The sequence below is a fragment of the Pararoseomonas sp. SCSIO 73927 genome (genome assembly GCF_037040815.1).
In the GTDB taxonomy this organism is placed as follows: Bacteria; Pseudomonadota; Alphaproteobacteria; order Acetobacterales; family Acetobacteraceae; genus Roseomonas.
Genome location: NZ_CP146232.1, coordinates 1,865,721 through 1,920,225, shown reverse-complemented (window position 1 = coordinate 1,920,225; position 54,505 = coordinate 1,865,721). Strand labels below are relative to the sequence as shown.

Here is a 54,505-nt window from a genome sequence, read left to right as displayed (position 1 = left end):
GCGTGTCGGCCGAGCAGCGCCGGGAGATGGACGGCTTTCGCGACAACGAGTGGCGGGCTCCCGCCGCCTATCGGGCACGGCCGCTGAACGGTATCTGGGCGACGGCGCCCTACCTTCACAACGGCTCGGTGCCGACACTCTACCAGCTGCTTCTCCCGGCCGACCGGCGGGACGCCGTCTTCTTCGTCGGCAGCCGGCAGTTCAACCCGCGCGAGGTCGGCTTCGAGACGGCGCCGTTCGACGGGGGGTTCCGCTTCGACACGTCCATTCCCGGAAATGGGAACCGCGGGCACGAGTTCCGCGACGGGCCGCGCGGCAACGGGGTCATCGGTCCGGCTTTGAGCGAGGAGCAGCGGCGCGATCTGGTCGAGTTCCTCAAAACCATCTAAGCCGCCAGCTTTCTGCAGGAGAGCCTGTCCGCACGGATCCGGTGATCCCTGCCGGTGGTCGCCATGGTAGCCTTACGGCCACCGCCATGACGCGTCTTGGAATGAGAACGGGATGGGGGCCTGCACCGGGGAGGCGCCACCGATGCCCCTTCCCGACCTTCGCCTAGAGCAGCCGGACGGACATGCCGCCGTCCACGATCATGGGGCTTCCCGTCATGAAGGCCGATCGGTCCGAGAGGAGGAAGAGGGCAGCCTGGGCGATCTCGCCCGGCTCCGCCATCCGCTTCACGGGATGCAGCCCGGCGACGAAGGCGAGCGTGGAGGGATCGCCCTCGCCCCCGGCGGGCGTGATGGTGCCGCCCGGCAGGAGTGCGTTGACGCGGACGCCCTCCGCCGCGTGATCGGAGGCCAGGGATTGCACCAGCCCGTTCAGACCGGCCTTGGACGCGGCATAGGCGCCCATCCCGGGCAGGCCGCCATTGCTGTGGCCGACGAAAGAGGAGGTGAAGACGATCGAGCCCTGCCGCTGCCTCGCCATCACGGGGATCTGGGCCCTGGCCGCCAGGAAGGCGCCCGTCAGGTTGGTCGAGATAACGTCGGTCCAGGCGGCAGGATCCATCTCCGCGGCCGGCGCCATCCGCCCCACGATCCCCGCGTTGTTGAAGGCGCCGTCCAGCCGGCCGAAGCTGCGGAGGGCCAGCTCCACGAGGGCGCCGGCATAGGCCTCATCCCGCACGTCGCCGGCGAGGAAGACAGCCCTCCCGCCGCCGCGCCGGACCCTCTCCGTCACGGTCTCCAGCTCGGCGGATCGGCGCGCGCCGAGGACGAGGTCGGCTCCCTCCGCCGCGAAGAGCAGGGCCGCCGCGGCGCCGATCCCGCTGCTTGCCCCGGTGACGATGATCGACTTGCCGCTCAGTTCCATGCTGTCCGCCCCCGGGGGTTGTGCCGGGGAACCCTACCGGCCGGGCCGGCATCGCCGCCTTCCGGTTGTTGTTCTCGAATGCCCGGCGGCGGGGCTTCCTGGCCTGCCACCGGGCCTTCTTTCGCCCTCCAGTCAAGAGGCTCAGGCACGAGCCCGGTCGATCCAGGGCGCGTCGGATGCCCGCGAAGGGAGCACGCGCCTCGCCTCTGGGAAGCGGCTCACCCCATCACGCCGGCGGCCACTCCGCCTGCGGCATCGCCTCCATCGTACCCAGGTCAGGCTCCACCCCGCAGCCCAGGCCCGGCACGTCCAGCGACCGGATGGAAATCGCCCCGTCCCGGATGCGAAGCCGGGGGAAGGGCGCCGTCTCGTAGAGGTCGGGATGTGCCGCCGCGAAGCGCGCCGCCTCCGCCGCCGGGCGCCTGGCGAAGCCCGCGACGAAGTGGTGGCCGTTCCGCTCCACATGGCCGATGCCCAGCAGGGCCACCAGCGCCAGGTCCTGCTGCACGCAGGTCCCGGCCAGGGTGGTGAGGTCCTCGGCCGACATGAAGAACCGCTCCTCCCCCGCCTCCGCGTTCCAGGCGCGGCAGCGCGCCGCGTTGACCAGGGAACGCCAGACGCCCTTGCACGCCTTGCTGGAGACGCCCGCGTAGCCCTGGCCACGGGCGGTGACGAAGGCGTCCATCGGCCCGTCGCTCTCGTCCACGATCACGGGGCGGGAGGCGGCCAGGGCGGTCATGGGCACGGACAGGGCCTTCGCGCGCTTCACCGGCTGCTCGACGAAGAGGATCGCCGCGCGCAGCGCGTCCAGGCGCGGCTCCGCCTCCATGGCGCGCCACAGGGCGGCGGCGCCCTCGGCATCCTCGTACTGCTCGTTGCCGTCGAGCGAGGCGCGGTAGCCCGGCCCGCGGTCCAGCACGGCGGCGATGCGGCACAGCCGATCCACGTCCTCTGCGATGTTCCCGCCCACCTTCAGCTTCCAGAAGCGGTGGCCGTAGGTCTCAGCTACCTCCTCCAACGTCTCCGGCAGGCCGTCCGCCACGCGCTCCGCCTGGTCGGCCGCGGTGATCGGGTCCACCAGCCCCACGGTGTGACGGGCCTGGATCGTCGCGGCGGGGCGCGTCGCCGCGAGCATCCCCGCGAAGTCGAAGCCGCCGAGATCCGCCGCCACCGCGTGCGGCGCCATGCCGCCGATATTCGCGCGCATGCCCGCGAAGAAGGACAGGCCGTGCAGCTTCAGCAGCGCGTCCAGCATCGCGCGGTCGAGCAGCGCGCGGCCGTAGGCGGCCACCAGCGGGTTCAGCCCCTCCGCCCCGCACGCCGCCTCCTGCGGTCCCCAGGCATCGGCGAAATGCCCGAAGGCGGTGTTCGCCCCGGCCGCGAGCGAGGCCTCGCCCGCGATCTCCAGCGAGCGCCGGAGCTGGTCCATGTTCTGATCGTCGCTGAGGGCCGGGCTCTTGTCGAACCACTTCGCCGCCAGCGTCTCCGCCGCGATCCCCCAGGCCTCGCGCCCGTCCTCCGCGCGGATGCGCGCACGCAGGACCGCCTGGCGCCCGTGCGTGACGGTGATGACGCCGAAGCGGAAGGGCAGGCGCAGCCGGAAAGGCCACTCACGCCGCTCCACATCGAGGAGGGTGAAGCGCGGCGCGGTCACGACAGCGCCTCCTCGAGGCCGCGCAGGTAGCCGATGGCGCGCGCCGCCGCGGCGGGACCATCCGGCGCGTAGTCGAAGGGTTCCACCGCGCACCAGCCCTCGTAGCCGTGGCGGCGGAGCGCGGCGATCACCGGCGCGAAGCGGTCGCCGCCCTGGCCCGGCCCGCGGCGGTTGCGGTCGTTCAGGTGGATGTGGCGGACCAGCCCGGTCGGCAGCCAGCGGTCGATCAGCTCCGGCACCGTCTCCGTCTCCCCGTTCCCCGCCGCCGAGGCGTCGATCATCGTCGCGAGTCCCGGCGAGGCCGCGCGCCGCACGATCGCCGCCGCCTCCTCCACCGTGCGCGCCCATGTGGTCTGGCCGGCGTCGAGCGGCTCCAGCAGATAGGTCACGCCGGCGGCGCGGGCCCATTCGCCGGCCAGTGCCATCGTCTCCTCGGCGCGCCGCGCGTCATCCGCCGTCGCCACCGGCCGCTGCGCCGGGGAGCCGTGCACCATCAGCCCGGCGCCGAGATCGGCCGCGAGCCCGACCAGCCGCTCCACCACCTCCCGCGTGCGCGCCAGCAGCGCCGGGTCCTCCGCGCAGATGGACAGGCCGGCGGGCGCCACCAGAAGCCAGTGCAGGGAGACGATCGGCGCGCCCGCCTCCGCCGCGATCCGCCGCAGCTCGGCGCGGCGCGCAGCGGGCAGCAGCTGCGGCGCCTCCGCGTCGAGGGTAAAGGGCGCGACCTCCAGCCCGTCATAGCCGAGGGCGGCGGCAAGCGCGCACTGCCGCTCGAAGGGCAACTCGCGCACGACCTCGTTGCACAGCGCGACGCGCATCCGTGTCCCCCCGTTCCCTGTCGATCGCCGCACGGCGCGGGCGCCGCGCCGGGCGTCCCGGCCCCGCGTTCCGGGTTTCGTTCCGCGCTTGACGGGCGACCGGCCGCGGCCGCAAGCTTCGAAGTAACCAACAAGTTACCATAATGGCAATGGGGAACGGACCATGAAGCGTCGCCACCTTCTGGGGGCCTCGGCGGCCACCCTCGGCCTGCCCGCCCTCGTCCGCGCGCAGTCCTATCCCTGGCGCCCCGAGCGCCCGGTGACGCTGATCGTCCCCTGGGCCGCGGGCGGCTCCACCGATCAGATGGCGCGCGTCGCGGCGACGGAGCTGGAGGAGGCGCTCGGCCAGCGCTTCGTCGTGGTGAACCAGCCCGGCGCCTCCGGCTCCATCGGCACGCGCAACGCGCTGCAGGCCGCGAAGGATGGCTACACCTGGGCGGCCGGCGCGGCCGTGGACCTGGGTTGCTACCGCGTCACCGGCCTGCTCGACACCGGGCTGGACGACTGGAACCTGTTCTTCACGGTCGCCAACGTGAACACGGTGTCGGTGAACCCGGCCTCTGGCTTCCGTGACTTCGGTGCCTTCCTGCAGGCACTGCAGAACCGGCGGGACGTGGCGGTGGCGACGGCGGGCGTCTCCTCCGCCGGGCGCAACATGATGGAATCCATCCGGGCCGCGGCGCCCGGGGTGAACTACCGCCACGCCACCTATGACGGCGGCAATCCGGCCGTGCTGGCGGCGGTGGCCAACGAGGTGCCGGCGGTGGCCCAGCTCCTGGTCGAGATGGCGGAGATGATCCGCGGCAAGCGCCTGGTCCCGCTCGCGGTGCAGTCCGACCGGCCCATCACCCTCCAGGGCTACGGCGAGATCCCCTCCATCCACCGCTGGCTGCCGAACGTGCCGGCGCCGCTGAACTACTTCGGCCTCTGGGCGCCCAAAGGCACCCCCGAGCCGGTGCTGCAGACCATGACGATGGTGTGGGACGGGCGCTTCAAGGAGAGCCGGCGCGTGCAGGACTACGCGGAGGCCCGCGCCGCCGTCTTCACCCCGCTGCACGGGCAGGCGGCGCGGGACGCCGCCATGGTCATGGTGCGGCAGACGGCGTGGCTCTACTTCGACGGCGGCAGCGCCCGCGTCTCGCCGGATACGGTGGGCATCCCCCGGCTGTGACCGCGGCGCGCGAGGCCCGCGGCGCGGGGCGGGTGCCGTGAGGCGGGCCGACCTGCTCTTCGGCCTGTTCTGGACAGTGCTGGGCGCCGCCACGGTCTTCGAGTCCTGGCGCATGGACCGCCTGGAGGCGCAGGGGATCAATCCCTGGACCGTCCCGGGCCTGGTGCCGGGCCTCCTCGGCGCCGCGCTGACCCTGTGCGGCGCCATCCTCACGGCGCGCGCGGCGCGGGGCGTGATGCACAGCGGCAACGTGATGGAGGTCGCCGTCCCGGACGCCCCCCTGCCAGAAGCTCCCCTGCCGGTTGCGCCGATGCCGGACGGCGTGCCGCCGGACGAGCCGGCCCAGGCCGCGGAACCCTGGCGGATCGCCCTCGCCCTGCTCCTCTGCGGCGGCTTCGCCGGCGGGCTCGTCGGAAGCGGCCTTCCCTTCCCGCTCGCCGCCTTCGCCTTCGTGTTCCTCTCGATCGTCGCCTTCGAGTGGCCGGACCGGCGCGCCGGCGGCACGCTGGCGCGCGGCGCCGTCGGGGCCGCGCTCATCGCGGCCGGCGCCTCCGCCACGGTCACGCTCGTCTTCCAGGAGCTGTTCCTGGTGCGCCTGCCATGACCGGCGCAGGGCGCGACGCGCCGGCCGGCCCCTCCCCCACCCCTGCGATGGCGCCCTGAATGTTCGAAGGCCTGGTTCTCCTCGGCGTCTCGCTCGCCTCCTTTCTCACCGTCAAGGCGCTGCTCTACACGCTCGGCGCCACGCTGCTGGGCATCCTGATCGGCTGCATGCCCGGCCTGTCGGCCACCCTCGCCATCTCCCTGATGACGACGCTGACGATCAAGCTGCCGCCCAACGACGCCATCCTCATCCTCATCTGCGCCTATGTCGGCACCATCTACGGCGGCTCGCGCACCGCCATCCTGCTGAACATCCCGGGAACCGCCGCCAATGCCGCGGCCTGCCTCGACGGCTACCAGCTCGCCCGCCGCGGCCAGGCCGGGCGCGCCATGGGGATCGCGACGACCGGCAGCGTGGCGGGCAGCCTGTTCGGCATCCTCTGCCTCGCGATCCTCACGCCCGCGCTGGGGGAGGTCGCGCTCACCTTCCAGTCCTACGAGTTCTTCTGGCTCTGCCTCTTCGGCGTGCTGATGTCCGGCTCCATCACGGGGGAGGACCCGCTGAAGGGCTGGATCATGGGCCTCCTCGGCCTCGCCGTCTCCCTCATCGGCCAGGACGGCATCCACGGCTACGAGCGCTTCGCCTACGGCAGCACCGACCTGGCGGGCGGGCTGTCGCTCATTCCCACCCTCGTCGGCGCCTTCGGCGCGGCCGAGGTGCTGACAGTGATGAGCGAGCGCTTCCGCCGCCCGCGCCTGCACGCGGTGGATAGCATCCTGCCGCGCATCGCCGACGTGCTGCGCTACTGGCGGACCGTGCTGCGGTCGGGCGTCATCGGCGTCTACATCGGCATCCTTCCCGGCGTGGGGGAGGACATGGCCGCCTGGTCCTCCTACGCCGCCGCCCGCCGCGCCTCGAAGGAGCCCGAGGCGTTCGGCAAGGGCAGCGTGGAGGGGCTGATCGCGGCGGAGACGGGCGACAACGCCTCCATCCCCGGCGGCATCATCCCGGCGCTCGCCCTCGCCATCCCCGGCTCGGCGCCGGCGGCCGTGCTGCTGGCCGCCATGATCATCCACGGCGTCAAGCCCGGCCCGATGCTGATGATCGAGAGCCCGCAATTCGTCTACGACGTGGTCGCGATGAACGTCCTCGCGACGGTGGCGATGCTGTTCTTCGGCCTCTTCCTCGTCCGCCCGCTGCTGAAGGTGCTGATGGTGCCGCGGACCGTCATCATGCCGATCGTCTTCACCCTCTGCACCGTCGGGTCCTTCGCCATCGCGCAGCGCCTGTTCGACGTGTGGACGATGCTCGGCGTGGGGATCGTCATGTTCGTCCTGCGCCGCTTCGGCTACCACGCCGCTCCCTTCGTCCTCGGGCTGGTGCTGGGCGACCTGATGGACAAGTCGCTGCGCCGCGGCCTCGTCATCTCCGACGGCGACCTGACGCCCTTCCTGACGCGCCCGATCAGCGCCATCCTCGCGGTCGTCGTGGTGGCGACGATTGCCATGGGCATCCCGGCCGTGAACCGGGCCGTGCGGGCCGGCGTGCGGCGCATGGGCGGGATGGCCAGGATCCGCCGGGCCGCCTGACCGCCCTGGCGACCATGCAACAGGCGCGTGCACCCGGCGTGCATCGCCGCCGGTGGCCTCTCACGCCGCGCGGGCCGCCTGGTGCCGGCCAGGTCGTCGTCCTTGCCGGGCTGGGGATGGTCGACGCAGGGCCGGGAGGGCGACCGGCGGTCCGTCCCATCCAGCATGCCGGTCACGGAACGCAATGACCCGGATCGCGCCGGGCCCCGTGTGCCGGCCCGCCGGGGCTACGGCACGCCGCCGCGACCCGTCCGCATCCGGCCCAGCAGCGCCGTCACGGCGCTCCGTATCGCGGCCCAGTCGGGCAGGAAGCGCTCGGTGAAGGTGACCTCCACCGCCGCCTCGCCCTCCATCCACCACAGCTGGCAGGACAGGCCGGTCCAGCACGCCATCAGCACGGAGAGGCGCGCGGGCGGCCCGTCCGCGAAGAGGCGCAGCTCCCGCGCCGGGTCGATGGCGGCGAACGGCCTCAGCGCGCGCAGGCCGAGCCGGGACGCCTCCTCCGTGTCGCCGAGGGAGAGGGCGGCGAGGTCGAAGTCCGGGACGAGGCCGAGCTGGTCCACGGTGCTGTCCCGCCAGAGGGCAAGGAACCGCGCCCGCTGCCCGGGGATCCGCGAAAGCCTCTCGACCCGCGTCGTGGGCGAGATGTCCTGCACGACGACGGCCATCAGGCCGCTCTCGTAGGAGGTGTCATGCCCGGGTGGCAGGGGCACCGCGCCGGGCCAGAGGAGCCGCATCGAGAGGACGTCCGTCATGACCCCTCCGGACGCGACCGGGCTGTCCACGAGCGCCCGGGGCACGGCATAGCGGTGCCCCGCGATGAGGGCCTGCACCGTGTCGGAGGCCGCCGCGGTGCCGGGGAGGCACAAGGCCAGCAGCAGCAGGCCGGTTCGCCACCTCGCCACAGGGTTCAACTCCATCACGGGTCATCCTTCCGGGTGCGGCATTCCCGCCGCGCATTCAACGAATGAGCGCACCGGCCGGGGCATGCGGCCCCCCTGGCCCGCGAAAGGCCTCTCCACCAGGACCGACCGGCGCGCCCTCGTCGCTGCGCGGGCGGCGCCGGCGGGGCACCTGGCCGCCGTCCTGGGGCTCATGGTCCGATGAGCGGGGACGGATGACCCGCCCCTAGCGCCCCCCTCCGGCGGGGGCGCGGTCCAGGGTGCACGTCTCCTCCCCGCAGGCCAGCCGCAACCGGTAGGCGGGTTGCCCGCCCTGCGGCGGGAACTCCAGCTCGGCCGTGCGGGTCTCGTGCCATCGCAGGAAGCGCAGCGGCGTGTCGCCGACCGAGCGGAAGATCCGGCGGGCCCGCCGCGTGTTCGGGTCGGCGAGGACGCTGAGGGTCTCGACCTGGCCGAAGGCCTCGTCCCGCTCCAGCGTGACCATCAGGCGCCCATCCGGGGAGAGGTGGGCGACGGGCGGCGCGCGGACCGGCAGCCCGGGCGAGTCGGGCAGCACCGGTGCGAGCGCGGCGAGGAGGACAAGGGCGGCGAGCATCGGTGCGTCTCCGTCGGGCGTGGAGGCCGCGCATCCCTACCCCTTCATCGATGCTCCCGCCACAGCCGCTGACGTTCCGTGCGGGGCGGGTGCTACCCGAACGCCTTTCCGGGCGTTGCTCCCAGACCATGGTCGATGCCTGCCTGATCCTGTCGCGCCTCAACATGGATCTCGTCATCCTGGCGACGAGGTCCATGAGCGAGACCTGGGAGCTGCTGGCGCCGATCGCGCTCTGGCCTTGCGCCGCGTCCGCCCGCGGAAACACGGACCTGGCAACTCTGGGCCTCGACCGGATGCCCTTGTCGGGAGCCGCTCTCCGGAGCGCCTACAGAAGGGCCGCCAAGGCCGCCCATCCGGATGCCGGGGGCAGCGCGGACGCCTTCCGGGCGGTGGCGGAAGCCTTCGGTCGTCTCGCTCGGAGCAGCGTCCGGCCCCGGTGACCGCGGCCAGGGCGGAGGCTGCCGGTCAGGGTGCCGGCAGCCTCCCTCGTTGCCCACCGTCCCCCACCCCGAAGCGAACGAGAGGGCAGTCCGGTCAGTCCGCCTGCACCCGGGCCTCGCGCACCACGCGGCCCCACTTCTCGATCTCGGCGGTCAGGAAGGTGCGGAACCCGTCCGGGGTGGAGGGCGCGGGCTCGCTGCCCTCGCCGGCCAGCCGTGCCACCACCTCCTCCTGCCGCAGGGCGCGCCCCACCGCCTCGTTCAGCTGGGTCACCACGGCCGCCGGGGTGCGCGCCGGGGCGACGAGGCCCGTCCAGTTCACCGCGTCGAAACCCGGGAAGCCGGACTCCGCCACCGTCGGCACCTCCGGCAACGAGGGCATGCGCTGGGCGGAGGTGACGGCGATCGCGCGCAGCTCCCCCGTGTTCAGCATCCCCCTCACCGCGAGCGGGTTCGCGGAGTAGAGGTCCAGGCGCCCGGCCAGCATGTCGGTGACGAGCTGGCCCGCGCCGCGATACGGCACGACCGTCAGCTCCACGCGCGCCGCGAGGGCGACCATCTCCGTGCTCAGGTGGCCGACGGTGCCGTTCCCGGGATGTGCGGCCGTCAGCCGCCCCGGCCGGGCGCGGGCCGCGGCGACCACGTCCTGCAGGGTGCGGTAGGGCGCGTCGCGCGCCACCACGAAGACGTTCGGCTGCGACGCGACCAGGGAGATGAGCGCGAGGTCCCGCAGGGGCTGGTAGGGGATGTTGGCGCCGTAGAGCGTCGGGTTGACCGCGAGGTTGGAGGTCTGGCCCATCCCGATCGTATGCCCGTCCGTCGCCTTCGCCACGAGGTCGATGCCGATGTTGCCGCCCGCGCCCGGGCGGTTCTCCGCCACGATGGTCCATCCCGTCAGCGCGCCGAGGCGCGCCGCCATCTCCCGCGAGATGACGTCCGTCCCGCCGCCCGGCGGGTAGGGGATGATCAGGCGGATGGGCCGGGTGGGCCAGGGCTCCTGGGCAGCGGCGCCGCGCGCGGCGGCGATCCCGGTTGCGGCCAGCAGGATGGTGCGTCGGTTCATGGCGTTCTTCCCTCTATTTCTATTTCTGTGCCGCGGCGGTGGGCAGGCGTTCCTCCGGGGAGGGCGCCGCGCGCGGCGTGTCGCCCCGCAGCGGCGCCAGCAGCTCGTCGTCGTGCTGGCCCGGCCGGGGAAGGTCGTGGCGCAGCGGCAGCCGCCCGAAGCCGAAGACGATCGGCAGGGCCGGGACCGAGGTCGGGCGCCCATCCGGCAGCGTCACCGGCAGAAGGGCGCCGCTCGCGAGAAGGTGCGGGTCCTCGTAGAGGTCGCCGGGCTGGTTGATCCGGGCGAAGGGCAGGCCCGCCTTCTCGCACAGCGCTTCCAGCTCGGCGGCCGGACGGCGGCCGAGGATAGACTGCACCAGCGGGATCAGGGCATCGCGCGCGGCGGAGCGCTCGTTGTTGGTGGCGTAGGCCGGGTCGAGCAGGGCGGGGTCGCCCAGCGCCTCGGTGAAGATCTGCCACTGGCGCTCCGTCACCACCCCGACGAAGAGCTGCAGGCCGTCCGCCGAGGTGAACACGTCGTAGACGCCCCAGGCCCGCCGCCCCGCAGCCATCGAGGGCGGCGGAGCGCCCGTGATGGCCTGCTGCAGCATGTGGGTGGAGACGAGGAAGGCCGCGTTCTCGAACAGCCCGGACTGCACCTGCTGGCCGCGGCCCGTCGCCTCCCGCTGGCGCAGGGCTGCCAGGATGGCGATGGCGCCGAACATTCCGCCCATCATGTCGTTGACGGGGGCGCCCGCGCGCAGCGGGCGGCCGGGCGGGCCGGTCATCGCCGCCAGCCCCGACATCATCTGCACCACCTCGTCCAGGGCGGTCCGGTTCTCGTAGGGGCCGGGCAGGAAGCCCTTGAGCGAGCAGTAGACCAGCCGCGGGTTGCGGGCGGAGAGCGCGGCGTAGCCCAGGCCGCGCGCCTCCAGCCCGCCCGGGCGGAAGTTCTCGATCAGCACGTCGGCGCCATCCACCAGGCGCAGCAGCGTCTCGCGGTCCGCGTCGCTCTCGGTGTCGAGCTGGACCGACTTCTTGTTGCGCGAGAGCGCGGCGAAGAAGCCCGTGCCGCTGCTCGTCAGGTAGCGCGTGCGGTCGCCCTTGCCGCACGGCTCCACCTTGATGACCTCGGCGCCGAGATCGGCCAGGACGAGGCCGCAGGTCGGCCCCATCACCATGTGGGTCAGCTCGACGACGCGCACGCCCGCGAGCGGCAGGGAGGCCCCGCTCATGCCGCGCACTCCCGCGTCTCGGCCGCTTGTCCCGTGCCCTCAGGGGCCGGGCCGCGGGCGGCGTAGGAGAAGCCCTTCTCCACCCCGACATCCGGCAGGTGGCCGTAGAGCGCCTCCCCCGGGAGGCCGTCGGCGAGCACGCGCCGGGCCTCCGCCAGCTTGTTCAGGTCCACGCCCGTGTCGTGCCCCATCGCCTCCAGCATCCAGACCAGGTCCTCGGTGACGATGTTGCCGGTCGCCCCGGGGGAGTAGGGGCAGCCCCCGATCCCGCCCTGCGAGGCGTCGAAGGTCGTCACCCCGACCTCCAGCGCCGCCACCACGTTCGCCAGCCCCTGGCCCCGCGTGTTGTGCAGGTGCGCGCCGCCCGCCCTGTCGCCCAGCTCCGCGATCAGCCGCGTGAACAGACGCTTCACCTGGGCCGGGTTGGCGTAGCCCACCCCGTCCGACAGCCCCACGCTGTCCACCCCCAGCCGCGCGAGCCGGACGGCCAGCTCGATCACCCAGTCCTCGCTCACGGGGCCCGCGATGGTGCAGCCGAAGGCGGTGGAGATGCCGACCTCGATGGCGGGGCGCCCGTCGGCGGGCAGGCTGTCGCGGAACCCGATCACGCGGCCCAGCTCGGCCAGGACCTCCTCGTGGGTCATGCCGATGTTCGCGATGCTGTGCGGCTCCGACGCCGACACCGGCATGGTGATCTTGTGCGCCCCGGCCTCGGCCGCCGCCCGCACGCCGCGCAGGTTGGGGGCGAGCGCGAGGACCGTGAGGCCCGGGATCTCGCGGGCGGCGCGGACCACATCCGCCGCATCCGCCATCTGCGGCAGCTTCTTCGGGTTCACGAAGGAGCCGACCTCGATCTCCGGCAGCCCGGCGGCCGCGAGCGCGCGAACCCAGGCGATCTTGGCCGCGGTCGGCATCGTGCGGTGGATGGATTGGAGGCCGTCGCGCGGCCCGACCTCGCTGACGAGGATGGTCATGGGGTGTGCTCCTGGATGATTGCGCGGGACATCACTGCGGCCGGACGCCCGCCTCGCGGAGCACGCGCTCCCAGCGCTCCATCTCCGCGTCCACGTAGGCCCGCGCCTCGGCCGGCGTGCTGGCGAGGATCCGCTCGGCGCCGAGCTCGACAAGGCGCGCGCGGAGCGAGCCCTCGGCCAGCGCCGCCGCGACCTCCACCTGCAGCCGCTCGACGATGGGCTGCGGCGTGCCGGCCGGGGCCAGCAGCCCCTGCCAGACGGAGAAGGTCGCCTCGGGGAAGCCCGCCTCTGCCACCGTCGGCACATCGGGCATGACGGCGCTGCGCCCGGCCGAGGACACCGCCAGGGCGCGCGCCTGGCCCGCGGTGGCCAGCGGGAAGGCGGTCGCGCCGGCGTCGTAGAGCATCTCCAGCCGCCCGGAGATGAGGTCCTGCGCCGCGGGGGCGCTGCCGCGATACGGCACCTCCTCCATCCTCAACCCCGCCGCCCTGGTGATCAGGAGGGAGACGAGCTGGAGGGCCCCGCCGGTGCCGGTGCTGCCATAGGAGTACTCACCGGGCTTAGCGCGCACCCGGGCGACGAACTCGGCCAGCGTCCTCGCCGGGGAGGAGTTCGGCACGAGCAGCACCATCGGGCTCTCGGCGACGATGGTGACGGGGGTGAGATCCTTCGCCGGGTCGTAGTCGAGCCGGGTGTAGAGGGCCCGGTTCACCGCGTGGCCGGTGTTGGTGAAGAGAAAGGTCGTGCCGTCCGGCCGGGACTTGGCCACGGCGGAGGCGCCGATGTTCCCGCCCGCGCCCGTCCGGTTCTCCACCACCACGCGCTGGGGCAGGCGCTGCGACAGCGCGTCGCAGAGCAGGCGGGCGATGACGTCGGTGGGGCCGCCGGGGGCGTAGGGCAGCACCACCCGGACCGGCGCGGTCGGCCAGGCGGCCTGCGCGCGCGGCACGGCGGGGGCGGCCAGCACGGCGGCGCCGGCCAGCAGGGCACGCCGGGGCAGATGGGGCGGGGCCATGGTCGCATCCTCTCTTTTGCTGCCCGGAGCGGAACTTGGATCAGTGGTTCCAGCCCGGGAACTTTCTGCTTGGCAGAAATTATTTATGTGCTACGGAAACACCTAACGAAACCGCATCGGCCGCGTCAACCGCAGAATGCCGGTCTCGCCCTTCCGCTTCGGAGGCCCCGCTCGTGAGCACCCTCGAGAACAGCGCTCCGCCCCGCCGCCGCGGACGCCCTCGCTCGGTCGAGCGGCTCGCCGAGGCGCCGCGTGAGGCCGAGGAGCCGAGGGTCGAGGCCGTCGAGCGCGCCCTCTCCATCCTCGACGCCTTCTCGGACGGCACGGCGCGCCTGACCCTTGCCGAGGTCTCCGCCCGGACGGGGCTCTATCCCAGCACCGTCCTGCGCCTCGCCGCATCGCTCGACCGCTTCGGCTACCTTCATCGCGGCGCCGACGGCCTGTTCCGGCTCGGCCCGACGCCCCTGCGCCTCGGCCTGCTCTACCGCGATGCCTTCAACCTCGCCGACCACGTCCGGCCCGCTCTCGCGCGCCTCGTCGAGCGCACGGGCGAGACGGCGGCCTTCTACGTCCGCGAGGGCGAGCGGCGCATCTGCCTCTACCGTCACCACTCCCCGCGGCTCATCCGGCACCACCTCGAGGAGGGCGCTGCGCTGCCGCTGGACCGGGGCGCGGCCGGGCACGTGCTGGCGGCCTACACGGGCGGGACGGGTCCGCTCCGGGACGGGGTGCGGGCCCGGGGATGGTCCCTGTCCCTCGGTGAGCGCGACCCCGAGACGGCGGCCGTCGCGGCCCCTGTCTTCGGACGCGGGCGGCACCTGCTGGGCGCCCTCAGCGTCACGGGGCCGAGGAGCCGCTTCGAGGCCGAGGACCATGAGGGGCTCGCGGCCCTGATCACCGCGGAGGCCGCGCTCCTGTCGCGCAGCCTTGGCGGCTGAGGCCCTCCCCGCTCCCTGGACCGGAGGCCCACTGCTTTGCCGGGCGCGAGAGGCGGCGCAGGCCGGTTGTCCCGCCGCGCCCGCCTCGCGGCACGGCGTGGACCCGGCCGGTTGGGTGCCGGCCGCCTACGCGCCGATGGTCTCGGCGCTGGGCGCCGGGGCCGCGTCGGCCGTGCCGGCCATGTGCCGGGCGGCGATCCAGCCGAAGGTGAGCGCCGGCCCGAGCGTGATGCCGCCACCCGGGTAATTGCCGCCCATGATGCTCGCCATGTCGTTGCCGGCCGCGTAGAGGCCGGGGATCGGCCGCCCCGCCTCGTCCAGCACCTGCGCGTTGCCGTTGGACCGCAGCCCGGCGAAGGTGCCGAGATCGCCCACCACCACCTCCACCGCGTAGAACGGGCCTTTCGCGATCGGCGCCAGGCAGGGATTGGGCTGGAACTCGGGATCGCCGTTGAAGCGGTTGTAGGCGGTGGATCCCTTGCCGAAGGCGCGGTCCTCGCCCGCCTCCATGTCGCGGTTCCACTCGGCGACCGTCGCCTCAAGCCCCGCCGGGTCGATGCCGGCGCTGCGCGCCAGCTCCGCGATCGTCCCACCCGTCTTGAGGTAGCCGGAGCGGATATTGGGCCCGACCGGCACGGGGAAGGGCTTCACGAAGCCCAGCCCGAAGCGGCGCAGGAAAGGCTGGTCCACGACGAGGAAGGCGCGCGCGGCCTCCCCGGGCCCCGTGCTGGCGAAGAGCGCCTGGATGAAGTCGTGGTAGGAGTTCGCCTCGTTCACGAAGCGTCGGCCGTTCGGCAGCACCGCGATGAGGCCGGGCTTCGCGCGGTCGATGAAGTGCGGGAACACGCCCCAGCCACCGCCCTTGCGCGGTACGCGGGAGACGGGAACCCAGGCCGCGGCGTTGGGGTAGCCCTGCTCCACCAGGGCGCCGGCGCCCTCGCCGAGGCGCAGACCGTCGCCGGTGTTGCCGGCCGGGGCGGGGGAGTAGTGGCCGGTGTTGTCGCGGTCGTGCGGGAACATGGCGCGCCGGCGCTCCTTGTCCTGCGGGAAGCCGCCGGCCGCGAGCACCACACCGCGCCGGGCGCGGACGCGGACCTCCCTGCCGCCCTGCCGCACGGTCGCGCCGCGCACGGCGTCGCCCTCGCGCTCCAGCCGGATCGCCGGGGAGTCGGTCCAGACCTTCACGCCGCGGTCCAGCGCGCTGCGGAACAGCCGCGCGGCCAGGGCATTGCCGTTGGTGAGCAGCATCCCCCGCCCGTTCAGCAGCAGGTCCCGCGCGTGTGAGGTGAGCCGGCCCGCCACGTAGGCGGCGGAGGCGAGCGACCGCGTGGCGTTGAAGAAGTGCTTCAGCTCCGGCCCGGAGCCCACCATCAGGCCGACGAAGGTCAGCTCCGGCAGGGGTGGGCGCAGGCGCTTCAGCTCCTTCCCCAGCCCCTGCGCGCGGTAGGGCTGCGCCTTGATGGACCGCCCGCCGGAGCGGCCGCCCGGCGCGGTGGGATGGTAGTCGGAGAAGGCGGAGGCGGGCTCGAACTTCAGCTCCGTCTCCCGGTCGAAGAAGTCTACCGCCTCCGGCCCGGCGGCCAGGAAGGCGTCCACGGCATCGGCGTTGAAGTGGTTCCCCGCCTCGTGCCGCAGATAGGTTCGGGCGTCCTCCGCCGTGTCCTCGATGCCGTCGCGGCGGGAGACCGGGTTGTTCGGCACCCACAGGAAGCCGCCGGAGACCGCGGTAGTACCGCCGACATAGGGCTCCTTCTCCGCCACGATGACCGAGAGGCCGCGCGCCGCCGCCGCCACCGCCGCCGAGAGGCCGCCCGCACCGGAGCCGACCACCAGCACGTCGCATTCCACCGTGTCGGTCATGCCGTTTCCTCCCTTTCGTGATGGGTGCCCCGCGCCACCGCCTGCCGGCGCGCGCGCAAGGTCCCGCCCATCTGCTGTTCGCGCTTCGCCAGCCACACGCCGTGGCGTTCCGGCCAGTCCGCGTAGTCGTCCTCCACGCCGAGCTGCTCCGCCGCCCGGCGTGGCCAGTAGGGGTCGCGCAGGGCCTCCCGCGCCACCGCGATCAGGTCGGCCTGGCCCGCCCTCAGGATCGCCTCGGCCTGCGGGCCGTCCAGGATCACCCCCACGGCCTGGGTGGTGATGCCGGCACCGCGCCGGATCGCCTCGGCGAAGCCGGTCTGGAAGCCCGGGCCGCGCGGCACGGTGATGCGCCGCGTCTCCTCCGTCAGCCCGCCGGAGGAGACGTCGATGACGTCCACGCCCGTCGCCTTCAGCGCCCGCGCGAGAAGGACAGAATCCTCGATCCCCCATCCCCCCTCCGCGCCGTCCACGGCGGAGACGCGGCAGAAGAGGGGCTTGCCCGCCGGCCACTCGGCCCGCACCCGGGCGGCGATCTCCAGCGGCAGGCGCATCCGGCCCTCGATCCCCCCGCCGTAGGCATCGGTGCGGCGGTTGGAGAGGGGCGAGAGAAAGCTGGCGGCGAGGTAGCCGTGGCCGAAATGCAGTTCCACGGCGTCGAAGCCGGCCGCCTCCGCCCGGCGGGTGGCGGCGGCGAAATCCTCGGTCACGCGGGCGATGGCGGCCCCGTCCATCGCCTCGGGCACGCTCCACTCCGGCCCGGCGGCGATGGCGCTGGGACCGAGGCGCGGCCAGCCCTGCGCGGCCAGCTCCCCCGCCGTGAAGGCGCGGCCGCCGTGCCAGAGCGGCTGGCTGCCCGCCTTGCGCCCGGCATGGGCCAGTTGCACGCCGATGGCCGAGCCCTGCCCGTGCACGAAATCCACCACCCGCCGCAGCGGCGCGACCTGGGCATCGGACCAGAGGCCGAGATCCGCGGTGCCGATCCGCCCTTCCGGCGAGACGGCCGTGCTCTCCGTCAGGATCAGCCCCGCGCCGCCGAGCGCGAACTTGCCGAGGTGGACGAGGTGCCAGTCCGTCGCGCACCCGCCCTCTGCCGCGTGCTGGCACATGGGGGAGATGACGATGCGGTTCCGCAGGCGCAGGCCGCGGATCTCCATGGGGGAGAGAAGGAGGGGACGGTCCACCATCAGACCACCCTCCGGACCTCGACGAGGAAGGTCGTGATCTCCGCGATGAAGTCCAGCGCGTGGCGCTGCGACACTTCGGCAGCAGGAGAGGAGAAGGCGGCCCTCAGTTCCTCGACGCCCCGGAACCACATCTCCACCACGCCATCCACCGGCAGGGCCTCGTACCCCGTGCCGCCACCGGCCTGGCGCGCGACGACGAGGTTCTGCGTGTAGCCGGCGAGGGCTGGGAAGCGCCCCACCGCCTCCGCGTGGAAGCCGAACCACTCCTCGCGGAACCTCTCCGCGCTGATGTCAGGGCGGCGGCGCAGCAGGGACATGCGCTTCACCAGCGGCCCATCGGCCACCGGCACCACGGGGTTGGGCTCCGTTACCAGGATGCCGCGCAGCACGGCGAAGCGGTCGTTGTCCGGCCCGATCGGGGCCATGGCGGGCGAGGCGGCGGCCGCGTCCATCGCCTCCCGGCTGTCGAAGCGGAGCTGCGAGAGGCCGTCCAGCACCCAGCCGCCGCGCGCGTGGTCGATGGCCAGCTGCGAGCGGTCCGTGACGAGGTTCTGCTCGTAGCGGCGAAGGCCCGGCAGCCGCGCGGCCAGCGGCCCGTGCACCTCGCGCCAATAGCGGCTGAACTCATCGGGCGGGACATCCGGCCGCCGCTCCAGCAGGCCCATGCGGACGATCATCGCCGCTACGCCGCCAGGTAGCCGCCATCGACCACCAGCGTGCTGCCGGTGACGTAGCTGGACATGTCGGAGGCGAGGAAGACGACGGGCCCGACCAGCTCCTCCGGCTCCCCGTAGCGGCGCATGGGGATGCGGGCGAGGAAGCGGTCGGACCGCTCGGGGTTCAGGCGCGTGGCCTCGGTCATCCGGGTGGCGAAGGTGCCGGGGGCGATGGCGTTCACCCGCACCCCGTCCGGCGCCAGCTCCTGCGCCAGGGCCTGCGTCAGCGCGCGCACGCCGGCCTTGGAGACGGGATAGCTGACGGAGGTGTTGGTGGAGACGAAGGAGGCGATGGAGGCAATGTTGACCACCCGCCCCCGGCTGCGCCGCAGCGCCGGCAGGAAGGCGCGGGTGACGTTCATCGTGCCGCGCAGGTTGATGTCCATCGCCAGGTCCCAGGCGCGGTCCAGCGCGTCGTCGTCCACGGAGTGGCGGGGGCAGACGCCGGCATTGTTCACCAGCACGGAGAGGTCGCCCATCTCCGCCTCCAGCCGTGCGGCCAGCCCGCGGCAGGCCTCGAGGTCCGTGACGTCCAGCCCGTAGGCATTCGCTTGGCCGCCGGCCCCCGCGATACGCGCGGCCGTCTCCTCGGCCAGGGCGGCGTCGATGTCCGTCACCGCCACCCGCGCCCCGTGCCGCGCCAGGCCCAGCGCCATGGCGGCCCCGTTGCCCTGCCCGGCCCCGGTGACGAGCGCGACCTGTCCTGAAAGCAGCATGCCCGTCTCCTCCCGTGCCGCGGCGCGTCCATGGCGCGTCCGCTGGCTGGCCACCCATTGCCGGTGCCGTCCCGCAAGGGACCACTCACCGAATGAGTTCGCAAGAAACAAATTATCCAGGCCGGCGAGTTTTGTTCATTGCAGAACGCTTCGGCGACACTTAGCCTCTCCGACAAGGCCGGGCATCAAGACCCGGCAGCGATCTCGGGAGAGGAACGGGCCGCCGCGGCGCGCCTTCGCGGGCACTCGCCGCCCTCTTCCGCCAGCTTCGCCCCGGGAACGGGGCATTAGGAGGCAGAGGAGGAAACGATGACGCGACACCAACCCACCCGGCGGGATCTCGGGCGCGGCGCGCTCGCGGCGCTGCTGGCGGCGCCCGCACTGACCGGCCGCGCGATGGCGCAGGGCCAGCCGGTGAAGCTGGGCTTCAACGGCGACCTCGCCGCCTCGCCCTCCGCCCAGTCCGGCCGCGCCGCGGTGGTGGGGATCGAGGCCGCGATCGAGGACGTGAACAAGGAGGGCGGCGTGCTCGGCCGCCCGCTCTCCCTCGTGATCCGCGATGACCTCTCCCAGCCGCCCAAGTCGATCCAGAACATGAGCGACCTGATCGACAACGAGCGCGTGGTGGCGGTGCTCGGCCCGACGAATTCCGGCAACGCCTTGGCTTGGCGGCACATCCCCAATCAGAAGCGCATCCCCGTGATGGGCTGCATCGGCTCGGCCACCGACATCACCCGGCCGATGCGGGAAGGCGCGGACAACTACATGTTCCGCGTGGGCAGCGTGGACCGCACCCAGGTTGTGACGATCATGGGATACGCGAAGAAGAGCCCGCGCACGGGGAAGATCGGCTTCCTGACGGAGACCACCGGCTACGGCCAGGGTGGGCTGAAGGACCTGCAGGAGGTGGCGCAGGCCCAGGGCATGACGGCGGTGGCGAACGAGAAGTTCAACGTCAACGACACGGACATGACCTCCCAGCTCGCCAAGCTCCGCGCGGCGGGGGTGGAGACGGCGCTGGTCTGGGCGCAGGGCACGACGATCGGGCAGGTCATGCGGAGCATGGAGAAGATCAACTACTTCCCCGTGGTGCTGACGAGCTGGGCGGCGGACAACCTCAGCTTCATCAACGCCGCCGGCCCGCAGCTGGCGGAGAAGCCGGTCTTCCTCCGCACCGTGTCGGAGGACCGCACGCCGCACCAGCAGGCCTTCTTCGCCCGTATCCGCCCGAGGATCGACGCAGATTCCGCCTTCTCCTTCGCCGTGCACGGCTATGACGGCACGATGCTGCTCGCCCGCGCCATCGCGCAGGCCGGGCGCACGGACGGCCCGGCGGTGAAGGACGCGCTGGAGGACCTGCGCGGCACGCTCCAGGGCTACGCCAAGACCTACGACAAGCCCTTCAGCAGAACGGAGCACGAGGCGCTCGGCGCCGCCGACCAGCGCTGGACCTGCTGGCGGGACGGCAAGCTGGCCGCCTACTCCGACGACGTCGTGCGCGGCCTGCGCCCCGAGGACTTCAAGGGCTGACCGGCCAGCCGGCCCCGCGCGCCGCGGGGCCGGACCACCTTTCCAGGGATCCGATCCACCGCTCCGGCCAGCTGCCCGCGCGGATCGGACCCACCCGCCAGGAGGACCGCCCGTGCTGGCAACCGTGCTGCAGGCCCTGGTGAGCGGGCTGGCGATCGGCGGCGTCTACGCCCTGATCGCGCTCAGCTTCAGCATCACCTTCACTACCACCCGCACGCTGAACTTCGCCCAGGGCGAGTTCATCGGCGTGGGCGCCTTCCTCGGCGTCACCGTGCTCTACGCCCTCTCCTCGGGCGAGGGCGGCAGCTTCGCCGCGCTGGCGCCGGCCGCCTCCGCCGGCCTCCGCTATCCCGTGGCGGCGGTGGCCGTGGGCGCCGCCCTCGGCGCGCTGGGCCTCCTGCTGTTCCTGGCGGCGGTCCGGCCCTTCGCGGGGAAGCCCGGCATGTCCTGGGTGATGAGCACGATCGGCTTCGGCATCATCTTGCAGTCCCTCGGCCTCGCCGTCTGGGGGCCGGCGCCGGTGAACATGCCTTCCCCCTTCGGCGACGACGTGATCCGCCTGGGCGGCGCCGGTGTGCGGCCGCAGGAGCTTGCGGTGCTGACGGTGGCCGTGCTGCTGATGCTCGGCTTCGACCTCGTCATGCGCCGCACGCGGCTGGGCAAGGCGATGCGGGCCGTGGCGCACGACCCCAACGTGGCGGCGCTGATGGGCATCAACGTCACGGCGGTCATGCTCGGCGCCTTCGCTCTCTCCTCCGCGCTCGCCGGCATCGGCGGGGTGCTGGTGGCGCCGATCGCCTCCGCCTCCCTCTTCATGGGCGTCGGCATCGCGCTCAAGGCCTTTTCCGGCGCCATCCTCGGGGGGCTGGACAACCCGCGCGGCTGCATCTTCGGCGGCTTCGCCCTCGGCCTGATGGAATCCGGCGTGGCGCTCTGGCAGGCCCAGTGGCGCGAGATCGCGGTCTTCCTCCTCATCATCCTCGTCCTGGCCATCCGCCCCAACGGGCTGTTCGGCCGGCGCGCGCTGGACAAGGTGTGACGCCCATGCGCCATGCTCTCATCGCCGCTCTCGTCGCGGGCGCGGCGGCCGTCCTGGCCGGGGTCGTCACCAACGACTTCTACCTTCGCATCCTCTTCAACATCGGCATCTTCTTCCTCTGCGCCTCCGGCATGAACGTGCTGCTGGGCTATGCCGGGCAGAAGTCGCTCGGGCAGGCCGGCCTTTTCGCGGCCGGCGCCTATGGCGCGGCGCTGCTCACCACCTCCGCCTGGGACCTCGGCCCCTGGACGGCGCTGGTCCTCTCCACCGCCATCGCCGCGCTCTGCGGCGTGCTGATCGCCGCGCCCTCCCTCCGGGTGCGCGGCCCCAGCCTGGCCATGGTGACGCTGGCCTTCGGCATCGTGGTGGAGAAGCTGGTGACGGAGGCCGACATCTTCGGCGGCGCCATGGGCATCTACGCCATCAAGCCCCTCACCTTCGGCGGCGACCCGCTGGACATGAGGGGGTGGGTCTGGCTGGTGATCGCGCTCGGCCTCGTGCTGCACCTGCTGCTGCGGAACCTGCTCACCGGCCGCTAAGGCCGCGCCTTTCTCTCCCTCCAGGCGGACGAGGTCGCGGCGGGGGCCGTGGGCGTGGCGGTGCACCGCACCAAGGTGCTCGCCTTCGTCATCGCCGCGGCCAGCTGCGGGCTGGCGGGGGCGCTGGTCGCGCAGCAGAACCAGTACATCAACTCCGACTTCATCACCTTCAACCTCTCCATCAACATCCTGCTGCTCGTCCTCTTCGGCGGCGCCGGCTCGCTGGCCGGGCCGATCCTCGGCGCGGTGACGCTGACGGTGATCGGCGCCATGGTCGCCCGCTGGGCCTGGATCGAGCACTTCGTCCAGGGCGCCCTGCTCCTCTTCGCCCTCTACGTCATGCCAAAGGGGCTGGCCGGCGTGCTGGACGGCCTGTTCCGCCGCCGGCGCGGCGCCGCCGCCCGCCGCGCGGAGGCGCCCGCCCCGGATGCGCGCCTGCCGCTGCGCGAACGGCCCGCGACAGCGGGCCCGCTGCTCTCGGCGGAGGGCCTGAACAAGGCCTATGGCGGCGTCCGCCCGGCGCGCGACGTCTCCGCCCGCCTCACCCCCGGCCACATCCACGCGCTGATCGGCCCGAACGGGGCGGGGAAGAGCACGCTCATCAACATGCTTTCCGGCGTCGTGCGGCCGGATTCCGGGCGCACCCTCTTCCAGGGTGAACCCCTGGGGCGGGCATCCTCGCACGTCGTGTGCCGGCGCGGCATCGCCCGCACCTTCCAGAACCTGCGCCTGTTCCGCGACCTCTCCGTGCGCGACAACGTGCTGCTGGGCCAGCACACGCGGATGCGGAACGGCTTCCTCTCCTCCTCTCTCGGCCTGCCGCTCGCCTGGCGGGAGGAGCGGGCGGCGGAGGCGCGGGTGGCGGAGATCCTGCGCTTCCTCGGCCTCTCCGGCCTCGCGGACCAGCCCGCGGGCGCCCTGCCCTACGGCCTGCAGCGCCGGGTGGAGCTCGCCCGCGCCCTGGCGACGGAGCCGTACCTGCTGCTGCTGGACGAGCCGGCGGCCGGGCTGAACCCGCAGGAGACGGCGGAGCTCGGGAGGATCCTCCTCCGCATCCGCGACCAGGGCATCACCATGCTGCTGGTGGAGCATCACATGGACCTCGTCATGGCGATCTCCGACCACGTGATCGTGCTGGACTACGGCGCCGTCATCGCGGAGGGCGCGCCGGCCGCCGTGCAGGCCGATCCGCGCGTGATGGCCGCCTATCTCGGCACCGACGAGGCCGAGCCCGAGCCGCAGGCGGAGAGCCGGCTGGCGGTGGGGGCGTGAGCACGATGCTGGAGGTCCAGGGCGCCTGCATCGGCTACGGGCCGATCCAGGCCGTCAGCGACGTCTCGATCCGCGTGGATCAGGGGCAGGTCGTCGCCATCGTCGGCGCCAACGGCGCGGGCAAGACGACGCTGATGAAGGCGGTCGCGGGGCTACTGCCCCTCTCCGCCGGCCGCGTCCTCTTCGAGGGGCGGGAGATCACGGCGATGCCGCCGCACCGCCGCGTGCGCGCGGGCATCGCCCTCTCCCCCGAAGGGCGGCAGGTCTTCCCGGACCAGAGCGTGCGCGACAACCTGGAGCTGGGCGGGTGGTCGCGCGACCTCTCCCCCGCCGCGATGGAGGCGGCGATCGAGGCGCAGTACGCCCTGTTCCCTCGCCTTCGCGAGCGGCAGGACCAAATGGCCGTCACCCTCTCGGGCGGCGAGCAGCAGATGCTCGCCATCGCCCGCGCCTTGATGGGCGAGCCGCGCCTGCTGCTGCTGGACGAGCCCTCCCTCGGCCTGGCACCGCTGGTGATCCGGGAGATCTTCGGCATCATCCGCGACCTGCGGGCCCGCGGCATCACCGTGCTGCTGGTGGAGCAGATGGCGAACCTGGCGCTGGGCGTCGCCGACCAGGCCTATGTGCTGGAAACCGGCCGCGTCACGCTGTCCGGGACCGGCGCGGCGCTTCTGCAGCATCCGCAGGTGCGCGCGGCCTACCTCGGCGCGGGGCACTGACCGGGGCGGCGCGCTCCGGGTTCTGGTGGCCCAGCTCCGAGGAGAGGCGGCGGGAAAGGGCGAGCACGGCGGCGGCCTGCGCGCTCTCCGGCCCGCAATCCAGCGTGCCCTCGTTGCCGATCGCGGTGATGGCCAGCTGCATCTGCCCGGTATGGTCGAAGACCGGCGCGCTGATGGCGTTGATGCCCGGGACCGGCACGCCCTCCGTCGTCGAGTAGCCCAGGGTGCGAATGGCGGCGATGTCGCGCTCCAGCCGCCCTTCGGAGGTCGCGCGCCCGACCTTGCGCTCCGTGCCGCCGGTGCCGCGCAGTTCCTCCTCCAGCAGCGGCCGGATCTGGGCGGCGGGCATGAAGGCGGCGAAGAGCTGTCCGGTGGCCGTGCCCGTGATGGTGTAGACGGAACCGGCCCGCAGGTTCACGTGGATGGCGCGGGTGGATTCCTGCACCTGGATGATCGTCGGGCCGTGCGTGCCCCAAACGGCGATGGTGACCATCAGCCCCATGTCAGCCGCGAACTCGGCGGCGGCCTTGCTGGCCATGCGCAGGGGATCGGCGCCGCGCATGCGCACCAGCCCGATCTCCAGCGCGAAGGGGCCCAGGGCGTAGCGCCCGCTCACCTCGTCCTGCTCCACGAGGCCGATCTTGCGGTAGCTGAGGAGGTAGGCGTGCGCCTGGGCCGGGGTCAGCCCCGCCGCTCCGGCCAGGTCGCGCAGCATGGCGGGCTGGCCGACATCCACCAGCGCCCGCAGCAGCCGGCCGCCGACCTCGATGGACTGTACGCCCCGGCCTTCCACCATCGCCCGACCTCCGGATGTGCAGAGAAGTGAGTGCCCGCCACGATACCACATCGCCCCGCCTGTCCCGAACGGGGCCGGAGCTGGCTCCCCGTCCGACCAGGTCCTCGCCCATCATCGCGAGGGCAACCGGCCGGGAGACGCACTGCACTTCAGCCCTCCGCTCTGCCGCTACCCGGCGCGCTGCGGCCTTGCTTCCGGGAGCGGAGCGGAGCCAAATCGGCGGAACGACGCCGTGCGCGTGGCCCCTGTGCCGGCGCCGAGGGCAGAACCGAAGAAGGGAGGATGCGACGATGAGGATCAACCGGATCGGCCGCGCGCTGCTCGTTTCCGCGATGCTGGCCGGGGGTGGGGCGCCGCTCTCCGCGCAGCCGGTCGCCAGCGTGACCGGGACCGGCATCGCCTCGCCCGCCTCGCTCGTCTTCATCGGCAACAGCTTCTTTTACTACAACAACGGGATCACCAACCACGTCTCCGAGTTCCTGCGCGCCGCCGCCCCCGCGCAGCGCCTGCGCTCCACCCTCATCGGCATCGGTGGTTCCGGCTTCGACTGGCACGACGTGGATTCATATTTCCGCCCGAACGCGGTGGCGCGCTACACCATCGACCGGAACAACGTCCTCACGCCCAACAGGGACGCGCGGCTGTTCGATGTCGCCGTCATGATGGATTGCAGCCAGTGCCCGGTGCACCCGGACATGAAGGACGTTTTCACCGACTACGCCCGGCGCCATGCCGGGACGGTGCGCCGCCACGGCGCGCAGCCCGTGTTCTTCATGTCCTGGGCCTATCTCGACAAGCCGGAGATGACCGCCGGGCTCGCCGAGGCCTATACCCGCGCCGGCAACGAGAACGACGCGCTGGTGATCCCGGCCGGCCTCGCCTTCGCGCGCGTGGTCACGGAGCGGCCGGAGATCAGCCTCTACGTCGCGGACAAGCGGCACCCGAGCCTGGCCGGAACCTATCTCGCCGCGGCCGTCACCTACGCCGCGCTGTTCAACAGGTCTCCTGTCGGCTCGAGCTACACTGCGGGGCTGGATCCCGCCGTCGCGCGCACCCTGCAGGACGCCGCCTGGGCCACGGTGCGCGAGTACCTGCGCCGCTGACAGGCGTGCCGCGGGGCCGGTGACCGGGAGTCCTGGCCGGGCCGCTGCTGAACGCCCTGGTGCAGCACGACCCTGGTGTTCCCGAGCCATCGGCCCATCGCCGTCACCGAGGGCATGCGGACCCGGGATCCCGGAGCGATCCGCCTGGCAACCGCCGTCGACATCGCGCGCGATGTCGCACCGGCCGGCGCGGGGCGGGACGTCCTGCGCGCCGGGACGGCGAGCACCGGCAAGGCGGCAAAGGCCGCGGCGTCGATGGCGCGCGCTCAGCGGTGGGTTGCCGTCGGCCTCGTGGCGGAAGCGACACGGCGATGCTGAGCACGCCGGTCGGCCCCCACTGCATCGGCGGGAACCGGACAGCCCGGCAGTTCAGCCCTGCGCCCCTTCCGTCGAAAAACCCCGGCCGCTGATCGGGCGGAGTTCGGCTACGCCGCCCTTGGCGGGCGCCGGACGGCCCTTCTACCCGCGCGAGATCCCGAGGGCCGCCGCCCGCCCCGCGGGGTCGGTCTGCCGCGCCGCGCTGCGCCCCTTCGCGAGGACGGCGTCGGCCTCCCCGGGCGGCAGCAGCGCGGCCTCGCGCTGGGCGTCCGCGTCGCGCCCGGCGATGGCGAGGACGAGCACGAGGGTGCCGCGCTGGGCGGGGCCGCTGCCGGGGGCGGCCATGGCGCGGCCCGCCTCCTCCATCGCCGCGTCGGCCTGCCCCGCCACCGCTAGGGAGAGGGCGAGGTTGGCGCGGAGGGCGGGGTCGTTCGGGTTCACGGCGAGGCCGCGGCGATAGGCCTCCGCGGCCTCCGCCTGCCGGCCCAGGAGGTCGAGGGCGACGCCCTGGAGGCGAGGGGTCCGGGCGTCGCGGCCGCTGGACCCGGCGATGGGGGCGAGGAGGTCCAGCGCCACCCCGGCGGAGGCGCGGTCGCCGCGCCGCAGCAGCAGGCCGGCGGCGGCCTTCCGGGCCTCGGCATTGCCGGGATCGGCCGCCACGGCCTCCATGTAGGCGCGCATGGCCGCGTCGGGGTCGCCCTGGCGGGCGCGGAGGTTGGCGAGGCGGAGGCGCGGCTCCGGGTCGGTCGGGTCGCGCTCCGCGGCGCCGCGGTAGAAGGTCTCGGCGGTGGAGAGCTCGCCGCTGTCCAGCATGTGGTCGCCGACGCGCAGCATGGAGCGGGAGGTGCTGCGGTCCGAGGTCGGCGCGTCCCCGGCGCAGGCCGAGAGCGCGAGGAGGGTGGCGGCCAGGAGGGGGACTCGCGGCATGGTCATTCCGTATCGGCTCCTGGCAGGGCGGCCGGACCTGCCGCGCGGCTAGCGGGCGGCAACGCGCAGGCGCGGCGGCGCACGGTAGGCCGCGGCCACGGGCGTTGCCAGGGGGGCTGCCATGGGGGTTGCCAGGGGGGTTGCCAGGGGTGCAGCCGGTCCGGGACCCGGCGCGCGCCGGGTGGAGGCGCGGCCGGTGCAGGCCAGGCCGGCGGAGACGGCGCCCCCGGCCGCGTCGCCGCCCGCGCGCACCACGACCACGGCGGCACCGCGCCGCGTGCAGGCGGCCGGGCGCGGCCGGGGGGCCGGAGCGGACGCAGGGGCGGCGCCGTCCCAGGGGCGGCCGAGCTGCGCCAGGGCCACGCGCTGGCCGTAGGCCGCCCCACGCTCCGGGTCGCCGGAGTGGTAGCGCGCCACGGCGGCCTCCCAGCCCCCGGTCTCCGCGCGCAGGCGCAGCAGGAAGGCGGCGGCGTAGCGCACGTTCGTCAGCGGGTCGAAGGCGTCGGCGAGGCTCGCGAAGGCGGCGGGGTGGTGGAGAAGGTTCACCTGCATGCAGCCCACATCCACGGACTGCACGCCCCGCGCCCGCAGCGCCGCCACCTCGGCGATCGCGGCGGCGCGGCTCTCGGCGAAGCGGCCCTCGCCGGCGGCGTTATAGGCCCAGGGCCATGGCCAGAGCGGGGGGCCGCCCGGGCCGGAGGGATCGGCGCGCCCGCTCTCCACCCGCGCGATGGCGGCCAGCAGGCCCGGCGTGATGCCGGAACCCGGCTCCACCCGCGCGATCGCGGCCATGCAGGCGGCGCGGTCGTCCACCTCCTGCGCGCGGGCGGGGCCGTGCGCCACGAGAAAGGCCGCGAGCGCGACGAGGCGAAGGGCGCGGCTCACGGACAGCTCACAGGCAATTCACGGAACAGTTCACGGGCGGGTCAGGGTCGTCGCCACCGCCTCGATCCGGCGCCCGTTCGGGCCCTCCTCCAGCTCCATCCGGACGAGCACGCCCGTGGCGCGGTCGATCCAGGCCCGCATCGTCTGCACCCGGTCGGCCGAGCGCTGGTAGCGGAAGTCGATCCGCGCGGCCTCGAAGCGCCCCGCCGGAACCTCCAGCGCCTCGTAGCCGGCGAAGGTCAGCTCCGTCGCGCCGGCATTGCCGGTCCCGCCGGGACGGGGCGGGCGCCGGGCGACGGCGCCGGGCCGGGCGGGAAAGAAGCCGCGCTCCAGCGTCTCGAGGAGAGCGCGCCCGGAGGGATCCTCGTCCCCCGCGAGGCCGAGCACCCAGGGGGTCCGCTGGCCGGCAACGCGGCAGAGCAGCGGGCCGCCGGCCGTGCCCTCGTGGCGCATCGTGACCGGCGGGGCGTAGGTGGCCGCCGTGCCGGGCGCGGGGCAGGCGAAGCTCCACGCCGCTTCCGCCTCAGCAGCGGGCGCCGTGGCGGGCACCGCAGCGGTCGGGGCGAGCGCGAGGAGCGCGGCGGCGAGAGAGGTGCGGAGCGGCATGGGGCGGAACCTGCCCGGCGGCGCCGCGCGGCGCAGCCCCGAAAAGCCGGGCCTCGCGGCATCGTGCGCCGCCTCACGGCCCGCCCGGCGGAAGCTCCTGAGGCGCCCTCCGCGGCGGAGCCCGGGCCAGGCGGGGTTGCGCGGCCCCGTCGCCGAGCCCTCCTTCACGAGCCGCGCAGCAAGGTCCGGCTTACCGGACGGCCCGCCCCGGTGCAGAAGACGATCCGTCCCGCAGCGACCGAATCGGAGCCCCCCATGGACATCACCGGCAACACCATCCTTGTCACGGGCGGCGGCACCGGCATCGGCCGCGGCCTCGCCGAGGCGCTGCACGCGGCGGGCAACGCCGTCATCATCGCCGGGCGCCGCCGCGCGCCGCTGGAGGAGGTGGCGGCGGGCCGTCCCGGTCTGCACGTCGCCACCCTCGACATCGACGACGCCGCCGCGATCCGCGACTTCGCCGCGCGGATGGCCGCGGAGCACCCCGGGCTGAACGTCCTTGTCAACAACGCCGGCATCATGCGCGTGGAGAACGTGCTCGCCGACCCCGAAGCCCTGTCCATCGCCGAGGCCACGATCACCACCAATCTGCTGGGCCCGATCCGCCTGACCGCGGCCCTGCTGCCGCAGCTGCTGGCGCGGCCGAAGGCGGCGGTGGTGAACGTCTCCTCCGGCCTCGCCTTCGTGCCGCGCGCGGACACGCCCACCTACTCGGCGACGAAGGCCGCGATCCACTCCTACAGCGTCTCGCTCCGCCACCAGCTGCGGGACACCCCCGTGAGGGTAATCGAGCTGGCGCCGCCGCTGGTGGCGACCGACCTGACGCCGGGCCAGCGCGAGAACCCGCGCGCGCTGCCGCTGGAGAGCTTCATCCGCGAGAGCATGGCCCTGCTCTCGGCCGAGCCGGACGCCGACGAGATCCTGGTGGAGCGGGTGAAGGCGCAGCGGACCGCCGAGGCCACCGGCCGCTTCGCGGCGGTGTTCGACCTGATCAACCCGCGTTGAGGGGGACGCCCAAGGAGACGCTCCGGCGCCGCGCCCCCTCCTGTTGACCCGGCGGCGCTTCCGCCGCTTGCTGGGGGCCTGGACGGCCGGTTACGCCCGGCACCGGCCGGCCCTCGCACCGCCCGGGCCGGCCACCGTAGGGGCCGGGCCCGAAGACATCGGGCACGAGGAAGGGATGAACTCCGGGAGATGAGCTTGAACCTGTCGCGCTTCCGCGTCGGCTACCTCGAGAGGCCGATGAACGAATCCTTCCTGACCACGGCGGCAGGGTTCCCGGATCTGGAGGTCCGCCGGATCGCGCTCGACCAGCCGGAAGCGGCGGTCGCCGCCGCGCTGGCGGAGTGCCACGGCTACTACGCCTGGGCGGCGCGGCACGAGCTGCCGCTGCCCTGGCACGTGACCCCGGCGCTGCTGGCGCGGCTCCCGGACCTGCTCGTGGTCGCCAGCTACGGCGCGGGCTACGACACGATCGACGTCGAGGCCTGCACCGCCGCGGGGGTCGCCGTGGTGAACCAGGCCGGCGGCAATGCGGAGGGCGTGGCCGAGCACGCGCTGGGCATGATCCTCCTCCTCCTCAAGCGCGTGCCGGAGGCGCAGGCGGCGATGCGGGCCGGCACGGTGAGCGACCGGAACGCGCTGATCGGCCGGGAGCTGGCCGGCCGCACGGTCGGGCTTGTCGGGCTCGGCCATGTCGGCGCGCGCATGGCGCAGCTGCTGGCCGTGTTCGGCTGCCGGGTCCTGGCCGCCGATCCCGCGCTGGACGCTGCCACGATCGCCGGGCGGGGCGCGACGAAGGTGGAGCTGCCGGAGCTGCTCGGCGCGGCGGACATCGTCTCGCTCCACTGCCCGCTGACGGCCGAGACGCGCGGGATGATCGACGCGGCGGCGATCGGGCGGATGCGGCCCGGCGCCATCCTCGTCACCACCGCGCGCGGGTTCATCCTGGACGAGGCGGCCCTCCTCTCCGCCCTGCAGGAGGGGCGGCTGGGCGGCGCGGGGCTGGACGTGTGGGAGGAGGAGCCTCCCCCCGCCTCCCACCCGCTGCTGGCGCACCCGGCCGTGCTCGCCTCGCCCCATACCGCCGGGGTGACGGCCGAGAGCCGCGCGCGGGTGGCGAGCATGGCGGCCGAGGCCTTCGGGGCCGCCGTCCACGGCCTTCCCCCGAGGCTGGTGAACCCCGAGGTCGCGGACCGCTTCCTGGCCCGCCGCGACGCGCTGCTCAGGGCCGCGGCCTGAGCCCGGCGCCGCGCCGGGCCTCGTGATGGAGGAGGACCTCGCGGCCGGCCCAGGTGCTGCATGACCGGCGCCGGCGCTCCGCCGGCCGCCACCTCCATCGGCAGGTCCCCCCGCGCTCCGCGCCGTGATCGACGCGCTGCGCCGGACCGGGGATGCCTCCGCCCCGGGACGGATCCGGGCGGGGAACCTCTCCGTCACTCCCGCCGGACGCGCTCCCAGAGGATGCGGATCATGGTTCCCTCCGGCCGCCGGAAGACCTCCGTCATCCGGTCTCCCGCCACATCGAACCGCAGCTGCTCCCGGGTCCTGACGCCTCCGACCCAGTTCGGGAAGGTCGAGCCCTCGACCCGGTTGCCGCTGAAGTCGCCGTTCCCGTCCACGGTGTAGCGGCCGAAGAAGCCGATGCTGCCGGCCATGGCGGCCCGGTTCTCCTCGGCCGTGCCCTGCCCGCGCACGTCGGAGGCGAAGCGGGGGACGCGCGGGTCGGTCAGCACCTCGACGAAGGTGAGCTCCGGCGTGAACACGAGCCAGCCATGGGGATCGGGGCCGTAGGCGGGCGTGTTCGCGCCCTCGGGGTCGATCTGCGCCGAGACCATGCGCCAGGTGCCGACGAGCTTGTTGGGCGCGGCGGGCTGGGCGCCGGCCGTCACCGGGAGGATCGCGAGGGCGCCCGCCAGGCAGGCGAGGAGACGGCGTTGCATGGGCGATGGCTCCTTCAGGCCGCGTCCGGCCGATCGGCGGAGAAGGCGACGTCCCGCTGGGCGTGGAGGGAATCCAGCCGCTGCCGGAGCGCCGCGCCGACGCTCTCATAGGCCGTGCTGCCGAGGGTGAGGCGCAGGGCGGGCCGTGCCTCGTCCGCGGCGGCGATGATGGCGCGCACCGTGCGCTCCGCGTCGCCCTTGATGGCGAAGCCGTCGCCGAGGATGGCCCTGCGGATCTCGCCGGCCGGCGTCCGCTCATAGGCCTCCATCGGCTCGGCGCGGTCGAGCGCCGCCCCGAAGCCGGTCGCCGTCGGGCCGGGCTCGGCGATGACGAAGTCGATCCCGAAGGGGGCGACCTCCTGCGCCACGGCCTCGACGAAGCCCTCGATGCCCCACTTGGTGGCGTGATAGAGGCCGAAGCCGGGATAGGCGATCTGCCCGCCCTCCGAGGAGACCTGGACGATCCGCCCGCCGCCCTGCCGGCGCAGCGGCGGGATGGCCGCCCGGATCAGCTGGATGGAGCCCGTCAGGTTCGTGGCGATCTGCCGGTCGATCTGCGCGTCCGAGAGCTCCTCGGCCGCGCCGAACAGGCCGTAGCCCGCGTTGCTCACCACGACGTCGATCCGGCCGCAGCGCTGCACGGCCTCGTCCACCGCCCGGCGGATGCTCGCGGCGTCCATCATGTCGAGGCGGATGGCCAGGAGGGCCTCGCCGTAGCGGCCCTCGAGGTCGGCCAAGGCCTCGGTCCGCCGCACGGCGCCGACGACGCGGTCGCCCCGCGCCAGCAGCTCCTCCGCCATCACCTTCCCGAGCCCCGACGAGGCGCCGGTCACGAACCACGTCTTCATGCCACCGATCCCTTCTGTTGCCGGTCCCAGGTGGCATCGTGGCGGCGGCGCGATAATCTCTCCAATCCCGGATGTGGACGTGAGGAGGGTTCACCAGTGCCGCGGCCGACGCTGAACGATCTCGCCGCCTTCTCCGCCGTCGCCGGCCAGAGGAGCTTCCGCAAGGCCGCCGATCAGCTCGGCGTCTCCCGCTCGGCCCTCAGCCACGCGCTGAACGGGCTGGAGCTGCGCCTCGGCGTCCGCCTCCTCCATCGGACCACCCGCAGCGTCTCGCCCACCGAGGCGGGGGCGCGCCTCCTCGAGCGGCTCGATCCCGTGCTGCGCGACCTCGACGCCGCGCTCGACGGGCTGACGGAGACGGGCGCGGCGCCCGCCGGCCCGCTCCGGATCAACGCGAACCGGAGCGGCGCGCGCTGGCTGCTGCGCCGCGTGGTCCCGGCCTTCCGGGCGCGCTACCCGGGCGTGGAGCTCGACCTCGTCTCCGAGGGGCGCCTGGTCGACATCGTCGAGGGCGGCTTCGACGCGGGCGTGCGCCTCGCGGAGGCGGTGCCGCGGGACATGATCGCGGTACCCGTCGCCGGCGAGGTCCGCTTCGTCGCGGTCGCCTCCCCCGCCTACCTGGCGGGCCGGCCGCCCCTGACGGTGCCGGACGACCTGGAGCGGCACGACTGCATCCGCCAGCGCCTGCCCAGCGGGAAGCGGTACCGGTGGGAGTTCAGCCGGCACGGGACGAGCATCGCCGTGGACGCGCCCGGCGCGCTGACGCTCGACGACAACGACCTCATGGTGCAGGCGGCGGCGGACGGGCTGGGCATCGCCTACGTGCCGGAACCCTTCGCGCGGGAGGTGCTGCGCGCCGGAGGGCTCGTGACGGTGCTCGACGAGTGGTGCCCGCCGGGGCCGGGACTGATGCTCTACTACCCCGGGCGGCGCCACGTGCCCGCCGCGCTGAAGGCCTTCATCGGCGTGCTGAGGGAAGCCAATCGCGACGCGGCGGAGGGGTGACGCAGGCGGCCCAGAGGTGGTCCTGGTCCCGCAGAAAGGGGTGGTCCTGGCACGTCAGGCAGGCGGCCATCGCCTCGCCCTCTACCTCGGGCTGCAGGGCGGCCCGGCGGGTCTCCGCGGCGGCGGGACCGCCCGCCAGGAGCAGCACGGGCGCCGCGGCGAGCGCGAGGCGGGGCGAACCCTACCATTCCAACCGCTCCGCCGCGCGCGCCGCCCCTTCCGGACCCAGGAACCGGCCCAGCCGCGCGAGGAGCTCGGCGCGCCAGGCGGGCCTCGGCTCGAAACTCTCATCCAGGAGATCCTCTCCCGCCTCCTCGTGCAGCGCGCCGAAGGTGCCGAGCGCGGCGATGGCGGCGAGGATGCCGGGGAAGAGCGGCGCGGGGTTCCAGGCGCCCTCGCCATGGCGGGCGTGCAGCACCGCCCCGCCCTCGCGGTCGAGGATGAAGGGGTCGCCACCCTGCTCCGCGACGACGAGCCAGTGGTCCGGCCAGTCCGGCAGGCGCCGGCCGTCCCGGCCATTCCAGCGATAGCCCTCCTGCAGGGCCCAGAGGGCAGAGAGCGAGGGAATGCGGATCTCGTTGCCGTAATGCGGGATCAGGAGCGCGCCCGCCTCACCCATGGGCCCGACCTCGGCGTAGAGGCGGGCGAGTTCGGGTGGCAGGGCGCCCTCCCCGTTCCAGTCCGAGGCGGGCTGCGGGCGGAGCGCGCCAAAGCGCGACAGCAGCGCGCAAACCTCGTCGGGCGTCGTGGGAGCAGGCATCACGCGGGATCGCCCCCGGCCGCCGGCACGGCCGCGATGCCGGACGCCGCCGCCCAGGCATTCAGGTCCGTCTTGCGGATCGCCGCCGCCATCATGTCCGGGAACAGGTCCGGCGTGCAGGCGAAGGCGGGCACGCCGAGGGCGGCCAGGCGCGCGGCGAGGCCGCGGTCGTAGGACGGCGCGCCCTCGTCGGAGAGGGCCAGCAGCGCCACCACCTGCACGCCCGCGCCGACGAGGCGCTGCGCCCGGGTAAGCAGCCCCGCCTCCACCCCGCCCTCGTAGAGGTCAGAGATCAGCACCAGCACCGTGTCCTCCGGCCGGGTGATGCGGGATTCGCAGTACCCCACCGCGCGGTTGATGTCCGTGCCGCCGCCGAGCTGCACGGAGAACAGCACCTCCACGGGGTCGTCCATCTCGTCGGTCAGGTCCACCACCTCCGTGTCGAAGACCACGAGGCGGGTGGAGACGGCGGGCAGCGAGGCCATCACCGCGCCGAAGATGCTGGAATAAACGACGGAGTTCGCCATCGACCCGGACTGGTCAATGCAGAGGATCACGTCCTTCAGGCTGCCGCGGCTGCGGCGCCCGTGGCCGATCCGCGTCTCCGGGATGATCGTGCGGTACTCCGCCTGGTAGTGGCGGAGGTTGGCGCGGATGGTGCGGTTCCAGTCGATCTCCGCGTGGCGCGGGCGGCGGTTGATCGTGGCGCGGTCGATCGCCCCCTTCACCGCCTGCCGCATCGGCTCCTCCAGCTTCTGCAGCAGCGCCTCCACCACCTTGCGCACCACCAGCCGCGCCGTCTCCTTCGTGCGGCCGCCGAGCAGGCCGCGCATGGAGATGAGGGTGGAGACGAGGGAGACGTCCGGCACCACCGCCTCCAGCATCTCCGGCTCGGACAGCATGCGCTTCAGGTCCAGCCGCTCGAAGGCGTCGCGCTGCATCACCTGCACGACCGATGCCGGGAAGTAGTCGCGGATGTCGCCGAGCCAGCGCGGCACGGAGGGCGCGGAGGCACCGAGCCCGCCCTTGCGGTCGGAATCGTAGAGGGCGCCCAGCGCGCCATCCATCCGGCGGTCGGCCTCGGCGAGGGAGAACCCCGTGCCGTCCGCGGCGCCGCCGCCGAGCACCAGGCGCCAGCGGCGCAGGCGCTCCTCCTCCGCACTCATGGCGCGTCCTCCGTGGCTGCGGGCACGGTCCTGGGCGCGGGCCCGAAAAGGAGCTCGAGGATGGGCATCACCTTCGCCGCGCGCGCCGCGTCGAAGACGTGGCCGGGCGGCGCGTCGATCGCGGCGGGGCCGCCGGGGCGGCGCAGCGCCTCGCCGATCATCCGGCGCTCCCCGGCCGCGATCGTCGCGAAGGTGCGGCGCACCAGGGGCAGCAGCTCGACGAAGACGCCCTCCTCCAGCCCGCCCAGCCACTCGTCCACCACGGCCAGCAACCCCTGGCCGTGCAGCAGCGCCGTGCCGCTGCTCTCCAGGAAGCCCTCGATCCAGGCCGCTCCGGCAGGGGCGCCGGCGGCGGGGGAAAGGGCGCGGCGGAGCCGGCCGCCCGCCTCCTCCACGGGAATCGCGCCGTCGTCGAAGAGCAGGCGCACGGCGCGGCCGACGAGGCGGCCATGCACGTGCTCCTGGTCCGCCAGCGTGCGCAGCGCCTCCGTCCAGGGCGCCTTCAGCGCCGCGTCCTCCAGCAGCGCCACGGCGGAGGAGACGCCGACGACGCGCCTCGTCGCTGCCGCCGCCGCGTCGTCGTCCAGGCTCTGGCAGGCCGCCACCAGCCCGGCTGCCACGCGCGGCATCAGCCCGCGCAGCACCGCCAGCACCGGCGCCGTGTCCGAGGAGCGGACGGAGCCGTAGCGGGCCAGCTCCGCCAGCGGCGGCATCGCGTCCATCAGGTCGAAGACATCGGCCGAGACGGCGGCGCGGTCGTCGACGGCGCGGATCACCTCCGCGCCCGCATCGGCCAGGTCGGCGTCCAGCAGGGTGCCGATCAGCCCGGCCAGCTGCGCCACGCTTCCCGCCCCGCGCGCCTTCGCGCGCACGCGGCCCGCCGCCGCCTCCGCCACCGTGCCGCCATCGACGGAGGCCGCGACCAGCTCCACCACCCAGTCCGGCTGCCAGGAGAGGAACCAGCCCTCCTTGAAGGTGCCGCGCCCGCGCGCCTCCCGCCTTACACCCCAGGGAATGCCGATCAGCGCCAGGCGGTTGAGGAAGTGGCTGCGGGCGAGGTCCGTCTCCTTCCGCAGGTCCAGCACCAGTTCCCCGGCATCCCCGCCGGGCTTCAGGCGCAGGCGCTTGCACTGCGCGGCGAAATCCGCCTCCACGGGGGTGGAGGGGGCTTCCGGCGGCGTGGCGCCCAGGCGCTCCCCGATCGCCAGCTTGCGGCGGATCAGCGCCATCGGCGCCTCGTCCGCGAAGCACAGCGTGGCCCGCGCCGCCTCGTCCAGGTCCTCCAGGGATGGGCGCGCGCGGCCGCGGAAGCCGGCCAGCGCCTCGGCCAGCCGCGCCGCCTCGATCACTGAGGCGGGGGAGGCGTCCAGGTCCTCTGCCCGCAGCAGGGCGGCGGCGCGGGCCAGCCAGCGGGCGGCCACCCGGCCCTCGTGGTGCCACAGCGTGTCGTACCATTCCGGGGAGAGCACGCCGGCGCGGTAGCCGCTGGCCAGGGCCAGCCGCTCGTAGGACCAGGGCACCCAGCCGGCCGCGACCTTCACCTTCGGCAGGCCCTTCAGCATGGCGTTGTCCGCGGCCGCCTGCCCGCGCGCGTCGTGCCGGGCCAGGGCGGGGACGTGCCAGGCGCCGCAGACCACCGCGACCCGCGCGAAGCCCTCCTTCGCGGCGCGGCGGATGCCGGCGCGCATCGTCGCCTCGCGCGCCCTCTCGCGGAAATCGTCGTCGGGCCGCGCGTCGGCCGCCTCGCGCAGCGCGCCCATGGCCTCCGCGATGGCGGCGAAGACGTCGCCGTCCTCGCCCGCGCGGCTCTCCACCAGCGCGTCCCACCAGCGCTCGCCGTCCGGGTAGCCCGCGGCCCCGGCCAGCTCGCCGAAGGGGTCGCGCCGGATCGCCTCCGGCGTCGCCGCCGCCGGGGCCTCGCCAGGGCCGGAACCCGCCTCTGCAACCGGGGCGTTGCCCGCGTCGCCGTCCAGCGGGGGCGGTGGCTCCGCGGGCTCCTCCCCGCCATCCGGGGCGGCTTCCTCCGGCGCACCGAACCCGTCCGCCAGCTGCACGGCCTGCGGCAGGTCGATCAGACGCACCGGCACGGCGGCCGCCAGCGCATGGCGGATCGCCACCCATTCCGGCGAGAAATCCGCGAAGGGGAAGAAGGCGCAGTCGCGCGGCCGGTCCGGCCGATAGACGAAGAGCGCGACGGGCGGCGCCATCGCCGCGTGCGCCGCGAGCGGGAGGAGGTCCTCCGCGTCCGGCGGCCCCTCGATCAGCACGAGATCCGGTTGGTACGCCTCCAGCGCCGCGCGCAGGCTGCGCGCCGATCCCGGCCCGTGGTGGCGGATGCCGAAGAGGCGGATATCCGGCACCGGCGCGGGCTCAGGCGCTCTCGCGGGCGGCGCGGTAGAGGTCCTTCCACCCGTCCCGCTCCTTCACCACCGTCTCCAGGTATTCCCGCCACACGATCGCGTCCTGCACGGGGTCCTTCACCACGGCGCCCGCGATGCCGGAGACGAGGTCGCGCGCCGAGAGCCGGCCATCGCCGAAATGCGCGGCCAGCGCGAGCCCGTTGCCGACCACGCTGATCGCCTCCGCCGTGGAGAGGGTGCCGGAGGGCTGCTTCACCTTCGACTTGCCGTCCTCCGTCACGCCCATCCGAAGCTCGCGGAAGATCGTCACCACGCGGCGGATCTGCTCGGCGCCCGGCGGCTCCGCCGGGATCTCGAAGGCGCGGCCGAGAGCGGCCACGCGCGTCTCCACGATGGCGATCTCCGCCTCGATCGTGGCCGGCGGCGGCAGCACCACCGTGTTGAAGCGGCGCTTCAGCGCGCTGGACAGCTCGTTCACGCCGCGGTCGCGGTTGTTGGCGGTGGCGATGAGGTTGAAGCCGCGCGCGGCCGGGATCTCGTCGTTCAGCTCGGGGATCGGCAGCGTCTTCTCCGACAGCACGGTGATGAAGCTGTCCTGCGTCTCCGACGGGATGCGCGTCAGCTCCTCCACGCGCCCGATCCGCCCCTCCTGCATGGCGCGCATCACGGGGGAGGCGACCACCGCCTCCCGGCTCGGCCCCTTCGCCAGCAGCAGGGCGTAGTTCCAGCCGTAGCGGATCGCCTCCTCGCTCGTGCCCGCGGTGCCCTGCACGATCAGGCGGGAGTTGCCGGAGATGGCGGCGGCCAGATGCTCGCTCACCCAGCTCTTCGCGGTGCCGGGCACGCCCAGCAGCAGCAGCGCGCGGTCGGTGGCCAGCGTCGCCACCGCCACCTCCATCAGGCGGCGGTCGCCGATGTATTTCGGCGTGATCTCCGCGCCGCTCTCCAGCCGCCCGCCCATCAGGTAGGTCACCACGGCCTGGGGCGAGAGGTTCCAGTTCGGCGGGCGCGAGCGCGTGTCGGCGGCGCGCAGGGCCTCGAGCTCGGCGGCGAAGGCGTGCTCCGCGGCGGGGCGGATGGAGGAGGCCCCGTTCCCATCTGTCTGCGTCATGGCTCAGTCCCTCTCCCCTGTCCCGAATTCCCGGCGCATGGCCAGGCGCAGCGCCAGCACCTCGGCCAGGCCGGTCGCCTGGTTGCGCAGCTGCTGCTCCGTCTGATCGGCGCTCTCGGCCGGCAGGTCTTCCAGCAGGGCGGCGGCCGCGGCGGCGGTCCGCTCCGAGGGCGCGCAGGCCTGGCTGGACCGGCCGATCGCCCAGGACTTCACCAGCGCCTGCCGCCCCGCGCGCGTGGCCCGCAGGGTCGCGGAGAACCAGCGGATCAGCGCCTCGGAGAAGCCTTCCGAGAAGGCGTGCGGCGCGTTGCCGAGTAGCGTGATCACCGCCTCCGCCCCGCGCGTGCGGAACGACTCCTGCACCAGCCGCTCCCACTCCTCCGCCGGCAGCGCCGCGGCGGCGCGGGCCCAGAGGCCCGGCATCGGCTTCGGGTCCTTCACGTCGGGAAGGCGCCCGGCGGCGGCCTCGCCCAGCACGGCCGCCAGCTCGCGGGCCCAGGCATGGTCGTCCTCGCGCCGCATCGCCGCCATCAGCCCCTCCAGGATGGAGAGGGGGAAGTCGCTCCGCAGCGCCAGCTCGATCAGGAGGCGCGGCGGGTGCGCGGACAGGGCGCGCAGCGGGGCGGCGGCCAGGATATCGCGCAGCAGCCCGGCCCGGCGGCCGGTGTCGCGCTCCCAGCTCCTCGGCGCCACGCCGTCCCGCGCCAGCTCCGGCGATTCCTCGGGCAGGGCCACCGTCAGCGCGTGCTGCGTGCCGAGCAGGAAGCGCTTGCGGCTCTCCACCACCAGCGCCGCCGCCACTCGCGCCGCCATGCGGTCCGCGAAGCGCGAGCGCGGCAGCCGGGCCAGCAGGCGCTGCGCGGCGGACCGCACCCCCAGGGCACGGTCGTCGAGGCAGGCTTCCAGGAACGGCTCGTCGGAGTCATTCAGCCCGGCGCGCATCGCCTCCACAAGGTGCTGCCGCATCTCGGCCCTCTCGGCCTTGAACCCGGCCTGCAGGGCGGCGCGGGCGGCCTCCGGGTCGCGCCCGCGGAAGGCGGCGAAGGCCGCGCGGCGCTCGGCCGGGGTGCCCTCCGTCCAGTCCGCGGCCTCCCGGGCCCTTGGGGGCGGCGCCCCCGCCCCGGCCTCGACCTGGGCGAGCCAGTCGAGGCCGGCGCCGGCGACCGGGTGGACCAGCTCGGGCGCCTTCTCGCGCAGCGGGGCCAGGGCGGGCAGCAGCCAGGCCGGCGCGCTCACCCCCGCCGCGCCGGCCAGTGCGCACCACTCGCGCAGCCGCATCTCCGCCGAGGGCCCGCCGGAGAGCAGCAGCGCCAGCCGCGCGGCGGCGGCGGGCGGGCAGGCCCGGCCCTCCCTGGCCGCCCCGGGCGGGAAGGTGGTGAGGGCCTCGGCCGTCAGCCCCGCGCCGGCCAGGTGCCGCGCGCCCGCCACGGCCAGCCGCGCGAGCAGGGCGCCGCCGGGATTGCCCGCCAGGTCCGGGTCGAGCGCCAGGTCGGGCGCCGTGCCGTGCGGGGCGCCGGGGGCGGCCGGCGCCCGGTCGGCCCCCAGCAGCGCGGCGGCGAGGGCGGGGCCGAAGCCGTCGCCGGCCGTCATCGCGGCGCCGCTCATGCCGCGCGCGCCAGGATCGGCCGCGGATCCCCCGCCGGAAGGGTGTAGAGGTGCCCCTCCGCCACCATGGCCAGGGGCACCAGCCCGGTGCCGTCGTAGAGGCCGAACAGGTCCACGGGGCGCCCGGCCGAAACCGTCAGCAGGGCCGGCAGCTGCGGCCCGGCCCGTAGGGAGAGGCAACCGGTCGCGTCCCCGACGCCATAGGCGGTGCCCTCATCCGCCGCCAGCCGCCCGAAGCGCACCCCCGCGAGGCGCAGCGGCCAGCGCTCCGTCCAGGGGGCGCGCGCCAGGGCCTCCGCGAAGCCCTCCAGCGCCGCCGCCACCCCGGTCCCGCCGGGCAGGGAAGCGGGGGAGGAGGGCGCGGCCCGCCCCTCGCGGAACACCGCGCGCAGGGCCGGCTCGCCGGGGTAGAAGCCCAGCGCGCCGGTGAAGTCCTGGCCGGGCAGCGGCGCCGGCGGCAGGGGAGAGCCCGCCGCGCCGAAGTCGATCACCTGCGCCACCGCCCCGCCCCTTCGCCCGGCGAGCCAGACGGTGCGGGCGGTGAGCCCCCCCTCCTCCTCCAGCGTCTGGGCGAGCACGGCCCAGTCATCCGCCCGGTCCGGCCGCGCCGCCAGCTCCTCCGCCGCCACGGGGTAACCGATCGCGGCCCGGACCCCGGCCGCCGCCTCGGGGGAGAGGGCGTCCAGCCGCCGCGCGGCGCGGAGCAGCAGCCCCAGCCGCCCGATGCCGAGCGCGAGCGCCGCCTCCGGCCGGGGCGCCCCCGCCGCCGGTGCCGCCGCGGCCAGCCCCGGCAGCGCCCGGACCCGGCGCGCGAGGCCGGGCGCCTGGCCGTCCACCAGCCGGCCCGCCATGCGGTCCCAGAAGGCGTAGGGCTCGCTCCGCGCGGCGGCGAGGCCGCGCCGCATCAGGTCGCGCAGCCAGAGGTCCAGCTCGTCCAGCGCGTCCGAGACCCGCGCGGCGCGGGCCTGCTGGCGCCGGGCCTGGGCCCTCTCGTCCACCGGCTTCGGCGGCTCGGCGGCCCTTGTCTCCGCCCTGGCCGCGCGCGTCTCCCGCCCCTTGCCCCAGGCCGCGGCCCAATCCGGCGGCTCGCCCGCGGGCAGCGGCGCCGCGGCGTTCACGAGCATGAGGCCCAGCGCGTGCTTGCAGGGGAACTTCCGGCTCGGGCAGGTGCATTTGGAGGCGGGGCCGGCGAGGTCGCAGACCGTCCGGTAGGGGGCGGCGCCGCTGCCCTTGATCTCGCCCCAGATCAGTGTCCCGTCCCGGCCGGGGCCGCTCCAGGATGCCGCCTTCGCCTGGCCCTGGCCGGCCTTCCGGCTCGGCGCATCGGGGGCGAGCTCGAGGATTTGCTCCACGGTCAGGGTCATGCGCGGATCGAACGCCACCTCTCCGTCACCGGCGCCGTGATGGGGCAGGCCCGGAGAGGTGGCAACCCAACAAGGACGAGAGCGGCGGCGCGGCCGATCCGGCGATCCGCGCCGCGAAACAGGGGCCCAATATCCGGGTCAGCGCCCGCCGCGCTCGATGTTCCAGAGGACCGGGAAGCCGAAGTCGATCACGCCCTTCAGCTCCGCCCGCCACACGGCCGGGCTCGCGAACTGGCCGGCCAGCGGGAAGTTGGCCCCCTGGATGGAGAGGCGCTGCAGCTCGCCCGCGATTTCCCGCCGCCTCGCCGCGTCGCCCTCGGCCTCAAAGCGCTCGATCACCGGGGTCATCGCCGCGTCGCAGTAGCCCCAGGGCTGGTTGTTCGTGCAGTTGTAGCCGATGCCGGGGTTGCTCAGCGGGTTCGCCAAGTCGAAGCCCGTGTAGATCACGGGGATCAGGCTCCACCCGCCCTGGTCCAGCGGCTGGCGCTGGATCCAGCGCTGCGCGTGGGAGGACCAATCGGAGGTCTGGACGTCCAGGTTCATGCCGGCCTGCTTCAGCCGCTCGATCATCACGAGCCCGATGGGGTTGATCAGCGCGGAGTCCGCGGGCTGGAGGAAGACGACGCGCTCCCCCCTGTAGCCGGCCTGCCGCAGCAGTTCCCGCGCGCGGGCCACGCCCGTCTCCCGGATCGGCTCCGTGCCGGCCGGGCCGGAGTAGAAGGTGCCGCAGGCGTAGACGCTGAGGCAGTCCGGCTGGGAGAGGTTTTCCGGCACGCCCTCGGCCGCGATGATCTCGCGCCGGTCCAGGACCTGCTGCACGGCGCGGCGGACCAGCACGTTGTCGAAGGGCGGCTGGTGGTGGTTGATGCTGACCCCGCCGAGGATCTCGGCGTAGCCGCGGGCGCGGGCCAGCACCAGGTTCCGGTCGCGCTGCATGGTGCGGATGTAGTCGATCGGCGCGTACTCCAGGTAGTCCACCTCGCCGCGCTGGACCGCCGCGGCGCGCAGGCCGGGATCGCCCATGTTGACGAACTCGACCCGCTCCACCCTCGCCACCTTGCCGCCGGCCAGCCCGTCCGCGGGCTCGTTGCGCGGCCGGTAGCGCGGGTTGCGGGCGAAGACCGTCCGCTCGCCGGGGATCCACTGGTCGCGCAGGAACAGGAAGGGGCCGGAGCCCACCACCTCCGCCACGGGGGTCGTCGGCGGCGTGTTGGCGGCGAGGCGCGCGGGCATGATGAAGGGCACCTGCACGCTCGGCTTGCCCAGCGCCTCGATCACCAGGCCGAAGGGGCGGGCCAGCTCCAGCACGAAGGTCTTCGCGTCGGTGCTGCGCAGCTCCTTCGTCGCCGCCATCAGCCGGCGCCCGAGGGAGTCCCGCAGGCCCCAGCGCTTCAGCGAGGCGACGCAGTCCTCCGCCGTCACCGGCGCGCCGTCGCTGAACTCCAGCCCGTCGCGCAGGGTGAAGGTGTAGGTCAGCCCGTCCTCGCTGACCCTCCAGCCCTCCAGCATCTGCGGGCGGTACTCGCCCTTGCTGTCCATGGAGATCAGTGTGTCGAAGACCATGTAGGAGAAGGTGCGGGTGACGAAGGAGGGGCCCGCGATGGGGTCCAGCGTCTGCAGCCCGACATTCAGCACCAGCCGCAGCGGCCGCTCCTGCGCGACGGCCGGCGCCGCGAGCGGTGCCGCCGCGAGCAGGGCCGCCGCGACGGCGTTGCGTAGTCCCGTTCCGATTCCCATCGACGTCGTCCTTTTCCCAGAGACACCGTGTGATCACTGGCACCCCCCCCCCGCCGGGGCCGCCCTTCGCCGGATCGAGCGCCCGGCTTCGGATGCTCAGTGGGCCGCCACGGCTTCCACCTTGCCGAACCGCTCCCGCAGGCCCCGGCCTTCCAGCAGGGGCATCACCTCCTCGAAGCGCCGTAGCCCGTCGGCGAAGTCCACCCAGGTGAGGAGGACACCGTCGAGGCCCGCTTCTGAGAGCTGATCCAGCCGCGCGGCGATGTCCCCGGCCGTGCCGACGAGGCCGGAGCCGCCGGCTCCCGCCGCGAAGCGCTTGCGGAAGGCGCGCACCGCTTCCGGCGATTGCAGGATCTTCGTCTGCGATCCCACGCCCGCGCTCCAGGCGTCCAGGCTCGGCCCGTCCTCATGGCGCACGGCGAAGTGCTCCAGGTAGTCCTCCGCCTCCGCCCGCGTCTCCCGCTGCACACAGTAGGCGTAGGTCCAGACCTGCACCTCCCGCCCGTAGTCCTGGCGGGCCATCCTCTTGTAGGCGGCGATCTGCGCCGCGATCTCCGCCGTGTCCTCGGAGCGGAGGATGAGGAAGCAGATGTCGGCGTGCTCGCACGCGAAGCGCTGCCCGCGATCGGACCCGCCGGCGTTGACGATGGGCGGGCCGGGCTGCTGCAGGGGCTTGGGCATGGAGGAGCCGCGGAGGATGCGGAAGAACCGCCCCTCGTGGTCGAACTCCGCCTCCTCCCGCCAGAGGCGCCGGATGACGGTCAGCCACTCCTCCAGATGGTCGTAGCGGGCGTCGTGCTCCGCCATAGCGGCGCCGAACATCTCCAGCTCCGGCTTGTTCCAGCCACCGACCACGTTCAGCGCGAAGCGGCCATCCGCGATGATGTCGATGGTGGCGCACTGCTTCGCGGCGGTGACGGGGTGCAGCGTGGGCGCGTGGGAGGTGGCGATGACGGCCATGTGCCGCGTCGCCTGCGCGATCCCCGCGCACCAGGTGAAGGGATCGAGGGTGACGCCGCTGGCATGCGCCGGCTCGCCGGGGATGTAGCCCTTCCACCGGGCGTAGGCGAGCACGGCCTCGAAGCCCAGCGCGTCCGCGAGTTGCGCGGTCTCCACGGAGGCCTTCCAGCCCGGGCGGTAGGCCTCCGGCACGAGGGTCTGCGCCGCGCCCTTCCCGTTCGTCCCGAAGATCCCGAGCTTCATCCGGTTCGTGCCGAGCAGCGGGTTCCGCTGCCGGGCCGCGCTGGACTCTGCCATCACGCGACGACCGGCTTCACGCTGTCCACCACCCATCGCGCCAGCCCGGCCAGCGCCGCATCCGTGTGAAGCTGGCCGATGACCTGCACGCCCACGGGCATGCCGCTGACGGAGAGGAGCGGCAGGGTGATGGCGGGGGAGCCGAGGACGGAGGTGGCGGCGTTATAGGCGGGCAGGCCCGTCGTGTGCGTCACGCCGGAATCCTTGGCCTTGTTTTCCAGGGCGGGCGCGGGGCCGACGGAGGAGAGGCTGATCAGCCCGTCCGCCAGCGGCGCGATCGCCTCGAAAGCGCGGCGCGCGGCCTCCCGCTGCATCAGCACCAGGCGGTAGTCCTGCAGCGTCATGCTGCGGGCGAGGCCGAGGCGGGACATCATGCTCTCGCTCAGCCCGGTCGGGAACCGCTCCACCAGGTTCTCCAGCGTCCAGCGCAGCTCGTAGCCGCAGACGTCGCGGCAGATGGCGAGGCTGTCGCTGATGGCGCGCTCGAAGTTCTCGATCAGCGGGTTGTCGCCACGGCGCAGGATCGTCACCCCCGCGTCGCGCAGCCCGCCGAGGACGCGGTCGAAGGCGCCGGCCGTCGTCGCGTCCGTCTCGGCCCAGCCCTCGCTCTCCATCACGATCAGGCGGCCGGGCCTCGCCGCGGGGCGCGGCGCCGCCTCGCCGAAGAGGCCGGGCTGGCCGGGATCGCCGCCGGAGCGGACGCCCATCTCGTAGAGGACCCGCCACATGTCCGTCAGGTCGCCCGCGTGCACGCCGATATGGCTCTGGCTGAAGGCCAGCCGCTCGCCGCGGTGGATGGCGCCGAAGCTCGGCTTGATGGCGGTGTTCGCGCAGAAGCCGGCCGGGCGAATGATGGAGCCCACCACCTGCGTGCCGAGCGCGGCCGGCACCATTCCCGCCCCGATCACCGCGGCCGAGCCGGAGGAGGAGCCGCCGGGCGTGTGGTCGGGGTTGAAGGGGTTGGTGGTGGGGCCGGGATGGGACATGCCCAGCTCCGTCGTCACCGTCTTACCGATGATCACGGCGCCGGCCTGGCGCAGCGCCAGCACGCTCGCGCTGTCCATCTTTGTCTGCGCGCCCTTGAACAGGGGCGTGCCCTGCTCGGTGGGCATGTCCTTCGTCTGCAGCATGTCCTTGATGCCGACGGGCATGCCGTCGATGGAGGAGAGCGCGCGCCCGGCCCTGTAGCGGGCCGTGGCCGCGTCCGCCGCCTCCCGCGCGCCGGCCTCGTTCAGCGTCACCCAGGCGCGCACCACCGGCTCCCGCGCCGCGATCACCTCCAGGCAGCGCTCCAGGTAGGCGCGGGGCGTGTCCGTGCCGTCCGTGAAGCGCGGCACGGCGTCGTGGAAGGTCAGGGGGCGGAAGGTGGCGGGGTCGTAGCCCGTGGCGCGGGCGGCGCCCGCCATGTGCGTGTCAGGCGTCATGCGCAGCGCTCCAGGCCTCGGCCACTTCTGTGCCGGTGGCGAACCAGACGTTCGGGAAGGACTTGATGAAGCCGATCATTTCCCGCAGCAGCGCGATGCGGCTGGGCCGCCCGATCACCTGCGGGTGCATGACGAGGTTGTAGAGCCCGCCCCAGCGATAGATCTCCCGGAACTCGTCCTGGAAGATCTCGAGGATGTGGCTGTTGGGGAAGATCGGCCGCGGCGACTTCACGGAGAACAGCGCGTGCGGCGCATCGTCCGTGCTCCAGTGCCAGGGCAGCTCCACCGGGCCCTTGCTGCCGTCCGGCAGCGTCAGGCGATAGGGCACCACGTCGTCCAGCAGGGAGCTGTCGTAGAGGAAGCCGTGCTTCTGCAGCAGCCGGATCATGCTGTCGCTGGACTCGCCGGCCGGCGAGCGGTAGCCGCGCGGCACCACGCCGACCACGCGCTTCAGCGCGTTCAGCCCCTTCTCCATCTCCTCCACCTCCTTGTCCGGGAAGTCGGGGTCGATCCAGTTGTGGGAGTAGCTGTGGTGCGCCACCTCGTGCCCCCCGGCCACGATCATCTCCGTGCGCTGCGGGTGGTGCTCCGCGGTCCAGCCCGGGACGAAGAAGGTGGCCCTCAGCTCCTCCTCGGCCAGCGTCTCCAGGATCTTCGGCACGCCGACCTTGGCGCCGTAGACGCCCTGGCTGAGGATGCCGGGGCGGCGCGCGTTGGAGGGGTCGCGGGAGGTCCAGAGGGTCTCCGCGTCGAAGTCGAAGGTGAGCATCACGGCGATGCGCGCGCCGCCCGGCCAGTTCACGCTCTTGTCGATCATCCCCCGATTCTTCATCCCATGGTCTCCTCTCCGGGCGCGCGGGGCGGGTTGCGGGCGGTGGTCCAGCCGCCATCCACGGCGATCACCTGGCCCGCCACGAAGGAGGCGTCGTCGGAGGCGAGAAAGGCGATTACGGAGGCCACCTCCTCCGGCCTGCCGGCGCGCCGCAGCGGCGTTGGCTCGACGATGGCCCTGATGTAGTACGGCTTCGTCAGGTGCTTCTCCGTCATCGCCGTCTCGATCACGCCGGGTGCCACCGCATTGACGAGAATGCCGTCGGGCCCGAGTTCTGAGGCGAGCTGGCGCGTGAACTGCGCCACCCCCGCCTTGGCCACCGCGTAGGCCGTGGTGCCGGGATAGCCGGACAGGGCGAGGGTGGAGGAGACGTTCACGATCCGCCCGCCCGGCCGGGACAGGTGCGGCGCCACGCCGCGCGTGACCCGCAGCACGGCCTTCAGATTGGTGTCGATGAAGCGGTCGATCAGATCGTCGTCCGATTCCGCCAGCGACTTCGAGCCGCCGATCCCCGCGTTGTTCACGAGGATGTCCACCCGCCCGAAGGCGTCGAGCGCGGCGCGCGCCAGCACCTCGCCGGCGCCCTTCGAGCCGATATCCAGCTCCAGGAACGGCGCGCCGAGTTCGCCCGCCGTCGCCGCCACCTCCGGGATCCGGTCGGCCAGCAGCACCCGCGCGCCGTCCGCGGCCAGGCGCCGGGCCGTCGCGGCACCGATACCGCGCGCCGCGCCGGTCACGATGGCCGCGCGGCCCTCCAGGCAGGGTTCAGGCAAGCCGCCCTCCATCGACGGGGAGCGCGATGCCCGTGGTGAAGGCGGCGTCGTCGCTGAGAAGAAACAGGACGGAGGCGGCCACCTCCTCCGCGCGGCCGAAGCGGCCCAGCGGGTGGCGGGCGCGGAACTCCGCCTCCCGCCGCGCCCGCGCCTCGGGGCCGGGGGCGTCGGCGAAGGTCGCCTCCAGCATCGGCGTCTCGATGGAGCCGGGGCAGACGCAGTTCACGCGGATGCCTTCCGGCGCGTGCACCCGCGCCAGGCTCCGCGTCATCATCACCACCGCCGCCTTGCTCGCCGAGTAGGCCGGCAGGGCGGGGGAGCCGGTGAGGCCGGCGGCCGAGGCGAAGGTGACGACCGCGCCGCCCCCGGCGCCCCGCATCAGGGGCAGGATCGCGCGCAGCGTCAGCCAGGTGCCCTTCACGTTGACGTCGAAGAGCCGGTCCCAGTCCTCTTCCGCCAGCTCGGTCAGCGGCGCGGTGGAGCCGACCGTCCCGGCCGATGTCGCCAGCAGCGTGACGGGCCCGAGGCGGCCCGCCTCCTCCGCGAGGCGCGCCTGGTCGGCCGCGCTCGTCACGTCACCCTGCACGGCCACCGCGCCAGGGCAGGCCGCCATCGCCGCCTTCAGCCCCGCCGCGTCGCGGTCGAACAGCAGGACGCGCGCGCCCTCCCGCGCCAATCCCTCTGCCGTCGCCCGGCCCAGGCCGGAGGCCGCGCCGGTGACCACGGCGACGCGGCCGGCGAAGCGGTCAGGACTCATGGGGATCACGGCGTCGGGGCATCAATCCTCCGGCAGCAACAAGTATTGACTATCGATACGATCGGATTGTATTTCGATGCTAGCGAGAGGATCGTCGCCATGTCAAAGGCAAAACGGTCGCCGCCCGCGGCGCCGGAGGAGGAGGAGGTGGATTCCCGTCTCTACGTGCAGGCCGTCGAGAAGGCGTTCCGCGTGCTGGAGGTCTTCGGCACCCTGCAGCGTCCCCTCTCCCTCTCGGAGATCGCGGAGGCCTCCGGGCTGGACAAGAGCGGGGCGCAGCGCATGTGCTACACGCTGCGCCGCCTCGGCTACTTGGCGGCGGACGAGCACGGGCGCGGCCACGTGCCCGGCCTGCGCCTCATGGACCGCTCCTACGACTTCCTGCGGATGCACCCGCTCGTCCAGCGCGCCACGCCCCCGCTGATGGACCTGCGGCGGACGACGCAGGAGCGGGTGGACCTCAGCCTGCCGGACGACCTGTCGATCATCTACGCCGTGCGCCTGCAGAGCAAACGGGAGACCTTCGCGGCCACGCTGGTTGGGCGCCGCCTTCCGACCTTCGCCTCCTCCGGCGGCCGGGCCATGCTGGCCTACCGGAGCGACGAGGAGGTGGAGAGCGTCCTCCGGCGCTCCGACCGGCGGGCGGCGACGCCCAGGACCGTGGTGGACCTGCCCGGCCTCCGCGCGAAGGTCGAGGAGGCGCGGGCGCTGGGCTACGCCCTGGCGCTGGAGGAGTGGTTCCTCGGCGAGATCGTGCTGGCCGCCGCGGTCACCGACGGCCAGGGCAGGCCTGTCGGCGCCATCCACATCGCGGGCTCGCTGGCGGAATGGGACGCGGAGGAGTTCCGCCGGCGGATGGCGCCCCTGGCCATGGAGGCCGCGCGCGCACTGAGCGGCTGAGGGGCCTGCCCACCCCTCGCGGCGCCTCCGGCAGGGTGGCCGCTCATCCCAGCGATTCCTAGAAGGCCGCGCGCCGGCGGCGCGGAAGCCCTGCGCGGGATCACTGGCCGTCGGCCTCCTTCCGCACGGTCGGAAGGTCGATGCGGGCCTCCAGCCCGCCGGACGGGCGGTTGAGCAGCCGGATCTCGCCGCCATGCGCCCGGACGATGCTCCGCGCCGCCGTGAGGCCGAGCCCGACGCCCCCGGTCGCGCGGTTGCGGGAGGTCTCCAGCCGGTGGTACGGGGCGAAGGCCTGCTCCAGCGCCTCCTCGGGCAGTCCCGGTCCCTCGTCGGAGATGACGATCTCCGCGCGCCCGCTCGTCATCCGCAGGCGGACCGCCGGCGGCGTCGCGTACTTCACCGCGTTCTCGATGAGGTTGACGAAGGCCCGCCGCAGGTCGTGAGGGCGGCCGTGATGCGTGCCCTGGTCCGGCCCCTCGTAGAGGAGCGCGACCCCCTGATCGCCATAGTCGTCGATGATGGACTTCAGCAGCTCCGGCAGGTCGAAGAGCGTGAAGGGCTCCTGGCCGGCATCGTCGCGGAAGAAGGCCAGCGCCGAATCGACCATCTCCTGCATCTCGTCGACGTAGCGGAAGAGCTTGTCCTGCTGCGGTTCCTCGACAAACTCGGCGATCAGCCGCATGCGGGTCAGGGGCGTGCGGAGGTCGTGCGAGATCGCGGCCAGCATCACGGTCCGGTCCCTCACGAAGCGGCTGGTCCGGTCCTGCATGGCGTTGAAGGCGTCGATGGTGTCCCGCAGCTCGGCCGGCCCGACGGGGCGGATTGGCGGGGCGTGCGGATCCGTCCCGAAGCGCCGCACCGCCGCGGCGAGCCGCTCGATCGGCAGGGCGAGGCTGCGCGCCGTGACCATGGCGAGCAGCAGGACGGAGGCGAGGGCGAAGGACAGGTCCAGCACCGACCGCGCCCTGGCGGGCAAGCCCCAGCGCCATTCCGTGACCGTGAACATGGCCCATGAGCGGTCGGACAGCTGAACCCCCATGAAGAAGGCCTCGGCGTTCCCCGCCGGCTCGAACGCGAAGCGGACCTCGTCCATCTCCGGGCTGTCGGAGGAGAAGAAGATGATCGCCCGGGCGGCGTCGCCGAGCAGCGCCTGGATCGAGGGGAGCGCCTCGTCGAAGTTGTGGCGCAGCCTCTCCGTCAGCCGGAGGGGCGCCTCGCCGGCGTACCAGCTCAGCCGGTAGTCCGCCGTGCTCGCGGCCGCCGCGATGGCCGGCCGGCTCTCCGGCGGCTGGGAGTCGAGGATTCGCACAGCGGTGGCGGCGCTGTTCAGCAGGCCGGCCTCCGACAGGGAGGGCCGCCCCCAGACCCCGGCGAAGTTCACGAACAGCGCGTTGATCACCAGCGTCGCCCCGAAGGCGAGCAGGATGGTCAGGACGAAGCGCCGGGCGATCGTGTCGTCCAGCCAGCGCCGGAAGCTCATATCCGCCGGACCTGGGCCATGAGGATGTAGCCGCCGTTGCGCACCGTGCGGATCAGGTCGGGGTTCTTCGTATCGGCCTCGAGCTTGCGGCGCAGGCGGCTGATCTGCGCGTCGATGCTGCGGTCGAAGGCCGCGCTGGCCGTGCCGCGGGTGAGGTCCAGCAGCATGTCGCGGGTTAGCACGCGCTGCGGGTGCTCGGCGAAGGCGAGAAGCAGGTCGAACTCCCCGGCGGAGAGGAACACCAGCGAGCCGGCGTCCGAGCGCAGCTCCCGCCGCGTGATGTCCAGCCGCCAGCGGCCGAAGCCGAGCATCGGCCGCGCGTCCTTCGGCTGCTGGGGGGTTTCCGCACGGCGCAGCACGGCCTTGATGCGGGCGAGGAGCTCCCGCGCGTTGAAGGGCTTGGTCAGGTAGTCGTCGGCGCCGATCTCGAGGCCCACGATCCGGTCGGTGTGCTCGCTCATGGCCGTGAGCATGATGACCGGCATGGCGGAGGTGGCGCGAAGCCGCCGGCACAGGTCGAGGCCGTTCTCCCCCTGCAGCATGATGTCGAGGATGACGACGTTCACCGCCCGCGTCTCGAGCAGCGCGAACATCTCCTCGCCCGTCCGGGCCACAGAGACCGTGCAGGCCTGGTTCTCGAGGAACTGCGTCAGCAGGGAGAGGATGTCCTCGTCGTCGTCCACGATCAGAACATGCGGCATCGGCGTCATGCCCGTCCTTCTACCCTCCGGACCACGATCCCGTGTGATCGTGTTGTGCCGGTTTTGTATCAGCGCCGGCACAGGATGACGACGCCGGCGCAACCCTCTCATCAGCCGATCAAGATCACCGCCTAAGGGTCGCTCCCGACCAGAAGGAGCATCCCACCCCGTGTCGCTCAGCCCTCGTATCCTCCTCCGCGCCTGCCCGGTGCTGCCACTGCTTCTCGCCGCCGCCCCGGCGCTCGCCCAGGGGGGCCAGGCACCGGACCCCGTCACCGGCTGGTCCGGGTTCATCGGGCTCGGCCCCGCCCTCGTGCCGGACTATGCCGGGGCGGACACGGTCAAGGTCGCCCCCTTCGTGCTGGGCGACGTGGAGTACGGCGCGTACTTCCTGCAGCTGCGCGGGCTGAGCCTTCGCGCCAACCTGGTGCCGTCCCGCGACATCGTCGCGGGGCCGCTGCTGCGGCTCAACACCGGCCGCAACGACGACGTGGACAGCGACCGCGTGTCCCGCCTGAACGAGATCGACACCTCCGTCGAGGCCGGCGGCTTCCTCGGCGTCCGCCTCGGCGGCGACGCCCGCGGCCAGGGCCGGGTGGAGCTGTCCCTCGCCGCGACAGGATCGAGCAACGGCTTTCTCGGCACGGCCGGCGTCTCCTACGCCGCGCTGCGCGGCCGCAGCTTCTTCGTCAACCTCGACGCGGAGGCGAACCTCGCCAGCGGGAAGTATACGCGCACCTTCTTCGGCGTGACGGAGCCGGAGGCCGTGCGCTCCGGGCTGCCGGGCTACCGGCCGGGGGGCGGGTTGCGCGACGTGGGGCTGGGCCTCACCGCCGGCTACCAGTTCAACCGGCGCTGGGGCCTGACCGGACGGCTCGCCTACAGCCACCTGCTGGGCGACGCCGCCGACAGCCCGATCGTGAGGCTGGAGGGCTCGCGGAGCCAGCTGCTCGGCGGTCTCGCCCTGTCTTACCGATTCTGATTCGGCCGATTCTGATTCGGCCGGTTCCGATCCGGCCAAGGTTCCGGCCGCACGGCCCCGGCGCCCCGCGCTTCCAGGCACCCCGCGCTTCCAACGACATGGAGAAGACCATGGATCCTGCCATCCTGTTCCGGATCGCCAACATGATTGCCCTGGCCGGTTGGGCGGCGCTGATCCTCGGCGTCCTCACCGGGCGTGCCTGGCTGCGGGTGGGGGTCGCCGGCCGTGCCGTCCCGATCATCCTTTCGGTCCTCTACACGGCGCTCGTGGCCGTCGCCTGGCCGGGCGCGGGGGGCGGGTACGGCACCCTCGGCGCGGTCGCCCTCCTCTTCGAGGATCCCCGCATGCTGCTGGCGGGCTGGGCCCACTACCTCGCCTTCGACCTCCTGGTCGGCGGCTCGATCGCGGATGAGGTGGACCGCCGGGGGCTGACGCGCTGGCTGCTTCTGCCCGCGCTGCCGCTGACCTTCCTGTTCGGGCCGGTCGGCCTCCTCGTCCTCCTCGCCGGCGCCGCGCTGCTGCGCCCGGCGCCCCGCACCGCCTGAAGGGAGGGCACGTCCGTGTCCGAAGTCCTGACCCAGGCCGCCGGGCTTCTCCGGCGGGAGCGCCTCGCCACGGCGACCGGCCTGCTCTTTCTCGCGATGACGCTGCCGACCCTTCTCGGTCTCGCCCTGGACGGCCGGACCATCGGCGGGGTCTCTGTCTGGCTGAAGCCGCTCAAGTTCCAGCTGTCCCTCGCCGTCCACGTGCTGACCGTCGTGCTGGCCCTCAGCGCGCTCGACAGGAAGGCCAGGAGGGGCCGCGCGGCCGCGGTGATCGTGGCCGTGCTGCTGGGTGCGGCGCTGTTCGAGGCCGGCTGGATCACCCTGCAGGGCGCGCGCGGCCTGCCCTCGCACTTCGCCACCAGCCCCTTCGATCTGGCCATGTACGCGCTGATGGGTATCGGGGCGACGCTCCTCGTCCTGGCGACCGCGCTGCTCGGCGCGCTGATCCTGCGGCATCCCGCGCCCGGGGTGCCCGTGCTCGTCGGCCGCGCCGTCGCGATCGGGCTGCTCGTCTCGGGGGTCACGGGGCTGGTGACGGGCTGGGCCATCTCCACGAATGATGGCGCGGTGGTGGGGGGCTCGGGCGTGGCCGGCCCCACCATCCCGCTGTTCGGCTGGTCTGGCACGGCCGGGGACCTGCGGGTGGCGCACTTCGTCGGCCTGCACGCGGCCCAGCTCCTCCCCCTGCTTGGCCTAGTCCTGAGCGCCTCGAGGGCACGGGGCGCGCCGCAGGTCCTCGCCGCCGCCGCCGTGCTCTGGCCGGCCGCCACGCTGGGCCTCCTGCTTCAGGCGCTGGCCGGCCGCCCCTTGATCCCGCTCGGCTGACGCATGAACCGTCCGCCGCAACTGTCCGCCGCGCCGGGAGAGCTGCCGCGGCCCTGCGCCCGCACCCCCCGCCGGGATGTCCGTCACCCGCCCGCCGAAGATCCCTCCGGCGCGCCCGTCCGCCGGAGCCGGGTCGAGTAGGAGAAGCGCTCGGCCGGGTGCAGGCTGACCGTCACCGCGAGCGGGATGCCGGCCGGGTCGATGTAGCGGCGGGTGATCTCCAGCGCGTGCCCGCCCGGCTCGGCCTGGAGCGCCTCCGCCACCTCGCCTTCCGGGATCCCCGAGGCGCGGATGTCCTGGGCGACCTCGTCGATCGGCCGCCCCGACCTTTCGGCGAGGAGGGTCGCGATCAGCCCGCGATGGCTGCCCTCCCTCAGCCGCCGCTCGAGATCGCGGGGGGCCGCGTCCGCGTCGGCGTAGGTGTCGGTCCAGCAGAGCGGCAGCCCGTCCCGGCCCGGCGCGACGCGCAGGCTGGAGACCTGGCACCAGCGGCTTCCCGGGCGCAGCGCGAGCCGCGCGGCGAGGAGGTCGTCCGCGATCACCGGCCCGACCCGCAGGACCCGCCGCTCGGTCTCCACGGCGTACTGCAGCAGGTCGTCGATCCCGGCCAGGGACTGGGCATAGGTGCCGG

General features: G+C 73.8%; 53 protein-coding genes and 1 pseudogene (2 of these 54 only partly in view). 20 read left to right on the top strand and 34 right to left on the bottom strand.

Annotation, left to right across the window (positions count from 1 at the left end; translation table 11 throughout):
* Positions 1–389 carry the 3' end of a di-heme-cytochrome C peroxidase gene (locus VQH23_RS09150; RefSeq protein ID WP_338665325.1) on the top strand. The gene continues 1,303 nt to the left of window position 1, outside the view, so 389 of the gene's 1,692 nt are visible here — the last part of the coding sequence; its start codon lies beyond the left edge, outside the window; its stop codon occupies positions 387–389.
* A gap of 163 nt (positions 390–552) precedes the next feature.
* On the opposite strand, the gene VQH23_RS09145 is transcribed toward VQH23_RS09150, so the two are convergent.
* From VQH23_RS09145 to VQH23_RS09135, 3 genes are all read right to left on the bottom strand, one after another.
* Positions 553–1,311 (bottom strand): SDR family oxidoreductase, encoded by a 759-nt coding sequence (locus VQH23_RS09145; protein WP_338665324.1) that lies wholly within the window; start codon positions 1,309–1,311, stop codon positions 553–555.
* Positions 1,312–1,537: 226 nt separating this feature from the next.
* A complete protein-coding gene (locus VQH23_RS09140; RefSeq protein ID WP_338665323.1) occupies positions 1,538–2,965 on the bottom strand; it encodes a mandelate racemase in 1,428 nt (475 codons plus the stop codon).
* Positions 2,962–3,783: a sugar phosphate isomerase/epimerase family protein gene (locus tag VQH23_RS09135; RefSeq protein WP_338665322.1), complete on the bottom strand. Its 822-nt coding sequence runs from the start codon at positions 3,781–3,783 to the stop codon at positions 2,962–2,964. The genes VQH23_RS09140 and VQH23_RS09135 overlap by 4 nt, the downstream gene beginning before the upstream one ends.
* Before the next feature lie 163 nt (positions 3,784–3,946).
* Between VQH23_RS09135 and VQH23_RS09130 the strand changes: the two genes are divergently transcribed.
* Genes VQH23_RS09130 through VQH23_RS09120 form a run of 3 tightly spaced genes read left to right on the top strand, consistent with a single transcriptional unit; the run spans position 3,947 to position 7,147 of the window.
* Complete coding sequence (locus VQH23_RS09130) at positions 3,947–4,954, top strand: tripartite tricarboxylate transporter substrate binding protein (RefSeq protein WP_338665321.1); 1,008 nt, start codon at positions 3,947–3,949, stop codon at positions 4,952–4,954.
* A 37-nt stretch (positions 4,955–4,991) separates the two neighbouring features.
* On the top strand, positions 4,992–5,558 hold the full coding sequence (locus VQH23_RS09125) for a tripartite tricarboxylate transporter TctB family protein (protein ID WP_338665320.1): 567 nt from the start codon (positions 4,992–4,994) through the stop codon (positions 5,556–5,558).
* A gap of 59 nt (positions 5,559–5,617) precedes the next feature.
* Entirely contained in the window at positions 5,618–7,147 is a 1,530-nt protein-coding gene (locus tag VQH23_RS09120) for a tripartite tricarboxylate transporter permease (protein ID WP_338665319.1), read from the top strand.
* Between the two features lie 227 nt (positions 7,148–7,374).
* Here the strand turns inward: VQH23_RS09120 and VQH23_RS09115 are convergent, their stop codons facing one another.
* Positions 7,375–8,067, bottom strand: coding sequence for a hypothetical protein (locus VQH23_RS09115; protein ID WP_338665318.1), 693 nt, complete (start codon positions 8,065–8,067; stop codon positions 7,375–7,377).
* Positions 8,068–8,275: 208 nt separating this feature from the next.
* The gene (locus tag VQH23_RS09110; protein WP_338665317.1) at positions 8,276–8,644 is read right to left on the bottom strand and encodes a hypothetical protein; all 369 of its coding nucleotides are present in this window, start codon (positions 8,642–8,644) and stop codon (positions 8,276–8,278) included.
* Between the two features lie 128 nt (positions 8,645–8,772).
* Between VQH23_RS09110 and VQH23_RS09105 the strand changes: the two genes are divergently transcribed.
* Positions 8,773–9,084 (top strand): J domain-containing protein, encoded by a 312-nt coding sequence (locus VQH23_RS09105; RefSeq protein ID WP_338665316.1) that lies wholly within the window; start codon positions 8,773–8,775, stop codon positions 9,082–9,084.
* A 94-nt stretch (positions 9,085–9,178) separates the two neighbouring features.
* On the opposite strand, the gene VQH23_RS09100 is transcribed toward VQH23_RS09105, so the two are convergent.
* The 4 genes from VQH23_RS09100 to VQH23_RS09085 are packed head-to-tail and all read right to left on the bottom strand — an operon-like array spanning position 9,179 to position 13,352.
* Complete coding sequence (locus tag VQH23_RS09100) at positions 9,179–10,147, bottom strand: tripartite tricarboxylate transporter substrate binding protein (protein ID WP_338665315.1); 969 nt, start codon at positions 10,145–10,147, stop codon at positions 9,179–9,181.
* A 19-nt stretch (positions 10,148–10,166) separates the two neighbouring features.
* A complete protein-coding gene (locus VQH23_RS09095) occupies positions 10,167–11,363 on the bottom strand; it encodes a CaiB/BaiF CoA-transferase family protein (protein WP_338665314.1) in 1,197 nt (398 codons plus the stop codon).
* A complete protein-coding gene (locus tag VQH23_RS09090; protein WP_338665313.1) occupies positions 11,360–12,337 on the bottom strand; it encodes a hydroxymethylglutaryl-CoA lyase in 978 nt (325 codons plus the stop codon). Before VQH23_RS09090 ends, VQH23_RS09095 begins: the two co-directional genes overlap by 4 nt.
* Positions 12,338–12,368: 31 nt before the next feature.
* Positions 12,369–13,352: a tripartite tricarboxylate transporter substrate binding protein gene (locus tag VQH23_RS09085; protein ID WP_338665312.1), complete on the bottom strand. Its 984-nt coding sequence runs from the start codon at positions 13,350–13,352 to the stop codon at positions 12,369–12,371.
* 173 nt (positions 13,353–13,525) lie between these two features.
* Between VQH23_RS09085 and VQH23_RS09080 the strand changes: the two genes are divergently transcribed.
* Positions 13,526–14,290 carry an IclR family transcriptional regulator gene (locus VQH23_RS09080; protein ID WP_338665311.1) on the top strand — a complete coding sequence of 255 codons (765 nt, stop codon included), beginning with the start codon at positions 13,526–13,528 and terminating at the stop codon, positions 14,288–14,290.
* 126 nt (positions 14,291–14,416) lie between these two features.
* Here the strand turns inward: VQH23_RS09080 and VQH23_RS09075 are convergent, their stop codons facing one another.
* From VQH23_RS09075 to VQH23_RS09060, 4 genes are read right to left on the bottom strand one after another with little or no spacing between them, the layout of a single operon-like run.
* Complete coding sequence (locus VQH23_RS09075; RefSeq protein WP_338665310.1) at positions 14,417–16,150, bottom strand: FAD-dependent oxidoreductase; 1,734 nt, start codon at positions 16,148–16,150, stop codon at positions 14,417–14,419.
* Entirely contained in the window at positions 16,147–17,334 is a 1,188-nt protein-coding gene (locus VQH23_RS09070) for an NADH:flavin oxidoreductase/NADH oxidase (protein ID WP_338665309.1), read from the bottom strand. The genes VQH23_RS09075 and VQH23_RS09070 overlap by 4 nt, the downstream gene beginning before the upstream one ends.
* Entirely contained in the window at positions 17,334–18,011 is a 678-nt protein-coding gene (locus VQH23_RS09065) for an EthD family reductase (protein WP_338665308.1), read from the bottom strand. Before VQH23_RS09065 ends, VQH23_RS09070 begins: the two co-directional genes overlap by 1 nt.
* A gap of 5 nt (positions 18,012–18,016) precedes the next feature.
* Positions 18,017–18,766 (bottom strand): glucose 1-dehydrogenase, encoded by a 750-nt coding sequence (locus VQH23_RS09060; protein WP_338665307.1) that lies wholly within the window; start codon positions 18,764–18,766, stop codon positions 18,017–18,019.
* 309 nt (positions 18,767–19,075) lie between these two features.
* On the opposite strand from VQH23_RS09060, the gene VQH23_RS09055 reads away from it, so the two are divergent.
* From VQH23_RS09055 to VQH23_RS09035, 5 genes and pseudogenes are all read left to right on the top strand, one after another.
* Positions 19,076–20,296 (top strand): ABC transporter substrate-binding protein, encoded by a 1,221-nt coding sequence (locus VQH23_RS09055; protein WP_338665306.1) that lies wholly within the window; start codon positions 19,076–19,078, stop codon positions 20,294–20,296.
* Positions 20,297–20,408: 112 nt separating this feature from the next.
* Positions 20,409–21,335 (top strand): branched-chain amino acid ABC transporter permease, encoded by a 927-nt coding sequence (locus VQH23_RS09050; RefSeq protein ID WP_338665305.1) that lies wholly within the window; start codon positions 20,409–20,411, stop codon positions 21,333–21,335.
* Positions 21,336–21,340: 5 nt separating this feature from the next.
* A pseudogene (locus tag VQH23_RS09045) lies at positions 21,341–22,195 on the top strand (branched-chain amino acid ABC transporter permease); the annotation flags it as partial.
* 18 nt (positions 22,196–22,213) lie between these two features.
* Positions 22,214–23,146, top strand: coding sequence for an ABC transporter ATP-binding protein (locus tag VQH23_RS09040; protein ID WP_338666079.1), 933 nt, complete (start codon positions 22,214–22,216; stop codon positions 23,144–23,146).
* Positions 23,143–23,865, top strand: coding sequence for an ABC transporter ATP-binding protein (locus VQH23_RS09035; protein WP_338665304.1), 723 nt, complete (start codon positions 23,143–23,145; stop codon positions 23,863–23,865). The genes VQH23_RS09040 and VQH23_RS09035 overlap by 4 nt, the downstream gene beginning before the upstream one ends.
* Here VQH23_RS09035 and VQH23_RS09030 read toward each other — a convergent pair.
* Positions 23,789–24,661 carry an IclR family transcriptional regulator C-terminal domain-containing protein gene (locus VQH23_RS09030; RefSeq protein WP_338665303.1) on the bottom strand — a complete coding sequence of 291 codons (873 nt, stop codon included), beginning with the start codon at positions 24,659–24,661 and terminating at the stop codon, positions 23,789–23,791. The two genes, VQH23_RS09035 and VQH23_RS09030, sit on opposite strands and share 77 nt — an antisense overlap.
* A gap of 290 nt (positions 24,662–24,951) precedes the next feature.
* Between VQH23_RS09030 and VQH23_RS09025 the strand changes: the two genes are divergently transcribed.
* Positions 24,952–25,764, top strand: a complete 813-nt coding sequence (locus tag VQH23_RS09025; protein WP_338665302.1) for a hypothetical protein — start codon at positions 24,952–24,954, stop codon at positions 25,762–25,764.
* Positions 25,765–25,839: 75 nt separating this feature from the next.
* Positions 25,840–26,082 (top strand): hypothetical protein, encoded by a 243-nt coding sequence (locus VQH23_RS09020; protein ID WP_338665301.1) that lies wholly within the window; start codon positions 25,840–25,842, stop codon positions 26,080–26,082.
* 141 nt (positions 26,083–26,223) lie between these two features.
* On the opposite strand, the gene VQH23_RS09015 is transcribed toward VQH23_RS09020, so the two are convergent.
* From VQH23_RS09015 to VQH23_RS09005, 3 genes are read right to left on the bottom strand one after another with little or no spacing between them, the layout of a single operon-like run.
* A complete protein-coding gene (locus tag VQH23_RS09015; RefSeq protein WP_338665300.1) occupies positions 26,224–27,015 on the bottom strand; it encodes a tetratricopeptide repeat protein in 792 nt (263 codons plus the stop codon).
* Positions 27,016–27,057: 42 nt separating this feature from the next.
* Positions 27,058–27,894: a murein transglycosylase gene (locus VQH23_RS09010; RefSeq protein ID WP_338665299.1), complete on the bottom strand. Its 837-nt coding sequence runs from the start codon at positions 27,892–27,894 to the stop codon at positions 27,058–27,060.
* A gap of 30 nt (positions 27,895–27,924) precedes the next feature.
* Positions 27,925–28,500 carry a hypothetical protein gene (locus tag VQH23_RS09005; protein ID WP_338665298.1) on the bottom strand — a complete coding sequence of 192 codons (576 nt, stop codon included), beginning with the start codon at positions 28,498–28,500 and terminating at the stop codon, positions 27,925–27,927.
* 255 nt (positions 28,501–28,755) lie between these two features.
* Between VQH23_RS09005 and VQH23_RS09000 the strand changes: the two genes are divergently transcribed.
* Together VQH23_RS09000 and VQH23_RS08995 are read left to right on the top strand one after the other, a co-directional pair.
* Positions 28,756–29,505 (top strand): SDR family oxidoreductase, encoded by a 750-nt coding sequence (locus VQH23_RS09000; protein WP_338665297.1) that lies wholly within the window; start codon positions 28,756–28,758, stop codon positions 29,503–29,505.
* A gap of 189 nt (positions 29,506–29,694) precedes the next feature.
* Complete coding sequence (locus VQH23_RS08995) at positions 29,695–30,741, top strand: NAD(P)-dependent oxidoreductase (protein WP_338665296.1); 1,047 nt, start codon at positions 29,695–29,697, stop codon at positions 30,739–30,741.
* A gap of 194 nt (positions 30,742–30,935) precedes the next feature.
* On the opposite strand, the gene VQH23_RS08990 is transcribed toward VQH23_RS08995, so the two are convergent.
* Together VQH23_RS08990 and VQH23_RS08985 are read right to left on the bottom strand one after the other, a co-directional pair.
* Entirely contained in the window at positions 30,936–31,442 is a 507-nt protein-coding gene (locus tag VQH23_RS08990) for a lipocalin-like domain-containing protein (RefSeq protein WP_338665295.1), read from the bottom strand.
* 14 nt (positions 31,443–31,456) lie between these two features.
* The gene (locus VQH23_RS08985) at positions 31,457–32,290 is read right to left on the bottom strand and encodes an SDR family oxidoreductase (RefSeq protein WP_338665294.1); all 834 of its coding nucleotides are present in this window, start codon (positions 32,288–32,290) and stop codon (positions 31,457–31,459) included.
* A gap of 96 nt (positions 32,291–32,386) precedes the next feature.
* Here VQH23_RS08985 and VQH23_RS08980 point away from each other — a divergent pair, with 96 nt between their 5' ends.
* Positions 32,387–33,295, top strand: a complete 909-nt coding sequence (locus VQH23_RS08980; RefSeq protein WP_338665293.1) for a LysR family transcriptional regulator — start codon at positions 32,387–32,389, stop codon at positions 33,293–33,295.
* Between the two features lie 181 nt (positions 33,296–33,476).
* On the opposite strand, the gene VQH23_RS08975 is transcribed toward VQH23_RS08980, so the two are convergent.
* From VQH23_RS08975 to VQH23_RS08920, 12 genes are all read right to left on the bottom strand, one after another.
* A complete protein-coding gene (locus VQH23_RS08975; RefSeq protein WP_338665292.1) occupies positions 33,477–34,055 on the bottom strand; it encodes a hypothetical protein in 579 nt (192 codons plus the stop codon).
* Positions 34,055–35,221 (bottom strand): VWA domain-containing protein, encoded by a 1,167-nt coding sequence (locus tag VQH23_RS08970; RefSeq protein WP_338665291.1) that lies wholly within the window; start codon positions 35,219–35,221, stop codon positions 34,055–34,057. The genes VQH23_RS08975 and VQH23_RS08970 overlap by 1 nt, the downstream gene beginning before the upstream one ends.
* A complete protein-coding gene (locus tag VQH23_RS08965) occupies positions 35,218–37,581 on the bottom strand; it encodes a DUF5682 family protein (protein WP_338665290.1) in 2,364 nt (787 codons plus the stop codon). Before VQH23_RS08965 ends, VQH23_RS08970 begins: the two co-directional genes overlap by 4 nt.
* Before the next feature lie 10 nt (positions 37,582–37,591).
* Positions 37,592–38,692, bottom strand: coding sequence for an AAA family ATPase (locus VQH23_RS08960; protein WP_338665289.1), 1,101 nt, complete (start codon positions 38,690–38,692; stop codon positions 37,592–37,594).
* Positions 38,693–38,695: 3 nt separating this feature from the next.
* Positions 38,696–40,297 carry a DUF5691 domain-containing protein gene (locus VQH23_RS08955; RefSeq protein WP_338665288.1) on the bottom strand — a complete coding sequence of 534 codons (1,602 nt, stop codon included), beginning with the start codon at positions 40,295–40,297 and terminating at the stop codon, positions 38,696–38,698.
* Positions 40,294–41,661, bottom strand: coding sequence for an SWIM zinc finger family protein (locus VQH23_RS08950; RefSeq protein ID WP_338665287.1), 1,368 nt, complete (start codon positions 41,659–41,661; stop codon positions 40,294–40,296). The genes VQH23_RS08955 and VQH23_RS08950 overlap by 4 nt, the downstream gene beginning before the upstream one ends.
* Positions 41,662–41,799: 138 nt before the next feature.
* Positions 41,800–43,398, bottom strand: a complete 1,599-nt coding sequence (locus VQH23_RS08945) for an ABC transporter substrate-binding protein (RefSeq protein ID WP_338665286.1) — start codon at positions 43,396–43,398, stop codon at positions 41,800–41,802.
* 96 nt (positions 43,399–43,494) lie between these two features.
* The gene (locus VQH23_RS08940; protein WP_338665285.1) at positions 43,495–44,655 is read right to left on the bottom strand and encodes an LLM class flavin-dependent oxidoreductase; all 1,161 of its coding nucleotides are present in this window, start codon (positions 44,653–44,655) and stop codon (positions 43,495–43,497) included.
* Complete coding sequence (locus VQH23_RS08935; protein ID WP_338665284.1) at positions 44,655–46,079, bottom strand: amidase; 1,425 nt, start codon at positions 46,077–46,079, stop codon at positions 44,655–44,657. The genes VQH23_RS08940 and VQH23_RS08935 overlap by 1 nt, the downstream gene beginning before the upstream one ends.
* Positions 46,069–46,911 carry a polysaccharide deacetylase gene (locus VQH23_RS08930; RefSeq protein WP_338665283.1) on the bottom strand — a complete coding sequence of 281 codons (843 nt, stop codon included), beginning with the start codon at positions 46,909–46,911 and terminating at the stop codon, positions 46,069–46,071. Before VQH23_RS08930 ends, VQH23_RS08935 begins: the two co-directional genes overlap by 11 nt.
* A complete protein-coding gene (locus VQH23_RS08925; RefSeq protein WP_338665282.1) occupies positions 46,908–47,684 on the bottom strand; it encodes an SDR family NAD(P)-dependent oxidoreductase in 777 nt (258 codons plus the stop codon). Before VQH23_RS08925 ends, VQH23_RS08930 begins: the two co-directional genes overlap by 4 nt.
* On the bottom strand, positions 47,677–48,441 hold the full coding sequence (locus VQH23_RS08920; protein WP_338665281.1) for an SDR family oxidoreductase: 765 nt from the start codon (positions 48,439–48,441) through the stop codon (positions 47,677–47,679). The genes VQH23_RS08925 and VQH23_RS08920 overlap by 8 nt, the downstream gene beginning before the upstream one ends.
* A gap of 99 nt (positions 48,442–48,540) precedes the next feature.
* On the opposite strand from VQH23_RS08920, the gene VQH23_RS08915 reads away from it, so the two are divergent.
* The gene (locus VQH23_RS08915) at positions 48,541–49,341 is read left to right on the top strand and encodes an IclR family transcriptional regulator (RefSeq protein WP_338665280.1); all 801 of its coding nucleotides are present in this window, start codon (positions 48,541–48,543) and stop codon (positions 49,339–49,341) included.
* 100 nt (positions 49,342–49,441) lie between these two features.
* Here VQH23_RS08915 and VQH23_RS08910 read toward each other — a convergent pair whose 3' ends face one another.
* Together VQH23_RS08910 and VQH23_RS08905 are read right to left on the bottom strand one after the other, a co-directional pair.
* Positions 49,442–50,821: a HAMP domain-containing sensor histidine kinase gene (locus VQH23_RS08910; RefSeq protein ID WP_338665279.1), complete on the bottom strand. Its 1,380-nt coding sequence runs from the start codon at positions 50,819–50,821 to the stop codon at positions 49,442–49,444.
* On the bottom strand, positions 50,818–51,531 hold the full coding sequence (locus VQH23_RS08905; RefSeq protein WP_338665278.1) for a response regulator: 714 nt from the start codon (positions 51,529–51,531) through the stop codon (positions 50,818–50,820). Before VQH23_RS08905 ends, VQH23_RS08910 begins: the two co-directional genes overlap by 4 nt.
* Positions 51,532–51,691: 160 nt before the next feature.
* On the opposite strand from VQH23_RS08905, the gene VQH23_RS08900 reads away from it, so the two are divergent.
* The 3 genes from VQH23_RS08900 to VQH23_RS08890 all read left to right on the top strand — a co-directional run bounded on the left by VQH23_RS08900 (position 51,692) and on the right by VQH23_RS08890 (position 53,874).
* Entirely contained in the window at positions 51,692–52,504 is an 813-nt protein-coding gene (locus VQH23_RS08900) for a MipA/OmpV family protein (protein WP_338665277.1), read from the top strand.
* Between the two features lie 110 nt (positions 52,505–52,614).
* A complete protein-coding gene (locus tag VQH23_RS08895) occupies positions 52,615–53,049 on the top strand; it encodes an abscisic acid-deficient protein Aba4 family protein (protein ID WP_338665276.1) in 435 nt (144 codons plus the stop codon).
* A gap of 15 nt (positions 53,050–53,064) precedes the next feature.
* Entirely contained in the window at positions 53,065–53,874 is an 810-nt protein-coding gene (locus VQH23_RS08890; RefSeq protein WP_338665275.1) for a hypothetical protein, read from the top strand.
* An 83-nt stretch (positions 53,875–53,957) separates the two neighbouring features.
* Here VQH23_RS08890 and VQH23_RS08885 read toward each other — a convergent pair whose 3' ends face one another.
* Positions 53,958–54,505: the 3' portion of a GntR family transcriptional regulator gene (locus VQH23_RS08885; RefSeq protein WP_338665274.1), read on the bottom strand. Its footprint extends 241 nt past the window's final position; 548 of the gene's 789 nt are visible here — the last part of the coding sequence; its start codon lies off the right edge, out of view; its stop codon occupies positions 53,958–53,960.

What these genes read in the sequence shown, in the direction of transcription:
- VQH23_RS09145 (WP_338665324.1), bottom strand. Translation starts at nt 1,311, where the DNA reads ATGGAACTGAGCGGCAAGTCGATCATCGTCACCGGGGCAAGCAGCGGG.
- VQH23_RS09135 (WP_338665322.1), bottom strand. Translation starts at nt 3,783, where the DNA reads ATGCGCGTCGCGCTGTGCAACGAGGTCGTGCGCGAGTTGCCCTTCGAG.
- VQH23_RS09130 (WP_338665321.1), top strand. Translation starts at nt 3,947, where the DNA reads ATGAAGCGTCGCCACCTTCTGGGGGCCTCGGCGGCCACCCTCGGCCTG.
- VQH23_RS09120 (WP_338665319.1), top strand. Translation starts at nt 5,618, where the DNA reads ATGTTCGAAGGCCTGGTTCTCCTCGGCGTCTCGCTCGCCTCCTTTCTC.
- VQH23_RS09115 (WP_338665318.1), bottom strand. Translation starts at nt 8,067, where the DNA reads ATGGAGTTGAACCCTGTGGCGAGGTGGCGAACCGGCCTGCTGCTGCTG.
- VQH23_RS09110 (WP_338665317.1), bottom strand. Translation starts at nt 8,644, where the DNA reads ATGCTCGCCGCCCTTGTCCTCCTCGCCGCGCTCGCACCGGTGCTGCCC.
- VQH23_RS09105 (WP_338665316.1), top strand. Translation starts at nt 8,773, where the DNA reads ATGGTCGATGCCTGCCTGATCCTGTCGCGCCTCAACATGGATCTCGTC.
- VQH23_RS09100 (WP_338665315.1), bottom strand. Translation starts at nt 10,147, where the DNA reads ATGAACCGACGCACCATCCTGCTGGCCGCAACCGGGATCGCCGCCGCG.
- VQH23_RS09095 (WP_338665314.1), bottom strand. Translation starts at nt 11,363, where the DNA reads ATGAGCGGGGCCTCCCTGCCGCTCGCGGGCGTGCGCGTCGTCGAGCTG.
- VQH23_RS09090 (WP_338665313.1), bottom strand. Translation starts at nt 12,337, where the DNA reads ATGACCATCCTCGTCAGCGAGGTCGGGCCGCGCGACGGCCTCCAATCC.
- VQH23_RS09085 (WP_338665312.1), bottom strand. Translation starts at nt 13,352, where the DNA reads ATGGCCCCGCCCCATCTGCCCCGGCGTGCCCTGCTGGCCGGCGCCGCC.
- VQH23_RS09075 (WP_338665310.1), bottom strand. Translation starts at nt 16,150, where the DNA reads ATGACCGACACGGTGGAATGCGACGTGCTGGTGGTCGGCTCCGGTGCG.
- VQH23_RS09070 (WP_338665309.1), bottom strand. Translation starts at nt 17,334, where the DNA reads ATGGTGGACCGTCCCCTCCTTCTCTCCCCCATGGAGATCCGCGGCCTG.
- VQH23_RS09065 (WP_338665308.1), bottom strand. Translation starts at nt 18,011, where the DNA reads ATGATCGTCCGCATGGGCCTGCTGGAGCGGCGGCCGGATGTCCCGCCC.
- VQH23_RS09060 (WP_338665307.1), bottom strand. Translation starts at nt 18,766, where the DNA reads ATGCTGCTTTCAGGACAGGTCGCGCTCGTCACCGGGGCCGGGCAGGGC.
- VQH23_RS09055 (WP_338665306.1), top strand. Translation starts at nt 19,076, where the DNA reads ATGACGCGACACCAACCCACCCGGCGGGATCTCGGGCGCGGCGCGCTC.
- VQH23_RS09040 (WP_338666079.1), top strand. Translation starts at nt 22,214, where the DNA reads ATGCCAAAGGGGCTGGCCGGCGTGCTGGACGGCCTGTTCCGCCGCCGG.
- VQH23_RS09030 (WP_338665303.1), bottom strand. Translation starts at nt 24,661, where the DNA reads ATGGTGGAAGGCCGGGGCGTACAGTCCATCGAGGTCGGCGGCCGGCTG.
- VQH23_RS09025 (WP_338665302.1), top strand. Translation starts at nt 24,952, where the DNA reads ATGAGGATCAACCGGATCGGCCGCGCGCTGCTCGTTTCCGCGATGCTG.
- VQH23_RS09015 (WP_338665300.1), bottom strand. Translation starts at nt 27,015, where the DNA reads ATGACCATGCCGCGAGTCCCCCTCCTGGCCGCCACCCTCCTCGCGCTC.
- VQH23_RS09005 (WP_338665298.1), bottom strand. Translation starts at nt 28,500, where the DNA reads ATGCCGCTCCGCACCTCTCTCGCCGCCGCGCTCCTCGCGCTCGCCCCG.
- VQH23_RS09000 (WP_338665297.1), top strand. Translation starts at nt 28,756, where the DNA reads ATGGACATCACCGGCAACACCATCCTTGTCACGGGCGGCGGCACCGGC.
- VQH23_RS08995 (WP_338665296.1), top strand. Translation starts at nt 29,695, where the DNA reads ATGAGCTTGAACCTGTCGCGCTTCCGCGTCGGCTACCTCGAGAGGCCG.
- VQH23_RS08990 (WP_338665295.1), bottom strand. Translation starts at nt 31,442, where the DNA reads ATGCAACGCCGTCTCCTCGCCTGCCTGGCGGGCGCCCTCGCGATCCTC.
- VQH23_RS08985 (WP_338665294.1), bottom strand. Translation starts at nt 32,290, where the DNA reads ATGAAGACGTGGTTCGTGACCGGCGCCTCGTCGGGGCTCGGGAAGGTG.
- VQH23_RS08975 (WP_338665292.1), bottom strand. Translation starts at nt 34,055, where the DNA reads ATGCCTGCTCCCACGACGCCCGACGAGGTTTGCGCGCTGCTGTCGCGC.
- VQH23_RS08970 (WP_338665291.1), bottom strand. Translation starts at nt 35,221, where the DNA reads ATGAGTGCGGAGGAGGAGCGCCTGCGCCGCTGGCGCCTGGTGCTCGGC.
- VQH23_RS08960 (WP_338665289.1), bottom strand. Translation starts at nt 38,692, where the DNA reads ATGACGCAGACAGATGGGAACGGGGCCTCCTCCATCCGCCCCGCCGCG.
- VQH23_RS08955 (WP_338665288.1), bottom strand. Translation starts at nt 40,297, where the DNA reads ATGAGCGGCGCCGCGATGACGGCCGGCGACGGCTTCGGCCCCGCCCTC.
- VQH23_RS08950 (WP_338665287.1), bottom strand. Translation starts at nt 41,661, where the DNA reads ATGACCCTGACCGTGGAGCAAATCCTCGAGCTCGCCCCCGATGCGCCG.
- VQH23_RS08945 (WP_338665286.1), bottom strand. Translation starts at nt 43,398, where the DNA reads ATGGGAATCGGAACGGGACTACGCAACGCCGTCGCGGCGGCCCTGCTC.
- VQH23_RS08940 (WP_338665285.1), bottom strand. Translation starts at nt 44,655, where the DNA reads ATGGCAGAGTCCAGCGCGGCCCGGCAGCGGAACCCGCTGCTCGGCACG.
- VQH23_RS08935 (WP_338665284.1), bottom strand. Translation starts at nt 46,079, where the DNA reads ATGACGCCTGACACGCACATGGCGGGCGCCGCCCGCGCCACGGGCTAC.
- VQH23_RS08930 (WP_338665283.1), bottom strand. Translation starts at nt 46,911, where the DNA reads ATGAAGAATCGGGGGATGATCGACAAGAGCGTGAACTGGCCGGGCGGC.
- VQH23_RS08920 (WP_338665281.1), bottom strand. Translation starts at nt 48,441, where the DNA reads ATGAGTCCTGACCGCTTCGCCGGCCGCGTCGCCGTGGTCACCGGCGCG.
- VQH23_RS08915 (WP_338665280.1), top strand. Translation starts at nt 48,541, where the DNA reads ATGTCAAAGGCAAAACGGTCGCCGCCCGCGGCGCCGGAGGAGGAGGAG.
- VQH23_RS08910 (WP_338665279.1), bottom strand. Translation starts at nt 50,821, where the DNA reads ATGAGCTTCCGGCGCTGGCTGGACGACACGATCGCCCGGCGCTTCGTC.
- VQH23_RS08905 (WP_338665278.1), bottom strand. Translation starts at nt 51,531, where the DNA reads ATGACGCCGATGCCGCATGTTCTGATCGTGGACGACGACGAGGACATC.
- VQH23_RS08895 (WP_338665276.1), top strand. Translation starts at nt 52,615, where the DNA reads ATGGATCCTGCCATCCTGTTCCGGATCGCCAACATGATTGCCCTGGCC.